Here is a 57,671-nt window from a genome sequence, read left to right as displayed (position 1 = left end):
TGCCTCGTCATCACACCTCAGCGTTAAAAAGGTACCGGATTTACCTGGAACCTCCGCCTACATGCTTAAACCGGGACAACCGTCGCCCGGCTAACATAGCCTTCTCCGTCCCCCCTTCGCAGTAACACCAAGTACAGGAATATTAACCTGTTTCCCATCGACTACGCCTTTCGGCCTCGCCTTAGGGGTCGACTCACCCTGCCCCGATTAACGTTGGACAGGAACCCTTGGTCTTCCGGCGTGCGGGTTTTTCACCCGCATTATCGTTACTTATGTCAGCATTCGCACTTCTGATACCTCCAGCATACCTCACGATACACCTTCAACGGCTTACAGAACGCTCCCCTACCCAACAACACATAGTGTCGCTGCCGCAGCTTCGGTGCATGGTTTAGCCCCGTTACATCTTCCGCGCAGGCCGACTCGACCAGTGAGCTATTACGCTTTCTTTAAATGATGGCTGCTTCTAAGCCAACATCCTGGCTGTCTGTGCCTTCCCACATCGTTTCCCACTTAACCATGACTTTGGGACCTTAGCTGGCGGTCTGGGTTGTTTCCCTCTTCACGACGGACGTTAGCACCCGCCGTGTGTCTCCCGTGATAACATTCTTCGGTATTCGCAGTTTGCATCGGGTTGGTAAGTCGGGATGACCCCCTAGCCGAAACAGTGCTCTACCCCCGAAGATGAATTCACGAGGCGCTACCTAAATAGCTTTCGGGAGAACCAGCTATCTCCCGGTTTGATTGGCCTTTCACCCCCAGCCACAAGTCATCCGCTAATTTTTCAACATTAGTCGGTTCGGTCCTCCAGTTAGTGTTACCCAACCTTCAACCTGCCCATGGCTAGATCACCGGGTTTCGGGTCTATACCCTGCAACTTAACGCCCAGTTAAGACTCGGTTTCCCTTCGGCTCCCCTATACGGTTAACCTTGCTACAGAATATAAGTCGCTGACCCATTATACAAAAGGTACGCAGTCACCCCATAAAGAGGCTCCCACTGCTTGTACGTACACGGTTTCAGGTTCTTTTTCACTCCCCTCGCCGGGGTTCTTTTCGCCTTTCCCTCACGGTACTGGTTCACTATCGGTCAGTCAGGAGTATTTAGCCTTGGAGGATGGTCCCCCCATATTCAGACAGGATACCACGTGTCCCGCCCTACTCTTCGAGTTCACAACCTGTGCATTTTGGTGTACGGGACTATCACCCTGTACCGTCGGACTTTCCAGACCGTTCCACTAACACACAAGCTGATTCAGACTCTGGGCTGCTCCCCGTTCGCTCGCCGCTACTGGGGGAATCTCGGTTGATTTCTTTTCCTCGGGGTACTTAGATGTTTCAGTTCCCCCGGTTCGCTTCATTACGCTATGTATTCACGTAATGATAGTGTGACGGATCACACTGGGTTTCCCCATTCGGAAATCGCCGGTTATAACGGTTCATATCACCTTACCGACGCTTATCGCAGATTAGCACGTCCTTCATCGCCTCTGACTGCCAGGGCATCCACCGTGTACGCTTAGTCGCTTAACCTCACAACCCGAAGATGTTTCGTAAAACATCATCGTGTTGCGAAAATTTGAGAGACTCGAACACACCGCTTTTCATTTCTTATTACGGAGAAATGAAACAGTGTGTCGTTTCAATTTTCAGCTTGATCCAGATTTTTAAAGAGCAAAACTTCGCAGTGAACCTTTTCAGGTACACTCTGAAGTTTTCTTGTGTTTTTGCAGTAAAGATGGTGGAGCTATGCGGGATCGAACCGCAGACCTCCTGCGTGCAAGGCAGGCGCTCTCCCAGCTGAGCTATAGCCCCATCGTAGTTATCTCATTCACCTTAATTCCTGCTGAGACAAGGCGTGGAGCGGCGAAGCATACTGAAGTATGCGAGTCGTTTCACAACGCGGTATCAGAAAGAATTTGGTAGGCCTGAGTGGACTTGAACCACCGACCTCACCCTTATCAGGGGTGCGCTCTAACCACCTGAGCTACAAGCCTGCAGAGATTTTCTTACTGCTAATTTTCATCAGACAATCTGTGTGAGCACTACAAAGGCAGGTTCTTTAAGGTAAGGAGGTGATCCAACCGCAGGTTCCCCTACGGTTACCTTGTTACGACTTCACCCCAGTCATGAATCACAAAGTGGTAAGCGCCCTCCCGAAGGTTAAGCTACCTACTTCTTTTGCAACCCACTCCCATGGTGTGACGGGCGGTGTGTACAAGGCCCGGGAACGTATTCACCGTGGCATTCTGATCCACGATTACTAGCGATTCCGACTTCATGGAGTCGAGTTGCAGACTCCAATCCGGACTACGACATACTTTATGAGGTCCGCTTGCTCTCGCGAGGTCGCTTCTCTTTGTATATGCCATTGTAGCACGTGTGTAGCCCTACTCGTAAGGGCCATGATGACTTGACGTCATCCCCACCTTCCTCCAGTTTATCACTGGCAGTCTCCTTTGAGTTCCCGACCGAATCGCTGGCAACAAAGGATAAGGGTTGCGCTCGTTGCGGGACTTAACCCAACATTTCACAACACGAGCTGACGACAGCCATGCAGCACCTGTCTCAGAGTTCCCGAAGGCACCAAAGCATCTCTGCTAAGTTCTCTGGATGTCAAGAGTAGGTAAGGTTCTTCGCGTTGCATCGAATTAAACCACATGCTCCACCGCTTGTGCGGGCCCCCGTCAATTCATTTGAGTTTTAACCTTGCGGCCGTACTCCCCAGGCGGTCGACTTAACGCGTTAGCTCCGGAAGCCACGCCTCAAGGGCACAACCTCCAAGTCGACATCGTTTACGGCGTGGACTACCAGGGTATCTAATCCTGTTTGCTCCCCACGCTTTCGCACCTGAGCGTCAGTCTTTGTCCAGGGGGCCGCCTTCGCCACCGGTATTCCTCCAGATCTCTACGCATTTCACCGCTACACCTGGAATTCTACCCCCCTCTACAAGACTCTAGCCTGCCAGTTTCGGATGCAGTTCCCAGGTTGAGCCCGGGGATTTCACATCCGACTTGACAGACCGCCTGCGTGCGCTTTACGCCCAGTAATTCCGATTAACGCTTGCACCCTCCGTATTACCGCGGCTGCTGGCACGGAGTTAGCCGGTGCTTCTTCTGCGAGTAACGTCAATTGCTGAGGTTATTAACCTCAACACCTTCCTCCTCGCTGAAAGTACTTTACAACCCGAAGGCCTTCTTCATACACGCGGCATGGCTGCATCAGGCTTGCGCCCATTGTGCAATATTCCCCACTGCTGCCTCCCGTAGGAGTCTGGACCGTGTCTCAGTTCCAGTGTGGCTGGTCATCCTCTCAGACCAGCTAGGGATCGTCGCCTAGGTGAGCCGTTACCCCACCTACTAGCTAATCCCATCTGGGCACATCCGATGGCAAGAGGCCCGAAGGTCCCCCTCTTTGGTCTTGCGACGTTATGCGGTATTAGCTACCGTTTCCAGTAGTTATCCCCCTCCATCGGGCAGTTTCCCAGACATTACTCACCCGTCCGCCACTCGTCACCCAAGGAGCAAGCTCCTCTGTGCTACCGTTCGACTTGCATGTGTTAGGCCTGCCGCCAGCGTTCAATCTGAGCCATGATCAAACTCTTCAATTTAAGTTTGATGCTCGTGAATTAAACTTCGTAATGAATTACGTATGTTCACTCAGAGACTTGGTATTCATTTTTCGTCTTGCGACGTTAAGAATCCGTATCTTCGAGTGCCCACACAGATTGTCTGATAAATTGTTAAAGAGCAGTGCCGCTTCGCTTTTTCTTAGCGGCGCGGGGTGTGCATATTACGCCATCCCGCCACGAAGTCAAGCATTTAATTTCGCTTTCTTCGCCGGAGTTCTCAGTGGAACTCCGCTGACCCGGCGGCTTGTAATCCGTTGTTCCGTGTCAGTGGAGGCGCATTATAGGGAGTTATTTCAGGCTGACAAGGGGAAATTTAAAATAATCTTCCGAGTGCGTGTTTTTTATTCTTTACGTTTATTTTAACGACGTTTTGTTGGTTAATTGGGCTATTTCCCGCGCGAATCTCGCAACCTGTTCCCAATCGGTATACACCACTTCTTTATTCGTATCCGTTTCACCACCTGACATCTTCATTATCAGTTGGATCATAACGCGGTCATACCAGCGATAGCGGGGATACAGCAAAGCACCCGCAATGACTGCACTGTGATCTGGTCGCCACGGCGAACTCATCAGGAACTTACGCGCATAGCTGTTGGTTTGCGGCGTACGTTTCTCCGGTTTACGGGCAACGAGGTTTACGGAGTAGAACGCACTCGGCATCGAATTCAGCCGTGTGGCATGCTTTTTCACAAACTCCTGAAAAGCAGCATGGTAATGACCATAGCGAATCGAGGCGCCAATCACCACGCTGTCATAATTTTGCCAGTCCGGCTCCGCGGTACGATGCAAATTAACAACATCTGCCCAAACGCCCAGCTCTTTGAGTTCAGAAGCCAGATATTCAGCGATTTCACGCGTTTGTCCGTCCCGGGAAGAAAAAAGAATCAGTGTTTTCACGTGTTACTCCATTATTCACGCCAGAAGGTAGGGGTAAAGAGCACCAGCAGAGTAAAGACTTCCAGACGACCAAACAGCATATTGGCAATCAGGATCCACTTCGCCACAGGGTTAATACTGGCAAAGTTGTCGGCAACAACCCCCAGTCCAGGCCCCAGGTTATTCAACGTTGCCACAACAGAGGCAAACGCGGAGAAGTCATCAACGCCGGTCGCAATAATCGCCAGCATACTGATAATAAAGACCAACGCATAGGCAGAGAAGAATCCCCATACGGCTTCAAGAATTCGCTCCGGCAACGCACGGTTACCCAGTTTGATACTGTAAACCGCATTCGGATGAACCAGTCGTTTCAATTCGCGGTTGCCTTGCTTAAACAGCAGCAGGATACGAATCACCTTCAAGCCCCCCCCCGTCGACCCGGCACAGCCGCCGATAAAAGCAGAACACAGCAGCAGCACCGGCAGGAACAGCGGCCAGCGGGCAATACTGTCCGTGGTAAATCCGGCAGTCGTCGCCATCGATACCACCTGGAAAAAGGCCTGGTTGATCGTCGTGAGCGCCGAGCCATAGGTATTGTGTATCCACAGCACCAACGTACAGACAGCCACCAGCGTCAACTGCACGCCGATGAACATGCGGAATTCCGGATCGCGCCAGTAAACCTTCAGACTACGCCCACTTAATAAAGAGAAGTGCAGACCATAGTTACAACCGGAGATCAGCAAGAAGATAGCAATAATCGTATTAATCGTGGGACTGTCGAAATACCCCACGCTGGCATCGTGTGTGGAAAAACCACCGATGGCAATCGTGGCAAAACTGTGCCCAATGGCGTCAAACGCGGGCATCCCGGCAAACCATAGCGCCAGCGCGCACGCCACCGTCAGTAATACATAGATAAGCCACAGCGTTTTCGCCGTTTCGGCAATACGCGGGCGCATCTTATTATCTTTCAGCGGCCCCGGCATTTCTGCCCGATAGAGCTGCATCCCACCCACGCCAAGAATAGGCAGAATAGCCACCGCCAGCACGATGATCCCCATCCCGCCGAACCATTGCAGCATCTGGCGATAAAAGAGAATCGCGTGTGGCAATGAATCCAGCCCCACCAACGTCGTTGCACCGGTGGTGGTCAATCCGGAAAAGGATTCAAAAAAAGCGTCGGTTATCGTCAGGTTTGGGCTTTCCGCAAAGATGAACGGTAGCGCACCCACGCTGCCCAGAACGGTCCAGAACAAAACGACAATCAGAAATCCTTCGCGCGATTTCAGCTCGCCCTTCTCTTTACGGTTTGGCCACCACAGCATGGAGCCGATCGCCAAAGCAACGAAGAAAGTTTGGGTGAATGCACGCCCTGCCCCGTCACGGTATATGAGCGCTACCAGTCCAGGGATAATCATTGTCCCCGAGAATAAGATGACCAGTAGTCCAACGATTCGGGTGATGGCGCGAAAATGCATCTCTGCCGCTTCCTTAGTTCTTTAAAATGAGGTGGGGATTATTCTTCAATCGCTAACAATTGCAATGAACCACGACTAAAATCCGCCAGTTTTGCCGAAAACTCATCCACTTTGGCAAAAGGAAGCGCCACCCTGAGTCGAACAAAAGCCTGGTAATCACTGGCAACGACTTTACCGTCAAACTGCCCCAGCAAAGCTTCAATGCCTGCCAGCTGACCGTACTCACACTGCAAAGTATATTCGGTTAATGGCGTCTTGCGCTGTGTCGTTAACTGGCGCAACGCCTGATTCACACCGCCGCCGTAGGCTTTTACCAATCCTCCAGTACCGAGAAGGATACCGCCGTAGTAGCGCACGACTACAGCGGTAATCTCACCGACACCGCTCCCCATCAGCTGTGCGAGCATCGGTTTACCTGCCGTACCCGCCGGTTCGCCATCGTCTGAAAATCCTAGCTGCTGCGAGTCATTGGGCGCACCCGCCACCCACGCCACGCAATGGTGGCGGGCGTCCGGGTGTTCCGCTTTGACTGATTCAACAAACGCTTTTGCCGCTTCTACGCCGTCCGTATGGGCGAGCAGCGTAATGAAGCGGCTTTTTTTGATCTCTTCAACGACGCTAACCGGCCCCGCAGGGATTAACCAACTGTCCATTACGCCAGTTTCAAATCCCGAGTCATGTTTTCGATATTGTTTTCGTGGACCACCACGTTGTCTTCAATACGAATACCGCCGAACGGTTTCAGGGCTTCAATTTTCTGCCAGTTGAAGTGTTTGCTGAACTGCCCTTCACGCCACGGCGCCAGCAGAGATTCAATGAAGTAAATGCCCGGTTCGATGGTCAGAACCATGCCCGGTTGCAATACGCGGGTGCAACGCAGGTAAGGATACTTCGACGGCGCGGCCAGATGGGTACCACTGTCATCCTGCATAAAGCCAGCGACATCATGTACCTGCAGGCCCAACTGGTGACCAATGCCGTGTGGCATAAACGGCCCAGTAAGATCATTTTCTACCATCGCCTCTTCACTCATATCGGTGATGATTTGATGCTTACGCAGCAGCTTCGCGATGCGCTGATGGAACTGAATGTGGTAATCCACGTAGCTGGCACCTGCTTTCATGGTGGCAATCAGCGCCAGCTCTTCGTCGTTAACGTCTTTCACCAGATGCGCATAGTCGTTGTCGCTTTTCGCCGACCAGGTACGCGTCAGGTCTGCCGCATAGCCGTTGTATTCCGCGCCAGCGTCGAGCAAGAAGCTGCGGATTTCAGACGGCGCCTGATGATCCAGCTTGGTGTAATGAAGAACCGAAGCATGCTCGTTAAGCGCCACGATGTTGCTGTATGGCACGTCGGTGTCGCGGTGACCGGTGGCAGTCAGGTAAGCGAGGTTGATGTCAAACTCGCTCATTCCGGAACGGAACGCTTCTTCTGCTGCACGGTGTCCATTTACCGCCATTTTCTGCGCTTCGCGCATACAGGCCAGTTCGTAGTCCGTTTTATAGGCACGGTAATAATGCAGGTAGTCAATCACCCCTTTCGGGTTGATGTTGCTGGCCGCGATGTCCAGTTGCAGGGCACGTTCCGGAACCGGGCCAATGTAACCGATATTGCCGCGAGCAGCAGGCAGTTGGCTACCGATACCATCCGCTTTCGGCAGCGCGATGATCTCGATTTCTTCCGTCCAGAAAGAGGTCGGCAGCGGCTCAACGTTGTGCCAGTAATCGACCGGCAGGTAGAACCACAGTTTCGGCTTGTTTACGCCATCCACCAGCAACCAGCAGTTAGGAACCTGCGTGACAGGCACCCAGGCTTTGAATTGCGGATTGACCTTAAACGGGTACGGATGATCGTCGAGAAAGACGTTAACAAGTTCGCCTGAGTGAATAAGTAACGCATCCAGCTTGAAGCGCTCCAGCGCGTCGCGCGTCCGTTCTTGTAAGGTAACGATATGATTTTTATAGAGTGCGGCCAGTGATTCCATTTTCTACCCTTCTGTTTTTTTGACCTCAAGTCTCCGCATCTTAGCACATCGCTTTGTGAGTGCGTGATTTCTGCCGAGCGTGATCAAATCGTCATTTCTTTAATCATTCATTTGCATTTTTTTAACACAAAATACACACTTCGATTCATCTGGTATGACCAGATCACCTTGCGGATTCAGGAGACTGACATGCTTTACAAAGGCGACACCCTGTACCTCGACTGGCTGGAAGATGGCATCGCCGAACTGGTGTTCGATGCCCCTGGTTCGGTCAATAAACTCGACACGGCTACCGTTGCCAGCCTGGGCCATGCGCTTGATGTGCTGGAAAAACAACCGAATTTAAAAGGGCTGCTGCTGCGCTCTAACAAAGCAGCCTTTATTGTTGGTGCCGATATCACCGAATTCCTTTCACTGTTCCTCGTGCCTGAAGAGCAACTGAGCCAGTGGCTGCATTTTGCCAACAGCGTCTTTAACCGCCTCGAAGATCTACCTGTTCCTACCCTCTCAGCGGTAAATGGCTATGCGTTGGGCGGTGGCTGCGAGTGTGTCCTGGCAACCGATTATCGTCTGGCAACGCCGGACCTGCGCATTGGCCTGCCGGAAACAAAGCTGGGCATTATGCCGGGCTTTGGCGGCTCCGTGCGTATGCCACGTATGCTGGGTGCGGACAGCGCGCTGGAAATTATTGCGGCAGGTAAAGACGTTGGTGCTGAGCAGGCGCTAAAAATCGGTCTGGTCGATGGCGTAGTGAAGCAAGACAAACTGCTTGATGGCGCGATCGCGGTATTACGTCAGGCGATTAACGGCGACCTCGACTGGAAAGCCAAACGTCAGCCTAAGCTGGAGCCGTTGAAACTCAGCAAAATTGAAGCTGCTATGAGCTTTACCATCGCCAAAGGCATGGTGGCGCAGACGGCAGGTAAGCATTATCCCGCACCGATTACCGCGGTAAAAACCATTGAAGCAGCGGCTCGTTTTGGCCGTGAAGAAGCGCTGAATCTGGAAAATAAAAGCTTTGTGCCACTGGCGCACACCAGTGAAGCTCGCGCGCTGGTTGGGATCTTCCTTAACGATCAGTTCGTGAAAGCCAAAGCCAAAAAGCTCACCAAAAATATTGAAGCACCAAAGCAAGCGGCAGTGCTGGGTGCAGGCATTATGGGCGGCGGCATCGCTTACCAGTCAGCCTGGAAAGGCGTGCCGGTTGTCATGAAAGATATCAACGACAAATCATTAACGCTGGGCATGACCGAAGCGGCCAAACTGCTGAACAAACAGCTTGAGCGCGGCAAAATTGACGGTCTGAAAATGGCGGGCGTGATTTCCACTATTCATCCAACCCTCGACTATAGCGGTTTTGAGCGTGTGGACGTGGTGGTTGAAGCGGTCGTGGAAAACCCGAAAGTGAAAAAAGCGGTATTGGCGGAAACCGAAGATCAGGTACGCCCGGACACCGTACTGGCGTCGAATACCTCTACCATCCCAATCAACGAGCTGGCCAGCGCGCTCAAGCGCCCGGAAAACTTCTGTGGGATGCACTTCTTTAACCCAGTACACCGCATGCCACTGGTTGAGATCATTCGCGGCGAGAAAAGCTCGGATGAAACCATCGCCAAAGTTGTCGCATGGGCAAGCCAGATGGGCAAAACGCCAATTGTGGTCAACGACTGCCCCGGTTTCTTCGTGAACCGCGTGCTGTTCCCGTATTTTGCCGGTTTTAGCCAGCTGCTGCGCGATGGGGCGGATTTCCGCAAAGTCGACAAAATCATGGAAAAACAGTTTGGCTGGCCGATGGGCCCGGCTTATCTGCTGGACGTGGTGGGAATTGATACCGCACATCACGCGCAGGCAGTGATGTCCGCAGGCTTCCCTCAGCGTATGCAGAAAGATTATCGCGACGCGATAGACGCCCTGTTTGATGCTAACCGTTTCGGACAGAAAAACGGTCTTGGATTCTGGCGTTATAAAGAAGACAACAAGGGCAAGCCGAAAAAAGAAGAGGATGCCACCGTTGATGATCTGCTGGCAGAAGTCAGCCAGCCGAAACGCGAATTCAGTGATGAAGAGATTATCGCTCGCATGATGATCCCGATGGTCAACGAAGTGGTACGGTGCCTGGAAGAAGGCATTATCGCCAGCCCGGCAGAAGCCGATATGGCGCTGGTGTATGGCCTGGGCTTCCCTCCGTTCCACGGCGGCGCGTTCCGCTGGCTGGATACGCTCGGCAGCGCAAAGTATCTCGATATGGCCCAGCAGTATCAGCACCTCGGAGCGCTGTATGAAGTTCCGGCTGGTCTGCGTGATAAGGCGCGCCATAACGAACCGTATTATCCCCAGGTTGAGCCTGCCCGCCCGGTTGGCAGCCTGAAAACGGCTTAAGGAGTCACAATGGAACAGGTTGTAATTGTTGATGCGATCCGTACCCCGATGGGCCGTTCAAAAGGGGGGGCGTTTCGTAACGTGCGGGCAGAAGATCTCTCCGCACACTTAATGCGTAGCCTGCTGGCGCGTAATCCGGCGCTGGATCCAACCGCGCTGGATGACATTTACTGGGGCTGTGTGCAGCAAACGCTGGAGCAGGGTTTCAACATCGCCCGTAACGCCGCGCTGCTGGCGGAAATCCCGCACTCCGTTCCGGCGGTCACCGTGAACCGCCTGTGCGGTTCATCAATGCAGGCGCTGCACGACGCGGCACGTATGATCATGACCGGCGATGCTCAGGCGTGCCTGATTGGTGGCGTGGAGCATATGGGCCATGTACCAATGAGCCACGGCGTTGATTTCCATCCGGGCATGAGCCGCAACGTAGCAAAAGCGGCGGGGATGATGGGTCTGACCGCAGAAATGCTCTCCCGCATGCACGGCATCAGCCGTGAAATGCAGGATGCTTTCGCCGCACGTTCACATGCTCGCGCCTGGGCTGCAACACAGTCTGGCGCATTTAAAAACGAAATCACCCCGACCGGCGGTCATGATGCCGACGGCGTGCTGAAGCAGTTTAACTACGATGAGGTTATCCGCCCGGAGACAACCGTTGAAGCGCTCTCCACCCTGCGCCCAGCGTTCGATCCGGTTAGTGGAACGGTCACTGCCGGTACCTCCTCCGCACTCTCCGACGGCGCAGCGGCGATGCTGGTCATGAGTGAAAGTCGCGCCCGTGAACTGGGTCTGACGCCGCGTGCCCGTATTCGTTCGATGGCTGTTGTTGGCTGCGACCCGTCAATCATGGGTTACGGTCCGGTTCCGGCCTCAAAGCTGGCGCTGAAAAAAGCGGGACTCTCCACCAGCGACATCGGCTTGTTTGAGATGAACGAAGCCTTTGCCGCTCAGATCCTGCCGTGCATTAAAGATCTGGGACTGATGGAGCAGATAGACGAGAAGATCAACCTCAACGGCGGCGCGATCGCTCTGGGCCACCCACTGGGATGCTCCGGGGCGCGTATCAGCACCACCCTGCTCAACCTGATGGAACGCAAAGACGTACAGTTTGGCCTGGCGACGATGTGTATCGGGTTAGGCCAGGGCATCGCAACGGTATTTGAGCGAGTTTAATCAAAGATAAATTCCCCTAAATAATTCGCGCTGCATCGCGGCGGCAACTGAGCGAATCCCCGGGAGCATAGATAACTATGTAACCGGGGTGAGCAAAGGCAGCCAACAAAGAGGCAGAGTGAATTATGACGGGGAAAGGTTTAGTTGCCGTTCTTCCCGCCTGTCAGGGGCGGGTTTTTTATTTCCCTGAACTACCACGCACCACTAACTGCACCGGCAACAGCAGATTCTCTTCCTGATTTTCTTCCAGCAATAAACGCAGCGCTTCACGCCCCAATTGTTGTTTATCAACCGCAATGGTGGTGAGTGGTGGATGTGACCAGGCCGCAGCATCAATATCATCAAACCCCACCAACGCAAGATCTTCCGGGATACGTATACCCTGCTGCGTACACACCCGTTGAACAACCAGCGCTGCCGCGTCGTTATAGGCAAAAATGGCGTCGGGCGGCTCTGGCAGACTGAGCAATTCATTAACCGCCTCCACCAAAGATTGCTCGGTATCCAGCAGTGGCGGCGCAATGGCTTCATACTCTGGCGGCATCAGCAGGCGGGCTTCATACAATGCCTGACGGTAGCCCTTCTCGCGCTGACGGATGCTGTAGTGCGCAAGCGAACTGGCAAGAAAAGCGATACGGCTGCGCCCTTGCGCAATCAGATGTTGCGTGGCCAGATAACCGCCCTGGGTATTGTCCGAGTTCACGCAAGGCAGGTCCGGCGCCCAGAGATCCACCAGCACCAACGGCAGTTTCATCTGTTGCAGCAAGCCAAGTAATTCAGGCTCAAAAAATCCCGCGCAGATCAGCGCATCAGGCTGGTGCAACATCACCTGCTCACTCACTGCATCGCCTGGACCAATGGAGAGAAAGCTCAGCGCAATACCATGGTCACGACAGTTATCTTCTATCCCCAGCAGCAGTTGAGAATAAAACGGCAATGCCCGGCTGATATTGTGCTGGCGGTGCAGCAAAAACAGGACGCGTTTGATCTTGTCTGCGCGCAGGCGAGAAAAATCATAACCCTGCTGCTGCGCCACAGAAATAATGCGCAGCCGGGTATCTTCACGTAGCCCTGGCTGCCCTTTCAGGGCGCGGGAAACCGCGCCAACCGAGACACCACAAGCTTCGGCAATGTCCCTGATACGTACAGGTTTCGTCATGTCACTCTCATTGATTTACGCTGGCCTTTTGTGCCCCCAGCCAGGCCGCGCCGCGTACGCCGCTGCTGTCACCGTGTCGGGCCTGAACGATCGGCGTACGGCACTGTTTACCAAATACGTACTGCGCCACTCGCGCCTGCAAGCCTGAGTACAGTAAAGTGATATTGGATACCCCACCGCCCAGCACGATAACATCGGGATCGAGCGTATTCACCACCCCCGCCAACGCGCGCGCCAGCTGATCACAATAGCGTTCCCATAACAAACAGGCATCTGCATCACCCGATTCTACCCGCTGCATAATATGTGGCACACCTGCATGTTGCGCGGTGTGATTCATATACTGACGCTCCAGGCCGCTGCCGGAAATAAAGCTCTCAATACAGTTCACCTGTCCGCAATAGCATGTCACTTCAGCCCCATCCCGAGATTCGTGGTAGCGCGGCAATGCATTATGTCCCCACTCTCCTGCACAGGCGTTAGGTCCGGAGATCAAACGGTTATCGATGCATAGTCCACCGCCGCAACCGGTACCGAGGATCACACCAAATACCACGCTATGCCCGTGTCCGCTACCGTCCATCGCTTCCGACAGGGTAAAGCAGTTGGCATCATTAGTAACAGGCACGGGTATTCCTAACGCTCGCTCAAGGTCTTGAGCAAAAGCCTGCTGATTCAACACCAGGATGTTCGAATTCTTAATCAAACCTTCGCTATCCACCGCGCCAGGCACTCCAACACCAACCGATAAAGACTGATTAACGGCCAGTCTGGCCTTAGAAATCATCTCCGTCACGGCCTGGAAAAAATCACCGTAACTCTGCTTTGGTGTCGCACATCGCTCGCGGTAAACAATTTCACCCGCGTTATCAATCACCACCGCTTCAATTTTAGTCCCACCGATATCCAGTCCGAGCCTCATGGTTTTCCCTCGTTGATGTCCAGCAATGTGATGCGATACAGCTTGCCCATTTTGTTTACTAAACAAAATGAGACCCGTCACAAAAAATCAGTTTTATGGTTAATAGATAGGAAAAACATGTTTACTAAAAATGTTCTGAAAAGAGGAGCAGTGAGACCGGGCTTGCACCCTGTTAGAAGAAGTAAGGTTGGTGATGGATGCGCCGGAAGGACTCCGGCGCACAGCGCTTAAATGAACGCGAACGCGTCGCCAAACAGGCGATCTTCACGTGCCTGACGCTCATTACAGAACAGGTCGCGCGCGATTTTTGCCATCTCAAAACGACCGGCAATGTAGATATCGTGTTCCGCCAGAGTACCGTAATCCTGCAATACTGCCGTTAACACGGTTCCCGTACGACCACGCCAGCCGTCTTCAGGCTGCTCTACCACCGGCTCAACACGCAGGTTCGGGTGATTCACCGACAATGCTTCCAGCTCTGAGAGATCGTAGAGATGCTTCTCTTCGCGCCCGCCCCAGTAAATAGTGATATCGCGGTTGGGATTGCGCGCCAGCGCGGTAAGCAGAATAGAACGCACGTAAGAGAACCCTGTACCTCCGGCAATCAGGATCAGCGGGCGCTCGTCTTCATCACGCAGCCAAGCTTCGCCATGCGGAATATCGACCTTGATTTCCCGGTCTTTCAGAATACGGTCCATCACGGCCATGGCGTAAAGATTTAGCTCAGAGGCGCCAACGTGCAGCTCAATGAATCCTTGCTCGTCCGGCGTTGATGCCATGGAGAACGGACGCTTATCCCTTTCGTCCATCACGACCATTAAATACTGGCCAGCACGAAAGGAAAACGCCGCGTCTGGCACTAAACGAACGCGATATACGGTGTCAGTTATAGCTTCTACCGAGGTCACTTTACAGCTTAAGGTTGTCATGCGCTCTCTCTGTCGGATCAATAGGCAAAACGATCGCGCCTCAGGCGCTTTTGCCGTCATTAAAGATGGCCAGTTCATCCCAAATTGCGTCAATACGCGCAATCACTTCAGGATCTTTTTTAATCGGACGTCCCCATTCGCGTTGGGTTTCGCCCGGCCATTTATTTGTGGCATCCAGCCCCATTTTTGAACCAAGGCCGGAAACCGGCGAGGCAAAGTCCAGGTAATCAATTGGCGTATTCTCTACCAGTACCGTATCCCGGGCGGGGTCCATACGGGTAGTAATAGCCCAAATTACATCATTCCAGTCGCGCGCGTTAACGTCATCATCGCAGACAATAACAAATTTGGTGTACATGAACTGGCGCAAAAACGACCAAACACCCATCATGACGCGTTTGGCATGGCCTGCGTACTGTTTTTTCATCGTCACCACGGCCAGACGATATGAACAGCCTTCCGGAGGCAGGTAAAAATCGACGATTTCCGGGAACTGCTTTTGCAGAATAGGAACGAATACTTCGTTCAGCGCCACGCCGAGCACTGCTGGCTCATCAGGCGGACGTCCGGTATAGGTAGAGTGATAAATAGCATCTTCACGCTGGGTAATGTGGGTGACGGTAAAGACCGGGAAATTATCTACTTCGTTGTAGTAGCCGGTATGATCGCCATAGGGCCCTTCTGGAGCCAGCTCGCCCGGTTCGATGTACCCTTCCAGTACGATTTCTGCGCTGGCAGGCACTTCCAGGTCGTTGGAAATACATTTGACCACTTCGGTCTTGGTACCGCGCAACAGCCCGGCAAATGCGTACTCGGATAATGTATCAGGAACGGGTGTCACAGCCCCCAGAATGGTCGCAGGATCGGCCCCCAACGCCACTGAAACCGGGAAACGTTCACCAGGATGCGCCGCGCACCACTCCTGATAATCAAGCGCGCCGCCGCGATGGGACAACCAGCGCATAATAAGCTTGTTTTTACCAATCAGCTGCTGGCGATAGATGCCCAGATTCTGCCGCTCTTTATGCGGACCACGCGTGACGGTGAGTCCCCAGGTAATCAGCGGCGCGGCATCTTCCGGCCAGCAGGTCATAATCGGAATGCGGTTTAAATCAACGTCATCGCCGGAGTAGATTTTTTGCTGACAAGGCGCACCGCGCAACCGCTTAGTCGGCATGTTCAACACCTGCTTAAACTGCGGCAGCTTATCAAACAGATCGCGGAATCCTTTCGGTGGCTCTGGCTCTTTCAAAAACGCCAACAGTTTACCGACTTCTCGTAGCGCCGAGACATCTTCTTGTCCCATTCCCATCGCAACACGCTTTGGTGTGCCAAACAGGTTACACAGCACCGGCATTGAATAGCCTTTCGGATTCTCAAACAGTAAGGCAGGCCCACCGGCACGCAGAGTGCGATCGGCAATTTCAGTAATTTCCAGGTGGGGATCCACCTCAAGCGAAATGCGTTTGAGCTCGCCCTGCTGTTCAAGCAGCGTCAGGAAGTCGCGTAAATCGTGATATTTCATGGCGTCCATTGTGGCCTCTTCGTAAGCGCTTCATTATACGGCGTTCATCATTGTGATGCTGTATTTTTGTTAAATTAGCGTGAACTCTGGCGATACATATAAGCCCTGGGAGTATATACCCATTGGGTTTCAGCCTGCGTTGAGGCGGGTATAATTAACTTAACGCATGGCTTTTGCTATGCTGGCGCTCAGAACAAGCGGATAAGAGTTATTATGCAATCCTGGTATTTACTGTACTGCAAACGTGGGCAACTTCAGCGAGCCCAGGAACACCTGGAAAGGCAGGCGGTGAACTGCCTGACGCCTATGATCACCCTGGAAAAAATAGTGCGCGGTAAACGTACCACAGTCAGTGAACCACTATTCCCTAATTACATGTTTGTCGAGTTCGACCCGGAAGTGATCCACACCACCACTATCAATGCCACTCGTGGTGTCAGCCATTTCGTCCGTTTTGGCGCGACGCCTGCGACAGTTCCTTCCCCCGTTATTCACCAGCTTTCTATCTACAAGCCTGAAGGAATTGTTGACCCGCAAACTCCTCAGCCAGGGGACAGCGTGATTATTACTGAAGGGGCGTTTGAGGGGCTAAAAGCGATCTTCACCGAACCGGATGGCGAAGCACGTTCCATGCTACTGCTTAACCTGTTGAATAAAGAGGTTAAGCAGAGCGTGAAAAATACCGGCTTTCGTAAAATTTAAGCCGTTTAGAAGGTCACTTCGAACAGTGTTCGGACGTTAGCATCAATGGTTGCTGACAGCCATTGAGGATTTTCCCCGCGCCAGTGGGCAATACGCTCAAGAATATGTGGCAGGTGCGCCGGTTCATTGCGCCGTGACGTCGGTTTAGGCGTTAAGTCGCGAGGGAGTAGGTAAGGCGCATCGGTTTCAATCAGCAGCCTTTCCACCGGAATAAACGGCAGCAGTTCCCGCAGTTCCATCCCCCGGCGCTCATCACAGACCCAGCCGGTGATACCGATATAGAGTCCCCGGTCCACGCAGTCCTGCATCTCCTGCCGCGTTCCGGTAAAACAGTGCAGCACCGCGCCTGGGAGGCTATCCAGCCACGGCTCCAGCAACGTCAGAAAACGCTCATGGGCATCCCGACAATGCATGAAAATCGGCATCTGCAGTTCAGCAGCAATGCGCAGTTGCGCCTCAAAAGCACGTTCCTGCTCCTGCGGTGTGGAGAAATTGCGATTGAAATCCAGACCGCACTCGCCAATAGCGACCACCTCAGACTGGTTTGCCAGCGCGATAATCTCGTCTTCCGTTGAGGATTGCCATTGGCTGCTGTCATGCGGGTGCACGCCAGCCGTGGACCAGCAATGCGGATAATGCTGTGCCAACTTTAGCGCCTGCTGGCTTTCGTGCAGGTTTGTTCCGGTCAGAAGCATACCGTTTACGCCCGCAGCAAAGGCGCGCGCCACAACATCATCCCTGTCTTTTGCAAATTGTGAACTGGTTAAATTAACGCCAATGTCAAACATGCTACCTCCCATATGACAACCGCCCTGACGGGCGGTTGAATTTACTCTTCTGTTTTCTCGGTGGCTTCGGCTTCTTTTGCTTCTTCAGCCTCGTTGTCCTCATCTCGCGTACGTCGCTTGCCGACATAGAAACGAGAGAAGAAAACGCCCACTTCAAACAGGCAGTACATCGGTATCGCCAACAACGTTTGCGAGAAGACATCTGGCGGGGTCAGTAACATCCCGACGACAAATGCCCCTACCACAACGTAAGGACGCTTCTTGCGTAAATCGTCTGGCGTCGTAATGCCCATCCAGCATAGCAGCACAATGGCGACAGGGACCTCAAAAGAGACCCCGAAAGCCATAAACAGAGCCATGACGAAACTGAGATAGCTGGCAATGTCCGTTGATACCTGTACGCCTTGCGGAGCCGTGTTGGCCAGAAAACCAAACGCCAACGGGAAGACAACAAAATAGGCGAATGCCATGCCGATGTAGAACAGCAACGAACTGGAGACCAGCAGCGGCACAACCAGGCGACGTTCATGTTTGTACAAAGCAGGCGCAATGAATGCCCATACCTGGTAGAGGATCACTGGCGCTGACAGGATCAGCGACACCATGAAGGTCAACTTGATTGGCGTAAAGAACGGCGAAGCCACATCGGTGGCGATCATCGTTGCGCCCTGCGGCATCTGTTTAATCAGCGGCGCTGCAACCATATGGTAAATGTCGTTGGCAAAATAAACCAACGCCAGAAAGATCACGATTACCGCAATAATGCAGTTCAGGAGTCGCTTACGCAGCTCAATAAGATGCGTGATGAGCGGTTGGGTATCTTCTACAGACATGTTTACGGTTTATCACTCGACGAGGGTGAGGATTCGACAACAGGTGCGGCAGCTTTCTTTTCTGCATCCATCAACGTAGCGGAAGTGTTTTCCGTCGGCTCTGGCGTTTTAGCACCCGTGGATTCCGGTTTTTGCTCCGGCGAACTGGCCTGATTTTCAGCGGCGGCAGGGGTGACCCCTTCTCGCTGCGCTTCACCTTCTTTCACCACCGGATTATGGATAGTGTGCGCTTCATCGCTCGCTTTCTCAGGATCGTGCACGCTGTATGAACGCTTCATCGATTCCGCCGCTTCACGCAGCTCATCCATTGACGCTTTCAGCTCCGGGGTCAGATTTGTCAGGCTCGCTTTCTCTACTTTCTTCAGGCTGTCCTGAAACTCCTGAAGCTTAAGCTCCTGGGTCAGTTCATTCTGAACAGTAGTTGCCAGGGAACGTAAAGCACGCACCCAGCCAGCAACCGTTTTTACCGCTACGGGTAATCGTTGCGGCCCCAGGACAATGAGGCCGATCACGAACACCAATAACAGTTCGCTAAAACCGATATCAAACACGGATTATACCTGCTCTTTATCTTGGCTTTTGGCGTCTTCCTTTTTCACTTCGCCCTGCTTATCGGTGATGGATTTAGCTGTAAAATCAGCGTCCTGGCTGGTTTTATCTTGCTTAGGCTCATCATCACCCATCGCTTTTTTGAAGCCTTTAATCGATGCGCCAAGATCGGAACCGATGGAGCCGAGTTTCTTGGTGCCAAATAGCAGTACAACGATGACGGCAATGATCAACAACTGCCAAATACTGATACCACCCATACATGTTCCTCTGTCATAGATGATGAATTAATAAGGCCGTAGTATACGTTACACGGCCTGCCTTGGGCGATGAAAAATTCAGCGCATTTTGCGCCAGCCGATTAACCAGGCTAAGACACCGCCTACCATCAACCAGCCCGGCATAAGCCCCCACTCAGGGCGGCTTACCAGCAGGAATGTTCCACTTAGCAACAATGTTGCGCCAATGCCCAATAAATAACGGGATTGTCCCTGGCGTACATGATTCGCGTGAAGCTCGCGGGCAATCTTATCAACACTGTGCTGTAAATATTTGCCCTGGCGCAAACTGTCATACACCAGTTCAGGTATTTCTGGCATTTTTTCGACCCAGAACGGTGCTTTTTCTTTAAATGCCCTAACGAGCGCCGGAATACCGACCTGATCTTTAATCCAGGATTCGAGGAATGGCTTAGCCGTTTTCCACAAATCTAACTGCGGGTAGAGCTGTCGTCCGACACCCTCAACGTACAGCAGCGTCTTCTGTAGCAATACCAGTTGAGGCTGGACTTCCATATTGAAGCGGCGCGCAGTGTTGAACAAATTCAACAGCACATGACCAAAGGAAATCTCCGCCAGCGGTTTTTCAAAAATCGGCTCGCACACGGTACGAATGGCAAATTCAAACTCTTCTACGTTGGTATCCGGTGGAACCCAACCAGAATCCACATGCAGTTCAGCAACTTTGCGGTAATCGCGGTTAAAGAACGCAATGAAGTTTTCAGCCAGGTAACGCTTATCTTCTTTGTTTAAAGAGCCCACAATCCCACAATCAATACCAATGTATTTCGGGTTTTCAGGGTGCTCATAACTGACAAAAATGTTCCCAGGGTGCATATCCGCATGGAAAAAGCTGTCGCGGAATACCTGAGTAAAGAAGACCTGAACACCACGTTCAGCCAGCAACTTCATATTGGTGCCGTTCTTCTCAAGCGTGGTGACATCTGAAACCGGGATACCGTAAATGCGCTCCATCACCATCATGTTCTGACTGCAATAGTCGGAATACACTTCCGGGATGTACAGCATCGGGCTATCTTCAAAATTACGTCGTAGCTGAATGGCGTTCGCCGATTCGCGCAGCAGATTTAGCTCATCAATCAACGTTTTTTCATATTCACGGACGACTTCTGTTGGTCGCAGGCGACGCCCATCTGGCAGCAGACGAGGAACCCAACGAGCCAGGCGGTAGATCAGTTTTAAATCCGCTTTGATGACCGGCAGTATGTCCGGGCGAATAACTTTGATCACCACCTCTTTGCCATTCGATTTCAATCGCGCAGTGTGAACCTGAGCAACAGACGCAGATGCCAGCGGCGTGATTTCAAAATCATCAAACCATTCCTCGACGGGCAGCCCGCCCATGGCCTCTTCGATTTGTTTTTTCGCTCTAAGCCCATCAAACGGGGCAACACGATCCTGCAATAGCGCAAGCTGATCGGCGATGTGCGGAGGGAAAAGGTCACGACGGGTGGAGAGCATCTGCCCAAACTTGATCCACACCGGGCCGAGTTCCTGTAAAGCCAGTCTCAGCCTTTCTCCCAGCGGTTTGTCTTTATGTCGGTTGGGCATCCAGAACAACGAGTATCGCCACAACCTAAGCGGCAGCGTGATTCGCATTTTGGGGATGAGTTCATCAAGACCGTAGCTTAAAAAAGTGCGAATGATGAAATAAAGGCGCCGTACTTCACCTGGCGTCATTTGGCCTCCAGTTTTTCCAGCCGTTTGGCCAGAGATTCAACCGCGCGCTCAACGGCTGCCGTTTCTTCAGCAAACCATGCAACCTCTAGTGGGCCAGGAGCCATGCGCCACTCTTCGGTGATCGCTTCGGCGACATAGCGCTGCTGGCGCTGAAAGTTATGGCACAGGAACTTCGCTCCACCACGCAAGACTTTGCTGACCCCTTCCGCGACGATATCGCCGGTATAGGGTGCTAACAGTTCTGCAGGATCCAACTCGGCCAGATCGGCCAGCGCAACAAAGTTCTGTACTACCTGGATATCACCCTGGACTTCCAGTTCACCGCTGCGGATAAGCGTGGTGAGTTGCTGTCTGTCACGCAATTTCGGTAACACACTGGCATATGTGATTACGGTGCAATCGGCTTCGCCTTCCCACGCCCCCAGCACATCGACCTGGCGCTCACTAAACACCAGGACTAACGATGTTGAAAATCCTTTGAGATCAACACGTAGCACTTTGCCCTGTAAACGCGTTCTGGCTGACTTGAGCGCAGGAGAGCGGTACAGAAAGGTGTTGAGCAGATTTTCAACGCCTGCGGTCACTAAGGGTTTTAAAGGCATCCCCACTCTCCTGTCAGAACTTGTAACCACGATGCAGCGCAACGACACCTGCTGTCAGGTTGTAGTAATCAACGCTTTCGAACCCGGCATCTTGCATCATTGCTTTTAAGGTGTCCTGATCGGGATGCATGCGGATGGATTCCGCCAGATAGCGATAGCTGTCCGCATCGCTTGCTACCATTGAACCTATACGCGGCAGAACATGGAAAGAGTACGCGTCGTAGGCTTTGCTCAACGGTTCGATAATCGGCTTGGAGAATTCCAGCACCAGTAAACGTCCGCCCGGCTTCAATACGCGGTACATGGAGCGTAATGCTTTGTCTTTATCCGTAACGTTGCGCAGACCGAAAGAGATGGTGATGCAGTCAAACGTGTTGTCAGGGAAAGGTAGTGCTTCAGCATTCGCCTGAACGTACTCAACGTTACCCACCACACCAATATTGCGCAGCTTTTCGCGACCCATTTTGAGCATTGAGTCATTGATATCCGCCAGCACAACTTTGCCGGTTTCGCCTACCATGCGAGAGAATTTCGCCGTCAGATCGCCGGTACCGCCTGCTAAATCGAGAACGGTTTGCCCGCGACGCACGCCACTGCAGTCAATGGTGAAGCGCTTCCACAAACGATGAATGCCAAATGACATTAAGTCATTCATAACGTCATATTTAGAGGCCACAGAATGAAAAACGTGGGCCACCATGTCAGCTTTCTGCTCTTTAGCGACGGTCTGAAAGCCAAAGTGCGTCGTTTCTTGTGAATTATCCACCATCTCAGTGCCTGCTCATCCAAAAAATGTTCGAGAAGTGTAACAGATTGGGCCAATTTGCCCTACCCTTCTGCCGGGTTCAACTACCCCAAATGGACTAGTTTAATTGCTGATTTACCGCTTCACCATCGGGGTAAGACGCATCTTGTTGCGTCTCAGGGACTGAGCGCAAGCGGTATTCTTCATCCTGCGTAGTGGCTTGCTCAGCCAGCTCAGGATTAATCTCGCGCTTAATTTCTACACCTAAACTGCGAAACGCTTCTGCCTGCGACAGGACGTTTCCACGACCGGAAGAGAGTTTTTTCATCGCTTGTCGGTAATTATCTTGGGCTTTGTCCAGGCTTTGACCTATTGCCGACATATCATCCACAAACAACCGCATCTTGTCATAAAGTTTACTGGCCCGATCGGCAATTTGTTGCGCATTACGACTCTGATGCTCGTAGCGCCACAGGTTGGCAATCGTGCGCAATGCCACCAACAGCGTGGTAGGGCTCACCAGCATAATGTTATTTCTAAGCGCTTCGGTAATCAGTTCGGGCTGTCTGTCGAGCGCCAGCAAAAAAGCGGGCTCAACGGGGATAAACATCAGAACATAGTCAAGCGTACGCAGCCCCGGAAGCTGCTGATAGTCTTTGCGGCCCAGCAGACGAATGTGGTTGCGCACCGAGGCGATGTGCTCCTGCAACGCGCTCTCGCGGGTGAATTCATCTTCAGCGTTAAAATAGCGTTCATAGGCGACCAGCGTCATTTTCGCATCAATCACCACATCTTTGCCCTGCGGTAATCGGACAATAACATCTGGCTGCATCCGCGAACGGGCGTCGTTTTCGATGCTGACCTGGGTTTCGTATTCATAGCCTTCGCGCAGACCGGAAGCCTCAAGCACCCGCGTGAGTACCACCTCGCCCCAGTTCCCCTGCGTTTTGTTATCGCCTTTTAATGCCCGCGTCAGGTTTACCGCTTCCTGTGCCATCTGCGCATTCAGCTGCTGGAGATTACGAATTTCGTGCGCCAGAGTATGACGTTCCTGTGCCTCTTTACCAAAGCTATCCTGAACCTGGCGTCGAAAACCGTCCAGTTGTTCGCGAAGCGGTGCCAGCAGGCTGTTCAGGCTTTGGCGATTTTGCTCATCTACGCGGCGATTGCTGTGCTCGAATATACGGTTCGCCAGATTTTCAAACTGCTCGCTCAGGCGCTGTTCGCTGTTGATCATCTGGCGAATTTTATCTTCCGCATGCTGTTGCGTTGCTTCCAGACGAGTGGTGACTTCCCGGAGATCAGCTTCCAGAGAGGTGTTGATACTGTGCAGGCTGCGCAATTCGTTATTAAGCAGTTCGCACTCATCACGCCAGTGGGCTACCTGTGAGAGTTGTTGCCGGGCGGCACTTAGCGCGATATCCAGTTCACGTCGTTCTTCGATGAGATCGGCACGGATCCTGTCGGCGTGCGCTTTTGTTGCCAGCCACCCAACCAGCAGCCCTGTGGCTAACGCCAGCACGGCACTCATCATAATTGAAATATCCACAACGCCCCCTTACAGCAACGACTTACCCGCACAAAATAGAATTGTGCTGTATAAACGTCCAGTTTAAAAGGAATTTCCTGCGAGGTACTACGCAAAATAAAAAGGCCGAACGCGTCGGCCTTTTTGAATAGGCGGGAGAATTACAGTAAACGACGCGCAGCTTCCACCACGATTTTTACCGCATGGCTTTCTGTTTGTTTCATCGTTTCCGCATTAGGGATCTCTTGCTGAGTACGGTTCACGATAACACCTGCGACCATACCGGCACGCAGACCCTGGCTTGCGCACATGGTCAGTAGCGTGGCAGATTCCATTTCGTAGTTCATAACGCCCATAGACTGCCACTCTTCCATCGAGCCTTTGAAACGGCTCACGACGCGACCAGAGAAGGTGTCGTAACGTTCCTGGCCCGGGTAGAAGGTGTCAGAAGATGCAGTAACGCCCACGTGGGTAGTGGCGCCGATAGATTTCGCCGCTTCCACCAGCGCAGTGGTGCACTCGAAGTCCGCAACGGCCGGGAACTCCATTGGCGCGAAGTGCAGGCTTGCGCCGTCCAGACGGACAGACGCCGTGGTGACCAGGACATCACCTACATTGATATGCGGCTGGATAGCGCCAGTCGTACCGATACGCAGGAAGGTACGAATGCCCAGTTGTGCCAGTTCTTCAACGGCAATAGAGGTTGACGGGCCGCCGATACCGGTAGAGCAAACGATCACGGCTTTACCATCCAGCTCAGCACGCCAGGTAGTGAACTCGCGATGAGATGCCAGCTTAACCGGCTTATCCATCAGCGCGGCGATCTTTTCCACACGCTCCGGGTCGCCAGGGACGATAGCAAGCGTAGCCCCTTGTAAGTCGCTCTTAGTGAGGCCGAGATGAAAAACATCAGACTTAGACATAAAAACTCCTCTGTGAATCGGTTTTGTCAGAAGAAGCAAAAACACACTTTACCGAAGGCATGAACATATTTTCGTGACAGTCATCACTCTGATGTAAATCAATTGCATTCAATTACCATCAAATAGTGATGCATATCACATAAATGATGCGATGTAAGGAAGCCCTGCACAAAAGATAGCCCGTTTAAGGCAATGTGGTTCGTTGCATGTGTCTATAGTTAACAATGCGCTTTTTGGCTGAATATTTAAGGGTACGGAGAATACCATGACAACACGACAATCTGGCTTTGCACCTGCTGTATCTCCACCGACGTCTACCACGGTTCACACTCCGGATAACGCGATTATCGCCGGTGTAACGTCCATACCTTCACAAGGCGATGATATGCCAGCGTATCACGCACGACCAAAACAAACCGATGGCCTGCTTCCCGTGGTCATTGTCGTGCAGGAGATTTTTGGTATTCATGAGCACATTCGTGACGTTTGCCGCCGTCTGGCTCTGGAAGGGTATCTGGCTATCGCACCAGAACTCTATTTTCGCGAAGGCGATCCCAATGACTTTGCCGACATCCCCACGCTGCTCAGCGGCCTTGTCGCCAAAGTGCCTGACTCTCAGGTACTGGCCGATCTGGACCACGTCGCCAGCTGGGCCTCCCGCAACGGAGGAGATGCGCACCAACTGATGATCACTGGATTCTGCTGGGGTGGACGCATTACCTGGTTGTATGCCGCACATAATCCGCAGTTAAAAGCGGCCGTGGCGTGGTATGGCAAACTGGTGGGTGATAAAACCCTCAACTCGCCGAAACATCCCGTTGATATCGCAACCGATCTTAACGCCCCCGTTTTGGGACTTTATGGCGGCCAGGATACCAGCATTCCGCAAGATACCGTTGAAACAATGCGTCAGGCGCTACGCGCCGCCAATGCTAAAGCGGAAATCGTGGTCTATCCCGATGCCGGACATGCCTTCAACGCTGATTATCGCCCGAGCTATCACGAAGAGTCCGCGAAAGACGGCTGGCAGAGAATGCTGGAGTGGTTCGCGCAATACGGTGGGAAGAAATAATTCCCGCCAGGCAAACCAATAAACAAAACGGAGGCATCAGCCTCCGTTTTGTTTTTACGCCTGACGCAGATTCTGCGCCGCTTTAACCATGTTTGCCAGCGCGGCGCGGGTTTCCGGCCAACCGCGCGTTTTCAGACCGCAGTCCGGGTTCACCCACAGACGCTCTGCCGGAATACGCTGCTCGGCTTTCTTCAGCAAAGCTTCAATCCACTCCACGCTCGGGACGTTCGGCGAGTGAATGTCGTAGACGCCCGGCCCGATTTCGTTCGGATAGTCGAACTCTTCGAACGACTCCAGCAGCTCCATATCAGAACGTGAAGTCTCAATAGTGATCACGTCCGCGTCCAGCGCCGCAATGGAGTCCATGATGTCGTTGAACTCGCAGTAACACATGTGGGTGTGGATCTGGGTTTCATCCTTCGCCACTGCCGCGTTAATGCGGAAAGCCTCCACGCCCCATTCCAGATATGCCGCCCAGTCGCTGCGACGCAGCGGTAAACCTTCACGCAGTGCCGGCTCATCAATCTGGATAATGCCGATCCCCGCTGCTTCCAGATCCGCAACTTCATCACGCAACGCCAGCGCAATCTGCTTCGCGATGGTTTCACGCGTCACGTCTTCACGCGGGAATGACCAGCAAAGAATGGTCACCGGACCGGTCAGCATACCTTTTACCGGTTTGTCGGTCAGTGACTGGGCATACTTCGCCCACTCCACGGTGATCGCTTCCGGGCGGCTGACGTCGCCAATGACTACCGGTGGCTTCACGCAACGGGAGCCATAGCTCTGCACCCAACCGTTCTGGGTAAAGACGAACCCGTCCAGATGCTCACCAAAGTATTCCACCATGTCGTTACGTTCGGCTTCACCGTGTACCAGCACGTCGAGCCCCAGACGCTCCTGTTCGGCGATCGCCTGTTTGATATGTTCCGCAATACCGGTGCGGTAGTTACCGGCATCCAGGTTGCCCTTTTTGAAGTCCAGACGCAGACCGCGAATTTCGGTGGTTTGCGGGAATGAGCCGATAGTCGTGGTCGGCCATGCCGGCAGATTAAAGCGGGCACGTTGCGCCTCGGCACGAACCGGATAAGCGTTGGCGCGCTGGCTGTCCTGGGCGGTGATTGCCGCCAGACGTTTTTCCACTGCGGCGTTGTGGACACGAGTAGAGTGACGACGAGCCTGAATCGGTGCGCTCCATTCGACAATTGCCGCCGTATCACCGCTGTTCAACGCATCACGCAGCAGCGCCAGCTCGCCGCATTTTTGCAGGGCGAAGGCAAACCAGCTCTTCACCTCTGCATCAAGGCGGGTTTCCACGCTGAGATCGATGGGGCTGTGCAGCAGGGAGCAGGAAGAAGCCACCCACAGGTCACGTTTCCCGACGATATCTTTAATTTGCGCGTATTTTTCGCTGAGATCGGCGCGCCAGACGTTGCGCCCGTTCACCAGGCCCGCTGACAGCAGCCAGTCGGCAGGCAGACGTTTGTGCAGCTCGGCGACATCATCTTTACCGTGCACGAAGTCAACGTGCAGTCCCTGCACCGGCAGCGCGGTAATGGTATCCAGGTTTGGCGTTACGCCTTCGAAGTAGGTGGTCAGTAACAGCTTCACCTGGCCCCGCAAGGCATCATAAGCTGGTTTGAAAGCGTCCAGCCACGCTTGCGGTAATTCCAGCACCAGAGCAGGTTCGTCAATCTGCACCCACTCAATACCCCGTTTTGCCAGCTCAGACAACACCTGCTGGTAAACCGGCAGAATGTCGTTCAACAGACTCAGGCGGTCAAACTGTTCGCCCTTCACTTTCCCCAGCCACAGGTAAGTTACCGGCCCCAGCAGCACAGGTTTCACCTTGTGCCCGAGCGCCAGCGCTTCGTCTACTTCATCCAGCAGTTGCGTCCAGGTCAGTTTGAACTGCTGACCTTTGGTGAACTCTGGCACCATGTAGTGATAGTTGGTATTAAACCATTTGGTCATTTCTGCCGCCGCCGCTGGCTCACCGGTCGGTGCGCGGCCACGGCCAATACGGAATAAGGTATCGATATCGACCGAGCCGTCTTTATTCTGATGACGAGCCGGAACGTTGCCGAGCAGCAGGCTGGTAGTCAGCACGTGATCGTACCAGGCAAAATCACCTACCGGCAGCAGGTCAACACCCGCCTGCTTCTGCTGCTCCCAATGGCGGGCACGCAGCTCGCGGCCAACGGCCAGCAATTCTTCACGGGAGGAATTTCCCGCCCAGTAGCTTTCTTGCGCTTTCTTCAACTCGCGACGCAGGCCAACGCGAGGGAAACCGAGGGTGTGATTCAATATTGTCATTTTTCTTCCTCTAATTATATGTAAATCCTATGAATTTTGAATTTAGGGAAGGCGGCAAGTTTACTCATCCCCAGGAGCTTACTGAAGTAAGTGACTGGGGTGGGGAAACTAAGCCAACGCACCATAAATTTAAAAGACGAAGGATTTTAGCCGTCCAGATGTTTACACATCCATAATTGGCGGTTACTGTATATTCCTCAAGCGCAATTTGTTCATGCCGAAGTGAAGGACTTTCATGATCGAGATTAAACACCTGAAAACGCTCCAGGCGTTGCGGAATAGCGGTTCGCTGGCAGCCGCCGCGGCGACGTTGCATCAGACCCAATCCGCTCTTTCTCACCAGTTCAGCGATCTGGAGCAGCGCCTTGGCTTTCGACTTTTTATCCGTAAAAGCCAGCCTCTGCGCTTTACGCCGCAGGGAGAAATCCTGCTGCAGTTAGCTAATCAGGTGTTGCCGCAAATTGGTCGTGCGCTGCAGGCTTGCAACGAACCGCAGCAAACCCGGCTGCGAATCGCAATTGAATGTCACAGTTGTATTCAATGGCTGACGCCCGCGCTGGAGAATTTTCGTGCCAACTGGCCGCAGGTGGAGATGGACTTTAAATCCGGCGTGACGTTCGATCCGCAACCAGCGCTACAGCAGGATGAGCTGGATCTGGTGTTAACCTCAGACATCCTGCCGCGCAGCGGATTGCACTACTCACCGATGTTTGATTTTGAAGTCCGCCTGGTACTGGCGCCTGACCATCCGTTGGCCAGCAAAACGCAAATCACGCCGGAAGATTTGGCCAGCGAGACGCTGCTCATTTACCCGGTGCAACGGAGTCGACTGGATGTCTGGCGACATTTCTTACAGCCTGCGGGCGTGAGTCCGTCGCTGAAGAGCGTGGATAACACCCTGCTGCTGATTCAGATGGTTGCAGCCAGAATGGGTATCGCGGCGTTACCGCACTGGGTGGTGGAGAGTTTTGAACGCCAGGGTTTAGTAGTGACTAAAACCCTGGGTGATGGATTGTGGAGCCGACTGTACGCCGCCGTGCGTGATGGCGAGCAGCGACAGCCGGTCACAGAAGCGTTTATTCGCTCAGCGCGGAATCACGCCTGCGATCATCTGCCGTTTGTGCGGAGTGCGGAACGACCCACTTTCGATGTACCCACAGTGAGGCCACTATCACAGCCGCGCCAATGATGAAGCTTGGCCAGTGAGGCTGTTGATGCCAGATAGCCAGGTTGACCAACAGCCCGGCCGGCACATGCATATTGTTCATGATGCCCAGCGTACCGGCATCCACCTGGGTCGCGCCGTAGTTCCACATAAAGTAACCAATGCCGGACGCTGCCACGCCAAGAAAGACCAGGATACCCCACTGTAGCGTAGTGGTAGGCATTTTCTGCGCATTGCCCAGCATGAACCAGGCCACGACAGCCACCATAAAGGCACCCATATAAAACCAGGCAAAAGCGTTATGCTGTGGCATTGGGCGGGTTTCCATCAGACGCTTGTAGCCCACCATACCGATGGCAAAACTAATGTTGGAAAGCTGCACCAGCAGCAGGCCAGTCCAGAAGTGGCTGGTTACCTGATCGTAACGAATAATCCCCGCGCCAATCACCGCCAGTAACGCACTGAAAGCGTAGCTCCAACGCAAACGGCGCCCGCTCATCAGGTCATAAATCAGCGTGATGTAGAGCGGCGTCAGCACGGTGAAAAGCAACAGCTCTGAAACCGTCAGATACAGGTAGGCGTGAAAACTCAGCATATACATAATGCCAAGCTGCATGGCCCCCACCAGCATATATAGCGCGATCGTTTTTACGCTGTGCCCACGGGTTCGTAAAAACGGCAGGAACACCAGCGCCGCGAGTCCAACGCGCACCAGCACCGCAAAATAGCTATCGACATGACCAGCAAGGTACTCGCCAAACAGGCTGAAGGAAAAGGCCCACAAAATAGTGGTAATGATGAGTAGCGCCACAATGGATGTCTCTTAGAACAGGGAACATCCATTGTAGCGGAGAGTTTAGTTGACAACTGGTCAACTAAAGAACAATTACTTTAAAAAGAGATCGCGCAGGTAGTGCGGCACGGCATCGTCGGCGTTGAGTCCGATGACTTCCAGCTCCGGATGCAGATCCTTCAGGCGCTGGTGGGCATTGCCCATGATGCAGCCTTTGCCCGCCATGGAGAGCATTTCCGCATCGTTCATCCCATCGCCAAAAGCGATGCAGTCTTTCAGGCTGTAGTCCATCGCTTTCGCTACCGCTTCCAGCGCATGACCTTTCGACACGCCGCCCGCCATGACTTCCAGACAGGTAAGCGTAGAGAAGCTGACGTTGACGCGATCGCCCCAGCGGGCGTTAATCGCCTGCTCCAGCGGTAGCAGTCTTTCGTGAGAGTCGGTGGTGAAGAACACTTTGCTGATGCCTTCCGGCTCCAGTAGCGCAGGTTCAAACAGGGAATAGTTAAACACTGCTTCTTTGAAAAAGCGCATTTCGTCCGGACGATGGCGATTCATAAACCATTCATCATCGCGATAAACGTTGGTCACGATGTCCGGGTTTGCATTCACTACGCCAAACAGGTCGCTGGCAATGTCGCGATCCAGGTTATGGGAAAAAACCAGATTCCCGTCAGAATCATGCACCCGCGCGCCGTTGGACGTAATCATGTAGGTTTTAATGCCGAGGTTATCGCGAATTTGCCCCACATCAACATGATGACGGCCAGTCGCAAACACGAAGTTAACGCCGCGAGCGGTCAATAACTTCAGCGTCTCTTTGGCATAAGGGGACAGAGTATGGTCGGGGGAAAGCAGCGTACCGTCTAAATCAGACGCAACAACCTGATACATAAGAAAATTCAACCTCTAGGCAAAGCGGGTTCCGCTGGATGAGTTATGCTTGTCGAAAAATTCGACAATAGCGTTAAGCGCGACTGAGCGCATGGCGTCCTTTTCAAAAAGGATCTCATGGTACGCGCCTTTTATGACAAGCGGCTGACCTCCTTCTACAGGATGGCCCGCTGCGGCGCGGAGTTCACAAAAACGATCGTGCATGCGGTTATCCACTACACGTTCTTCTTCAGCCTGAATCAGCAGCGTCGGCGTCGCATCATCCCCAGCGCCAGCCAAAACCTGTTCACCAGCCAGAATCCCTTCGCGTACCCAGTGATAGGTGGGACCGCCAACGCGCAACCGCGGCTCATCAGCATAGAAGCGTAGATTGCGCCGATAGCGCTGTCGACTATGGGTTAACGCATTCATACCGAACGGCAGCGCCCGCCAGCGCCCGGTTCCCATCGCATAGCCTTCGCGGATCCGCGGATGCCCTTCAGCCCAGTCCAGAATGTGGCGCACCATCCAGTCGGGAAAGCGCATCACAATACCAAACATCGGTGCACAAAGCGCGATGGCATCACACTGATTCGGGTGGCGCTGCAGGAATAACGTGGCAATCGCCCCGCCCATTGAATGCGCCAGGATATAGCGTTTTCTCCACGGGCCGGGTAGCACCTCCTGCTGCCAGAAGGCGGTTAGATCGTCGACATAGTCATTAAAGTTATCGACATGACCGCGATGTGGATCCGAAAGCATTCGCCCGGAACGCCCCTGACCACGGTGATCGATAATGAGCACGTCAAAACCAGAATGAAACAGGTCATACGCCAGTTCAGCGTATTTCACATAGCTTTCAATGCGTCCAGGACAGACGACGATGACGCGATCGTTTTTTTCTGCATGAAAACGCACAAAATGTACGGGGATATCATCCACACCCGTAAATTCCGCTTCTTCCCGCTGACGCCAGAAATCTGTCAGTGGCCCCATGGAAAAAGCAGCAAACGCGTTTTCTCTTGTTTCCCAGTCTTTTTGCTGCTGAAACATCGGGTATCCAGCCTCGCTGACCAAGTAAAATCGTTTTTTTCGCCGTCGCTGATACAACCTAACGGCAGTAGCGTATTGTGGCATAAAAATAGACAATCCGGGAGTTTCTCATGACCTTTGAATGGTGGTTCGCCTACCTGCTGACCTCTATTATTTTGAGCTTGTCTCCAGGCTCTGGCGCAATCAACACTATGACCACTGCCATCAGCCATGGTTATCGCGGTGCCAGCGCGTCGATTGCAGGTTTACAGACAGGGCTGGGCATTCATATCGTTTTGGTAGGCGTGGGGCTAGGAACGCTATTTTCACGTTCGGTGATCGCGTTTGAGGTGCTGAAGTGGGCGGGAGCGGCCTATCTGATTTGGCTGGGTATTCAACAATGGCGGGCTGCGGGCGCTATCGATCTGAACACCATAGCGAATACACAATCACGCAGCCGCCTGTTCAAACGCGCGGTCTTTGTGAATCTGACCAACCCCAAAAGCATTGTTTTTCTTGCCGCCCTGTTCCCGCAGTTTATCCTGCCGCAGGAACCGCAACTGATGCAGTACGTGGTGCTTGGCGTTACGACCATCGTGGTCGATATCATTGTGATGATCGGTTACGCGACGCTGGCCACGCGCATTGCAGGATGGATTAAAGGGCCAAAGCAAATGAAGGCGCTGAACAAAGTGTTCGGCTCGCTGTTTATGCTGATAGGCGCCCTGCTGGCATCGGCAAGGCATGCCTAGCCAATGGAACGGCACTCGCAAAGAAATGCTAACAGTATGAACGTCTGAATATGACTTTCCGTACTTAGCCGCAAAGGAGGAAAAGTCTTTTATTCTGCGCTGTTAGGTGTTGAATACCAGTGTAAGAATGCCGCCACTCTCACTTCTCACGGATGATGGACGATGGCGGAAGCAACGACACCCCATGACGCAGTATTTAAGACCTTCCTCTCCCGCGTGGAAACCGCGCGGGACTTTATCGAACTTCATCTTCCTCCCTCGTTAATCAAAATCTGCAAACTGGAAACGCTCCGTCTGGAATCAGGCAGTTTTGTGGAGGACGATCTGCGCCCCTATTTCAGCGATATTCTCTACTCACTGGAAACCACCAGCGGACAAGGCTATGTACATGTGCTTATTGAGCATCAAAGCTCACCTGACAAGCATATGTCATTTCGCCTGATGCGCTACGCTATCGCCGCGATGCAACGTCATCTTGAGGCTGGAAACGACACTCTACCGCTGGTGATTCCAGTGCTCTTTTACCATGGCAAGCAAAGCCCATGGCAAGGCTCAATGAACTGGCTGGATCACTTTGAGGATTCGGGAACCGCCCTTCAACTTTACAGCACACCGTTTCCGTTGGTGGATGTGACGGTTATTCCAGATGATGAAATCATGCAGCATCGCAGTATGGCGGCGCTGACATTAGTGCAAAAGCATATTCGCCAGCGCGACATGGCACAGCTGCTGGATAAACTTACCCGCCTGTTTATGCTGGAGAAGATGAGCGGACAACAAATAACCGTGCTGGTAAACTACATGGTGCAAGCAGGGAATACACAAGATGTTCAGACATTACTGTATAAGCTGGCACAGCGTGTGCCGCAGCATGGAGACAAACTGATGACAATGGCGGATCAACTAAAGCAGATAGGCCGTGAAGAGGGCAAACGCATTGCCCTCACTGATGTAGCAAAAGCAATGCTCAAGCGAGGTCTTGATACCGATGCGATTATGGAAATGACCGGCCTTTCGAAGGATGAATTACAGAAGCTTGCGCAATAAACCGTACTCCGCCTGGGACTCCCAGGCGGGTAACAAACTTAGCGCGAAATAATCAGGTGGATGCCGAAACCCGCGAACAGCGCCCCGGCAAAACCGTCAATCCACTTCGCCAGGCGCTGATAGCCACGACGCATCTTCGGCAGCGCAAACAGGCTGGCAACCACGGTAAACCACGCCAGCGTTTCCACAATAATCAGGGCAAAAATCCCCCAACGCGCTCCCGTTCCGACGTTGTCGCCAACAAATAACGAGAAGACGGAGCCAAAATAGATAATGGCTTTAGGGTTCGCCAGATTGGTCAGCAGGCCTTTCAAGAAGCTGCGTCCGCTCTGCGCCAGCTCAACCTGCGGAGTGGGAGCTGCAACATCCTGTTTTTTAAACGCGCCGCGCAGCATCTGATAACCCATCCAGCACAGATACAGACCCCCACCTACCATAATAATGGTGTGCAGCCAGGCCATTTTTTCGATAATCAGATGCAGGCCGAGCAGTGCCACGCCAGCCCAGACCATGACGCCGCAGGTAATACCCAGCACGCCCATCATCGCCTCTTTGCGCGAACGGCTAACCGCAGTTTGAGAAACAAAAAAGAAATCGGGACCGGGGCTCATCAGCGCAACGATATGCACCAACGCAACGGTGAAAAATAGCGTTAACATAAAAATGACTCGCGGGGGAATAGTTCAGTGAGTCACCATCCTGGCACTTTTTTGCCCTGCTGACTACTCTTCGTCATCACCATCAACGTGTGCGCGGATAAGCGCCATAAACTCTTTGCCAAAACGTTCAAGTTTACGCATTCCCACGCCGTTGACGCTCAGCATTTCACTCGGTGAAACCGGCATTTGTTCGGCCATTTCAATCAACGTAGCGTCGTTGAACACCACGTACGGCGGGATGTTCTCTTCATCGGCAATGGCTTTACGCAGCTTACGCAATTTGGCGAACAGTTTGCGGTCATAGTTGCCGCCGAAGGATTTCTGCATCGCGCGCGGTTTCAGCGCCACAATACGCGGCACGGCAAGCTGTAGTGGAACTTCACCGCGCAGCACCGGACGCGCGGCTTCGGTTAACTGTAACGCGGAGTGATGAGCAATATTCTGCGTCACCAGGCCCAGGTGAATAAGCTGGCGAATAACGCTCACCCAGTGTTCGTGGCTTTGCTCGCGACCAATGCCATAGACCGGCAGTTTGTCATGAGCCAGTTCGCGAATACGCTGGTTATTCGCTCCGCGCAGCACTTCCACGACATACCCCATGCCGAAGCGTTGGTTAACACGGTAAATCGTCGACAGCGCTTTACGCGCATCCATGAGTCCGTCGTACTGCTTTGGCGGATCGAGGCAGATGTCGCAGTTACCACACGGCTCCTGACGCCCTTCGCCAAAATAATTCAACAGCACCAGGCGACGACAGGTTTGTGCCTCGGCAAACGCCCCCATCGCGTTGAGCTTATGCCGTTCGATATCCAGCAGTTGCCCAGCGGGTTTCTCTTCGAGGCAACGGCGTAGCCATGCCATATCAGCCGGATCGTAAAACAGCATCGCTTCCGCCGGTAGACCATCACGCCCGGCGCGGCCGGTTTCCTGGTAATAGGATTCGATATTGCGCGGAATGTCGAAATGCACCACGAAGCGTACGTTAGGTTTGTTGATCCCCATACCGAACGCCACGGTCGCCACCACGATTTGCAGATCGTCGCGCTGGAATTTCTCCTGCACCTCGGCGCGTACGGCATTTTCCAACCCGGCATGATAAGCCCCGGCGCTGATGCCACGGCTTTGCAGACGCGCGGCGGTGTCCTCGACTTTAGCGCGACTGTTACAGTAGATAATGCCAGACTTACCGCGCTGCTCTTGCACGTAGCGCATCAGCTGATCGAGCGGCTTAAACTTCTCCATCAACATGTAGCGAATGTTCGGGCGGTCAAAGCTGCTGATCTGAATTAACGGGTCGTTGAGTCCCAGCAGACGCACAATATCCAGCCGGGTTGTCTCATCCGCGGTCGCGGTCAGCGCCACAAACGGCAGGGTTGGGAAACGTTGGCGCAACTGTCCCAGCGCCGCGTATTCGGGGCGGAAATCATGCCCCCACTGCGAAATACAGTGCGCTTCATCAACCGCCAGCAGCATCGGATTCCAGTGCGCCAGATGCTCAAGGAAGTTATCCAGCATCAGGCGTTCGGGCGCAATGTACAGTAAGCGAATCTGTCCTGTACGACAGCCTGCCATCACCTCAAGCTGCTGCTCACGACTTTGAGTAGAGTTAAGGCACGCCGCCGCCACGCCGTTGGCCAGCAGTTGATCGACCTGATCCTTCATCAAGGAAATCAGCGGAGAAACAACAACGGTGAGTCCGTTTAGCAATAATGCGGGAATTTGATAGCACAGGGATTTACCGCCGCCGGTTGGCATAACGACCAGGCAGTCGCGACCAGAGAGCACGGTATCAATGATTTCTTCCTGACCAGGGCGAAACTGTTGGTAGCCAAAGGTTTCTTGCAAAACCTGTTTAGCGCCCATTTCCAGATTCAACACTTCCGCCTGCGCCACATTAACCCCATTAGCCTGAAATAAAAACAGGCGCTATTTTCAGCGCCTGAGAGAGAAACTGCAATGATTAAAATACTCTCAATACTTATCAGAAGATATCGTTGAGCATCACGCCCACACCAACACGGGTCTGATTGAAGTTATAGTCAATCAGCGATTCGCCGTAACCGCTGTAAACCTGGGTGTAAAGACGTACATGCTTCGTAATGGGGTAACTGACACCCAACTCAGCGCCGCCGTAACCGGTATTCCAGTTGTACTGACCTTTCGCACTTAAGACGGCGTCACCGAGGTGATAACCCAGTTTGAGCTGATAGTAGCCCATATATTTTGTGATATCCGGGTTATCATCAGTGCTGCCGATGACGTACCACGGCTTAACTTCCACCAGCCAGTTACCGTTTTCAGCCATCAGACGAGTATAAAGACGGTTCCAGCTACGCGAGGTCGGATCGGAACGACCGTTGGAATCATGGTTATAACCCATTTCGACATCACGAAGCGTCCAACCGGCAAAGCGGTAGTCGGTGGCGAAACCGAGGAACAATTGCGGTTCGTAGTTGGTTTCGCGAAACGGTGAAGACTCTTCACTGTTAGAAAGCTGCCACCAGGATTTCTGGGTATAGGAGCCGCCGAGTACCGAATTTGGGCCTAATATCCCGCGCCACAGCGGAAACGCCAGGCTTAGCTGAAACTTAACCTCATCTTTGCGCGCATTTTCGGACCAGCTATAGCTGCTGATCGCCTCTTTGTTCATGTCGCTGGTATTAGTGTAGATAAGATAGTTAGTGTCATAAGGATAAAGCGTGAAAGGGTTGTCATGTTCCTGCAGCATGTTGGCGATAATACTGCCACGAACCGCCGGTGCATCATGAATCTCTTTCACTGTCGCTTCCTGCGCATACGCGGTCAACGGCAGCATGACTGCTGGTAGTAACCATCCCAGAATCGCCCGCATCGGTACTGTTCTCCTGAACCAAAATATTGATGAATTGTATAATTATCTGGCAAGTATTCTACATACTTAGCGAGTTCCTCGTTAGTTATCCCGTCCTAAAGTAGAAAACAACAAATAATAAGCATAATATCAACATTTCATTAACCATTAAGATGTAGGGATCATATGTCTGCCGTACTTACTGCTGAGGAAGCGCTGAAGTTAGTGGGTGAAATGTTTGTCTATCATATGCCGTTTAACCGGGCGCTGGGACTGGAGCTTGAACGCTATGAGAAAGAATTCGCTCAATTAGCCTTTAATAACCAACCGATGATGGTCGGCAACTGGGCGCAAAGCATTTTGCATGGCGGCGTGATCGCCTCGGCGCTGGACGTCGCCGCCGGACTGGTGTGCGTTGGCAGTACGCTAACCCGCCATGAGACAATCAGTGAGGACGAACTGCGTCAGCGGATGTCACGCATGGGAACCATCGATTTGCGCGTTGATTACCTGCGTCCAGGGAGAGGGAATCGCTTTACCGCCACCAGCAGCCTGCTGCGGGCGGGTAATAAAGTCGCCGTGGCACGCGTGGAACTGCATAACGAAGAACAGCTTTATATTGCCAGCGCAACCGCCACTTATATAGTGGGGTAAGCGGCCAAAAAAAGGTAAACTGCTGTTACATTTCTGCAATGAGTTTTCCCGATGGATGCTAAACAAACGCGGCAGGGCGTGTTACTCGCTCTTGCTGCTTATTTTATTTGGGGTATCGCACCTGCCTACTTCAAGCTGATTTACTATGTCCCGGCGGATGAGATCCTGACGCACCGCGTCATCTGGTCATTTTTCTTCATGGTGGTGCTGATGAGCATCAGCCGCCAATGGTCGGGTGTCAAAACGCTGCTCCAAACGCCAAAGAAGATCTTCCTGCTGGCGCTCTCGGCGGTGCTCATCGGCGGAAACTGGCTGCTGTTCATTTGGGCAGTCAATAATCACCATATGCTGGAAGCCAGCCTCGGCTATTTTATTAACCCGCTGGTGAATATTGTGCTGGGAATGCTTTTCCTCGGCGAACGCTTTCGTCGCATGCAGTGGCTGGCGGTACTGTTAGCCGCCTGCGGCGTGCTGGTACAGCTGTGGACCTTCGGATCGCTGCCAATCATCGCGCTGGGACTGGCGTTCAGCTTTGCGTTCTATGGCCTGGTGCGCAAGAAGATTGCGGTCGAAGCACAAACCGGCATGCTGATCGAAACCCTGTGGCTTTTACCCGTTGCAGCCATCTATCTGTTTGGCATTGCCGACAGCCCAACCAGCCATATGGGGCAAAACCCGATGTCGCTCAATCTGCTGCTGATTGCTGCGGGTGTCGTGACCACCATTCCGCTGCTGTGCTTTACCGGCGCGGCAACCCGCCTGCGTCTGTCGACGCTGGGTTTTTTCCAGTACATTGGCCCTACGCTGATGTTCCTGCTGGCGGTAACGTTCTACGGTGAAGTACCGGGTGCGGACAAGATGGTCACTTTCGCGTTTATCTGGGTCGCACTGGCGATTTTCGTGATGGATGCGATTTATACGCAACGACGTTTAAGAAAATAACGTTAACTATGCTGATGCGGACCTCCTGGCCCGCATCGTCGCCATTTATGGTTTAATGGCCAGAACAATAAATAAAATAATACTGATCGGTGGGAAAAATGCCGGTATCGCTAAATATTTACTCCATTTCGCCACTGGGAGATAACGCCAAAAAATTTGGCAGAACCCGATACAAAATGCGGCGCTCATTGCTTTAGGGTTAAAAAACAATGAAAGGACGAAAAGTGTAATAAGAGCAATAACCCACCATAACAGATAAGCTTTAATAAACTCCCCTTTGCTTAATGGATTATTTCCAAAGAACAACTGCCAAAAAGTGTTATTTCGCATAGAGTCACTCCAATGATTCATTTAATGAATATTTAATTTATGTCAGTTAGAATCACAATATTATATGGACATTCAAAAGACTGTCTATGCAATATTATTACTACATTGAACAATGTCAGCTTAAATTTATATTCACTTCAATTTTGAAAGATTTGTTTTATTGTTCAAGTCATACGACAATGAGTCGCCTACCTTACTTACTATACAAAATAATAATATTTATATTGCTTATCAAATTTATTGAAAGAAATATTCTTGCGAATATTATAATCAGCCTGATCCATACCTATGTTAATATCGGTGAAAAAGAACGCCAGCGAATAACAACACTGGCATTCTTTAAATGAACGGATTTACAGCCAGTTCTTGCGCTTAAAGTACAGATACGGCGCCAGACCGGCGAGCATCATAAAGACAATCGCCCCAGGATAACCAAAGCTCCAGTGCAGTTCCGGCATGAACTCAAAGTTCATCCCATAGCTGGACGCCACCAGCGTCGGCGGCAGGAACACCACAGAAACCACCGAGAAGATCTTGATGATGCGGTTCTGCTCGATGTTGATAAAACCCATCGCCGCCTGCATCAGGAAGTTAACCTTCTGGAACAGCGATTCATTGTGCGGCAGCAGAGATTCGATATCGCGCAGGATCTCACGCGCCTGCTCCAGCTGACTGCCCGGCAACCGCGCTTTACGCACCAGGAAATTCAGTGCGCGTTGGGTATCCATCAGACACAAGCGTACCTTCCAGCCGATATCTTCCAGTTCCGCCAGCGTCGACAGCGCTTCGTCATATTCATCGCCCTGACGCCCTTCCATGATCACACGGCTGAGTTTTTCCAGGTCGCTGTAGATGTTTTCGATCTCATCCGCCAGCTGTTCAATTTTGGTTTCGAACAGGTCGAGCAACAGCTCGTAGGCATTGCCATCCACCATAGCCTGGTTACGCGCACGCATGCGGTACAGGCGAAAGGCCGGCAATTCGCGCTCACGCAGGGTAAACAGACGGCCTTCGCGAATAGTAAATGCGACGGTTGAGTTACCCGCGTGATCGTCGGCATCTTCATAAAAGAAGAAGGAGTGAATGTGCAGACCGTCTTCGTCTTCAAAAAAACGCGCGGATGCTTCGATGTCTTCCAGTTCAGGGCGCGTAGCCAGATTCTGGCCCAAGTCCTTTTGCACACGGTTTCGTTCTTCGTCATCCGGCTCGACTAAATCGACCCAAACCGAACTGGCCAGGTGCTCGATCTCGTCTGCCTCAAGGCGAGTTAAACGATTGTTTTCCAGTTGAAATGCGCTCAGCATGACCGGGACTCCCAATGCAAAAAATTATCGGACAGTTCGGAGGGCACACAGAAACAAATTGGGTTTCAGACCATTAAACAGCCTGACTCAGCGCGACGGGAAAAACAGAAGGTCGCTGACAACCGCGAAGGCTATCAGCAAAAAGGGATAGCCTTAGGAGTTGATCCTGGATGACAGGATAATGAGCCAGTATCTACTGGGTGTGTCCAAGGCGAATGTCCTCTTAGCGTAATCGTGCGCGCATGTTACGCCAGCAAAATTTTGACGTCAACACGCAACGAAACGCTAGCCTGGATAAATTACCTGCTCATCAGTAAGGCTAGCAGATCGTTACAAAATAATGATATTTTTCTGAAAGTTATACCGTTTCCAGTCGGGCATAGGCCGCCACCAGCCATTTGATTCCCTGCCCCTGGAACGCGACCTGCAAACGACTGTGCTCGCCGCTGCCTTCCAGATTGACAATGGTGCCCTCGCCAAACTTGGCATGGCGTACGCGCTGGCCAAGCTTATAGCCGGTATCGTTTTCCGCCATTGGCGTGCCCATTCGCTGATGGCTTACCGGGCGGCTGACCGTGGCGCGCAGACGTACCTCTTCAACACACGCTTCCGGCAATTCACCAATAAAGCGCGACGGGCGATGGTAAACCTCTTTGCCGTACAGACGACGCGTTTCGGCGTAGGTCAGCGTCAGCTTTTGCATCGCGCGGGTCACGCCGACGTAGGCCAGGCGGCGTTCCTCTTCGAGACGTCCGCCTTCGTCCAGCGACATCTGGCTTGGGAACATGCCTTCTTCCATGCCGACGATAAACACCTGCGGGAACTCCAGACCTTTCGCCGAGTGCAGGGTCATTAGCTGAACCGCATCCTGCCAGGTATCCGCCTGCCCTTCGCCCGCCTCCAGCGCGGCGTGAGACAGGAACGCCTGCAACGGCATTAAGTCTTCATCTTCCTCGTTGTAGCTAAACTGGCGCGTTGCCGTCACCAGTTCGTCTAAGTTTTCGATACGCGTCTGGCCCTTCTCGCCTTTTTCCTGCTCGTACATCATGCGCAGGCCGGAGTCTTTAATCACCCGGTCAGTTTGCACGTGCAGCGGCATATCGGCGGTCTCCTGGGCCAGTGCGTCAATCAGCTCCATAAAACGCTGTAAGGCGCTGGCAGCGCGCCCCGCGAGGGCTTTTTCCTGCAACAGCTCACGACAAGCCTGCCACAACGTTAGCTGGCGGTCACGGGAGGTCTGACGCACCACATCTAAAGTACGATCGCCAATCCCGCGGGTCGGTGTATTCACCACGCGCTCAAATGCGGCGTCGTCATTGCGATTAGCGATCAGGCGCAGGTAAGAGAGCGCATCTTTGATTTCCTGGCGTTCGAAGAAGCGCATCCCGCCATAAATCCGATACGGCATGCTGGCCTGTAACAACGCCTCTTCCAGTACGCGCGACTGGGCGTTGCTGCGGTACAGAATAGCGCATTGTTCAAGCGCGCCGCCGTTGTCCTGCCAGGTCTTGATGCGGTTAACCACAAAACGCGCTTCATCAAGTTCGTTGAACGCGCAGTAAAGCGAGATCGGTTCACCGTCGACACCGTCGGTCCACAGCTTTTTACCCAGACGCCCGTTGTTGTTCTCAATCAGGGCGTTAGCTGCGCTGAGGATATTGTTGGTCGAGCGGTAATTCTGCTCCAGACGAATGGTTTCTGCGCCCGGGAAATCGGTGAGGAAGCGCTGGATGTTTTCCACCTGCGCCCCGCGCCAGCCGTAGATCGACTGGTCGTCATCACCCACGATCATCACTTTACCGGTATCGCCCGCCAGCAGGCGGATCCAGGCGTATTGAATGTTGTTGGTATCCTGAAATTCGTCCACCAGGATATTGGTAAAGCGTTCGCGATAGTGCTGCAGGATATGCGGTTTGTTGAGCCACAGTTCATGGGCGCGCAGTAGCAGCTCGGCGAAATCCACCAGCCCGGCGCGATCACACGCTTCCTGGTAAGCCTGATACACTTTCTGCCAGGTTTGCTCAACCGGGTTGCCATAGCTCTGCAGATGGTGCGGGCGCAGCCCTTCGTCTTTCTGACTATTGATAAACCACATCGCCTGACGCGGCGGCCACTGCTTCTCATCCAGGTTCATCGCCTTGATCAGGCGCTTGAGCAGACGCAGTTGGTCTTCGCTGTCGAGGATCTGGAAATCCTGCGGCAGGTTGGCATCCATATGGTGCGCGCGCAGCAGACGGTGCGCCAGACCGTGGAACGTCCCCACCCACATACCGCCCTGGCTGGTTCCCATGATCTGACCAATACGGTGGCGCATTTCCGCTGCCGCTTTGTTGGTAAAGGTTACCGCCATAATCGAATACGGCGAGTTGTTCTCTACCGTCAGTAACCAGGCGATACGGTGCACCAGCACGCGCGTTTTACCACTCCCCGCACCTGCCAGAACCAACATGTTGCTGCGTGGCGCGGCCACAGCCTGGCGCTGTTCGTCATTGAGGCTATCGAGCAGGTAAGAAACGTCCATTGGCACCGCCGGAATCAACAGGGCCCAGCCGGACCCCTGGGAATTTATACAGAGTTGTTGGTGATTATATCAGCGAGGTCAGAGATGCCAACTGTGAAATTTCGATATGCGGCAGCAAACGACTGTCTGCGGTGTGCATCAGGTCGGCATTTTCTGGTTTGATCCAGCAGGCCTGCATACCACAACGGATGGCGCCCGCGACGTCTGTCGTCAGGTCATCACCCACATGCAGGATCTCACCTACAGGCATTTTCAGTTTTTCCGCCGCCAGCGTGTACATGTCGCTGAACGGTTTTGATCGTCCGTCGGGACCGGCGCGCAGCACAAACTCAAAGTAATCACCCAGGCCAAACAGTTCCGGCTGCGCGTTACCGTTGGTGATCGCCACCAGCGGCCATTTGCGAGCCAGCGCTTTCAGCGTGTCATGCGTCGTCTGTGGGACTTCAATGCGGCTACGCCATTTGGCAAAATTCATCATCGCCGCATTCGCCCCCATTCTGGCTTCTGCCGCTGACAAACCCGCCTCCAGCATAGCGCGTTCTACGGCCCGGTGACGCCATTGGGTAACATCGTGATAGATTTCCGGCTCGGCGTCACGAACGGCCTGACGCAAGCGCTGTAGGTCGCTATTTTGTAGCGAATTCAACGCCGGATGGTAATTCTGTACAAACGCGAGCGCTTCCTGCTCGGTGCGTGTGATAACGGGACGGTTATCGTAAAGGGTGTCATCAAGGTCAAAGGTGAGCGCAGAAATGCGCCCCAAAGGCCGGTAAAAACGCATTATTTCCCCCGTTTGGCGCGCGGATGCGCCGCATCGTACACTGAAGCCAGGTGTTGAAAATCAAGATGGGTATAGATTTGAGTTGTGGAGAGATTGGCATGACCCAATAACTCCTGCACTCCGCGCAGATCGCCGCTCGACTCCAGCATATGCGTCGCAAAGGAGTGGCGTAATTTGTGGGGATGTACGTGGCTGTTCAGCCCCTGCTTGATACCCCATTCAGCAAAGCGTTTCTGCACGTTACGCGCCGAGATGCGTTTGCCCAGTTTGGACAGAAATAGCGCATCGTCATCGCAGCCAAAGAGTCCGCGTAGATCCAGCCAGTGCTCAATCCACGCCACCGCATTGCGGCCAATCGGCAGGCGACGCTCTTTACTGCCCTTACCCATCACCCACACTTCGCCGGTGTCGAGATCGAGATGTTTAATATCCAGCCCAACCAGTTCAGATAAACGCAGACCCGCGCCGTACATCACTTCCAGCATCGCTCTATCACGCACGGCAAGGGGGTCGTTGAGATCGATATCCAGCAGACGATTAACGTCGTCGACATCGATATTTTTAGGCAGATGACGCGGTGCTTTCGGCGCGGAAACGCTTTTTGCCGGATTGGCTTTCAGTTCGCCCTGATTAACCAGCCAGTCGAAGAAACTGCGTAACGCGGAGAGACGCAGCGCCAGACTCGCCGGCCCCAATCCTTTACGACGGCTGCGAACAGCAAAACTGCGGACCATGAGCGCATCACATTGTTGCCAGCTTTGCAGACCGGTCTCTCCAGCTAACGCAATGATGGCATCAAGCTGACGCTGATAATTAAGCAAGGTGATCGGGCTAAGCTGACGCTCAACGCCCAGATAGCGCAAAAAGCGCGCCACATCCTGAGAAAGGAGTGAATCGGTCATACGCGTTCAATCCAGCGCTCCAGCAGCTCCGGCAACATCAGCGAGATTTCCTGCAGCAATTGCGTGCCTTGCCCCTGCTGGTAATGATTAACATCACGACTGCTAAACAGCATCACGCCAAGGGATCCATCCTGCCCGAGCATCGACATCGCGACTGAGCCTATGGCTTTCGCCTCCGGCATCATCACCAGCAATTCCGGACCATTAAGCGGCCCAAGATAGTGCTGCGACTGGCCCAAACGCTGGATACGCAACGGTTCAAAAGCCTGACGGCTTAATGCCAGATGGGTGAATTTTGATGGCGCGCCAAGTCGCCAGCGATCCGGGAACAGACGAACCGTCGCTCCGGCCAGCCCTAGCTCACGCGCCCAGCGATGCAAGCGCATCAGCATGTCGTCAAGACTGCTGGCCGACACCAGCCGCCCTTGCAGACTTAACAGACGATAGAACAGGCTTTCATTGGCGTTGGCTTGTTCCATCAACAACGCCATGTTCTCTTCCAGCACGTTAATATGATTACGCGCCCGCGCCATATGCCATTCCACTAAAGAGACCGTGCCCCGCACTGGGTGCGGAACTCGCATCGCTTCAACGGCCTGGGCATTACGGATAAAAAACTCAGGATTACGTTGCAGATAATCGACGACCGCCCGATCGTCGAGCTCCATGAGCGTTTCCTGTAGTTCTTCCCCTGGTTGCTTCATAAGTGAATAAATCCGTCGTAGACATGTGCCGCCGGGCCAGTCATATACAGCGGATGACCCGGACCTTTCCAGGCGATATCAAGTCGACCGCCCGGTAATTCCACCCTCACTTCTTCTGCCAGCAGCCCCTGCTGGATACCGACTGCAACGGCGGCGCATGCACCGCTGCCGCAGGCCTGCGTTTCACCCGCGCCGCGCTCATAGACGCGCAGTCGGATATGCTCACGTTTTACCACCTGCATAAATCCGATGTTGGCGCGTTCAGGGAAGCGTTCATGGCTTTCCAGAACCGGTCCCAGTGTTTCTACCGTGGCCGTATCAACATCATCAACCTGAATCACGCAGTGCGGGTTCCCCATTGAAACCACGCCGCACAATACTGTCTGTTCGGCCGCGCGCATAATATAGGTCTTCTCTGCTTTGTTAGCGCGAAAAGGCACCTGCGAGGGTTCAAAATTGGGTTCGCCCATATTCACCCGCACCAGCTCGTCGTCGGTTACGGTTAATACCATACGACCATTCGCGGTACTGACGCGAATATCGCGCTTATTGGTCAGCCCTTTCAGGCGAACAAAACGAGCAAAACAGCGGGCGCCATTGCCGCACTGTGACACTTCACTGCCGTCGGCATTAAAAATACGGTAGTGGAAATCCAGCTCCGGATCATACGGAGGTTCAACCACCAGCAGTTGATCAAATCCAACGCCGAGATGTCTGTCGGCCAGGCGGCGGATCAGCTCTGGTGAGAAAAAGACATTCTGCGTTACCGCGTCGACGACCATAAAATCGTTGCCAAGGCCATGCATTTTAGAGAATTGCATCATTCACTCCGTTCACGCGGGTACAGAAATGTAAAATCTATTCCTGCCGTTAGTAATTCACCTGAGAAGGCCCATCACTAATCCCACGATCGTTTTTCTCAGGCGTGGTGGATTGCGATTGCGGCTGAACGCTCTTGGTCGGAGGCGGCGCGGTTTTATCAGCTGGCGGGAAATAGAGCGGGCCTTTTAGCCCACAGCCCGTCAGGCTGAACAGAGTAAAAATGACAGCGAGTGGCTTTAACACGTTTTTCATTATCGATTGCCTGTAAAGTTCATGCTTTCTGTTTTCTATCATCGCAGGAGAAGGCGTAAAAGCAAGAGTTTGGCTAAAAACTGCATCGCGATTTATTCCACGTTATACTGCGGGCATCACGAAAAATAGGATAAGAAAATGAACGACAGTGAATTTCATCGCCTTGCTGACACCCTGTGGATGACCATTGAAGAACGTCTGGATGACTGGGATGGCGACAGCGATATTGATTGTGAGATCAACGGCGGCGTTCTGACCATCAGTTTCGAAAACGGCAGCAAAATTATCATTAACCGCCAGGAGCCGCTGCACCAGGTATGGCTGGCGACCAAACAGGGCGGCTACCACTTTGACCTGAAAGGCGACGAGTGGATCTGCGACCGAAGCGGCGAAACGTTCTGGGATCTGCTGGAACAGGCGGCAACGCAGCAGGCGGGTGAAGAGGTGAGCTTCCACTAAGTGTGATTGCCGGATGCGCTTCGCTTATCCGGCCTGGGTATCTCGTGCATTTGGAAGCCGGATAAGGTGTTTACACCGCCATCCGGCACTATGCTTAAGAGAAATACTGCTGCAACTGCGGCGCGTCGTTGTCCTGATTAACGGGCGGAACAGCGCTAATCGGCTGGGTGCGGAACGGAATCACCTGCGCGCGCCCGTCGGTTTTCACAATCTGATAGAACTGCGGCAGGTTAAAGTTGATGAAGCTGGAGCCGTAGGTAAAACGATCGTGCGACGATGAGTAGAAACGGCTGACGTCGCGTACCAGTTCCTCTTTACTACCTTCGCAGTGGTGATACACCTCAGCCCGATTGCTTTCGTCCAGAATGTAGATATTAAAGCCCTGCTCATCACCCGTTTCTTCGAAAAAGAACTGAATAATCCCTTCACTGGCAAAACCGTCTACCACCGACGGCAGTTTCACATGGTTGGTCTCAACCTGGACGGAAAGTCCGTGCAGTTTGTTATGCGAAATCGCGCCATAGAATTCAATCGCGTTTTCCAGCTTCTGCACCGAGACGTTCAGACGTTCGAAGAACAGCCCCCACGTCTGGCCGGAAACACGCAGCGCTTTGAAGCGTCCGGTTTCCTGACGGGTGCTGGACAGACGTAATTCGATGCACTCAGACACCAGTTGCTGAACGCGGGTGCGAATTAAACCGCGCAGATGCTGGCTATAGCAGAAGACCTCGACGCTATCTGGCGGCGCGGCATCCTGGTGCATTTTGCCCAGAATCGTTTTTAACGCTTCAATCATCGCCTGCTCGCCGTTGAAGTGCAGCGTACGCACTTCATTCCACGAGTTGCGGTACAGCAGGTCTACACTACCCACCAGGCATTTTTGCTCTTCACCAAAACTGAAGACGTCCAGCTTACGGAAATCAAAATGCACCACCTGATTGCGAAACGCTGCCGTCGGGTCATATTCGAGGTTAACGATAATCGCCAGATGGCGAATTTCGCATGGGCTATAGAGCGCTTTCGGCGTTGGCGCAGGCAGTCGCAGCGGGAAGTGGTGCGACACATCGGCGACCATTTCCTGCAGCTTCGGCAAATCAACAATGCCGTTGCCCTTAATAAACAAATGCGTACGCGAGGTCAGCAGGCCATTGAACCAGGCCCACGCCACCAGCTTGTTGAGATAGCGGTTATATTCCAGCGGCTGATGGCTGATGATCGAGTCCATGTTAGGCGCGCGGTTGTAGAGATACCAACCCGAACGGTTGGCACGACCCGGCGGTACATGGATAAAGGTCAGATTCGGTTCCGAGAGATCCGGAGATATCTGCGGGTTCACCAGCGTGACCTTACCCGGCAGCGCTTCAAACGCAGCATACAGCTTACGGGTCAGCACGCCGATATCCTGCGGACTGGCGCTGACGCTGAGGTTATTGCGCCGCGCAAAGCGGATCAGGTTACGATAGCTCTGCATCATCGCATCGAGCAGTTCGTTATGCGCTTCACGTACCTGGTCAATCTTCCAGTTAGCGCGGTTATCCAGCATGGTCAGACGGGTGTCATCCCAGCCCCACTCTTTCACTAACTGACTTAATACTTCACGACGCCAGCCCACGCAGGCGCGCTCACGGCTCAGTTTCTCGCACACTTTTAAGTAGAAACATCGACGTACTAAATCCAGGCGAGTCGGATCTTCGATCGCCGTGAGGTATTCGGTAACGCGCTCCAGCATCATGCAGTAAGGGTCAAGACCAAAAGAGACGATCTCGCCATCATGCAAGCGCTGTTTAATGTCTTTCGCCAACAGGCGTGGGTTGGGATATTCCCAGGAATAGGCTTCCAGCAACAGCGTTTTCAGCACCGCTTTGTACGGGGAGTCGATACTCTTGTACAACTGCCAGAGGCTGGCGCCAAAGTACTCTTCGGCGGAAAGCGAACTGAGTCCGCCGAGATCCAGCCATTCGTTTGGCGTTAACACCCCCTGTGCGTAGAGCGTCATGACGTAATCGTCGTAGTGCTCTTCTTCGTCGCCCGGCACCATATTCCACAGAATACGTTTACCCGCGAGGCGCACAGCGGTGCGATAGAATTCATCCAGCAACAGGATATGCTGCGTCGAGCCACAGTCTTCACCACCCAGACTGCCGCTTTCATTGTGACGGAAACGGTTTTCGTCAATCAGGAAGAAACTGACTTCCACGCCCAACGAGGCCGCCCAGCTTTCCAGCAGGCTACATTTACGCTGCAGCAGTTGGCGCTCTTCGCTATCCAGCCAGGATTGATGGCAGACCCAGATATCAAGGTCAGACGAACAACTTTGCCCTACCGAAGAGGTACTGCCCATCGAGTAAACGCCGGTGATCGGCAGTTCGCCCTTCGGCGGGTCCTGCGGCGACATACCGCGGTACAGTTCCAGTTCGTTCAGGTAGTGGCGTTGGGTTTCATCAGGCGTGTAAAGGCATATGCCCTTGGGAACGTTACCATCAAGGTAACCCGGCATCAGCGGATGGTGGTAGTGCAATAATGTCGGCAGCAGACTGTATACCTGCTGGAAAGCAGGTCCCATGGCAGCAAGCGCGCGATCCACACGCAGTTGATTTATGGCATCCAGTCTCTGTTTCAGAGTCTCAATATAGAGGTACAAGACGTATCGCCTGATGTTGCATCCGTCATGGCGTCGATAGCAGCGGAGCAAACGCTCACCACCCTCGTCATCAGTCCGGATAAACCGTATGTCAAAAATAACCGTTACCTTTTTCCCCTGCACTTTTATTAGTTACAGATGAAAAAATGGTCTAAAACGTGATCAATTTAACACCTTGCTCATTGACCGTAAAGAAAGATGCGCTACATACCAGTGTAGCACCGTTCGTTACGTGTAAATTCCTTCATACGGTCGGGAGGTTTTTCTCGTCATTATTCACTGACAGTGATGATGCAGCGCCTTTCCTCTCACTTACGTTTGAGCGTAACGCTGACATCCCTTTGATAAGGATGTTAGGATGGTCAATGATTGATAATGACGGTAACAAGCATGTTAGACAATGTTTTGAGAATTGCCACACGCCAAAGCCCCCTTGCGCTCTGGCAGGCACATTATGTCAAAGACGCCTTAATGGCAAACCACCCAGGTCTGATCGTGGAACTGGTTCCTATGGTAACCCGTGGCGATGTGATCCTTGATACCCCGCTGGCGAAAGTCGGAGGGAAAGGGTTGTTTGTTAAAGAGCTGGAAGTCGCGCTGCTGGAAAAACGCGCCGATATCGCCGTGCATTCCATGAAGGATGTGCCGGTTGAATTCCCTGACGGTCTTGGACTGGTCACCATTTGCGAGCGAGAGGATCCGCGGGATGCTTTCGTCTCAAATAAGTACAACACGCTGGATGAACTCCCCGCAGGCAGTATCGTTGGGACATCCAGTTTGCGTCGCCAGTGCCAGTTGGCGAAGCGTCGCCCGGATCTCGTCATCCGTTCGCTGCGCGGCAACGTAGGCACGCGCCTCAGCAAACTGGATAACGGCGATTATGACGCCATTATTCTGGCGGTCGCTGGATTAAAACGTTTAGGTCTTGAGTCGCGAGTCCGTACCGCTCTGCCGCCGGAAGTCTCCCTGCCCGCTGTCGGACAAGGCGCAGTAGGCATAGAATGTCGACTGGATGATATGCGCACTCAGGCGCTGTTAGCGCCGCTCAACCATGAAGAGACGGCGCTACGCGTCAAAGCAGAACGCGCCATGAACACCCGCCTGGAAGGGGGATGTCAGGTACCTATTGGTAGCTATGCCGAAATCATCGACGGTGAGATTTGGCTACGTGCGCTGGTCGGCGCGCCAGACGGTTCACAGATGGTATGCGGAGAACGTCGCGGCGCCACACAGGATGCCGAACAGATGGGCATCTCTCTGGCAGAAGAACTGCTGGAGAACGGTGCGCGCGCCATTCTGGCTGAAGTTTATAACGGAGAAGCACCCGCATGAGTATTCTGGTCACCCGCCCGTCTCCCGCAGGGGAAGAGTTAGTGAGCCGTCTGCGCACACTGGGGCAGGTGGCCTGGAGTTTTCCGCTCATCGAGTTTTCACCTGGTCGGGAACTGGCAACGCTTGCTTCCCGACTGTCGGCGCTGACGGAGAACGATCTGGTCTTCGTCCTCTCGCAGCACGCCGTTACCTTTGCAGATGCCGAGCTTCAGCAGCAAGAGAAAAGCTGGCCATCCCTTCCGCGATATTTTGCCATTGGCCGTACAACGGCGCTGGCGCTGCATACTGTTAGCGGCTTCAATATTCACTACCCTCTGGATCGGGAAATTAGCGAAGTCTTGCTACAATTACCTGAATTACAAAATATTGCGGGAAAACGCGCGCTTATATTACGCGGCAACGGTGGCCGCGAGCTGATAGGTGAAACCCTAACGGCACGCGGAGCCGATGTCGATTTTTGTGAATGTTATCAACGCAGTGCAAAATATTACGATGGTGCAGAAGAAGCGATGCGCTGGCAATCCCGTGGCGTAACCACGGTGGTCGTCACTAGCGGAGAGATGCTACAACAGCTCTGGACGCTTATTCCACAGTGGTATCGTGAGCACTGGTTACTACGCTGTCGGCTGCTGGTCGTCAGTGAGCGTCTGGCGCACCTCGCCCGGGAACTGGGCTGGCAAGATATTAAGGTCGCTGATAACGCCGACAACGATGCGCTACTACGCGCATTACAATAACTCTCATAATGGGATGCCATAATGACGGAACAAGAAAAATCCTCCGCCGTGGTTGAAGAGACCAGGGAGGCCGTGGAAACCACGTCACAGCCAGTTAATACTGAAAAAAAGAGTAAGAACAGCACGGCGCTGATTCTGAGCGCTGTGGCGATTGCTATTGCGCTGGCAGCAGGCGTTGGGCTGTACGGCTGGGGGAAACAACAGGCAACAACACAAACGGCAACCAGCGATGCGCTGGCGAACCAGCTGACGGCACTGCAAAAAGCGCAGGAAAGCCAGAAAGCTGAGCTGGAAGGTATTATTAAACAGCAGGCAACGCAGCTGGATGAAGCCACTCGCCAGCAGGCCGCGCTGGTCAAACAGCTTGATGAAGTCCAGCAAAAAGTCGCCACCATCTCCGGCAGCGATGCTGGAACATGGCTGCTGGCGCAGGCTGATTTCCTGGTGAAACTGGCTGGTCGCAAATTATGGAGCGATCAGGACGTCACTACCGCCGCGGCGCTGCTGAAAAGCGCCGATGCCAGTCTGGCAGATATGAACGACCCGAGCTTAATTACCGCGCGACGTGCGATTACTGACGATATCGCGAGCCTCTCCGCGGTGACTCAGGTCGACTATGACGGCATTATCCTGAAAGTGAATCAACTCTCTAATCAGATCGATAACCTGCGTTTGGCCGACAACGACACCGACGATTCACCGATGGACTCGGACAGCAGCGAGCTTTCCAGCTCGATTAGCGAATGGCGCGTCAATCTGCAAAAAAGCTGGCAGAACTTTATGGACAGCTTTATCACCGTGCGCCGTCGTGATGAAACTGCCGTACCGCTGCTGGCACCGAACCAGGACGTTTACTTACGTGAAAATATCCGTTCCCGCCTGTTAGTAGCGGCCCAGGCCGTGCCGCGTCATCAGGAAGAGACATACCGCCAGGCGCTGGAAAATGTCTCCACATGGGTGCGTGCTTACTACGACACCGACGATGCAGCGACCAAAGCGTTCCTTGAAGAAGTAGACCAACTGAGCCAGCAAAGCATCAGTATGGATGTCCCGGAAACGCTGCAGAGTCAGGCTATTCTCGACAAGTTAATGCAGACCCGCGTACGTAATTTACTGGCGCAACCTGCCACAGCACCGGTAGCAGCAGCGCCAGCGCCTTCGACAGACGCTCCGGCAACCGCGCCGCAAGGAGAATAATGATGCTAAAAGTATTGTTGCTCTTTGTGCTGTTGATCGCCGGGATCGTCGTCGGTCCGATGATAGCCGGTCATCAGGGCTATGTGCTGATCCAGACGGATAACTACAATATCGAAACCAGCGTGACGGGCCTGGTGATCATCCTGATCGTCGCCATGGTCGTCCTGTTTGCGATTGAATGGCTGTTGCGCCGAATTTTCCGCACCGGCGCACATACCCGTGGGTGGTTTGTGGGTCGTAAACGTCGTCGCGCCCGTAAGCAGACCGAACAGGCGCTGCTCAAACTGGCAGAAGGTGACTATCAGCAGGTTGAGAAGCTGATGTCGAAAAATGCCGATCATGCAGAACAGCCAGTAGTGAATTACCTGCTGGCGGCAGAAGCGGCTCAGCAGCGCGGTGACGAAGCTCGCGCCAACCAACACCTTGAGCGTGCTGCCGAACTGGCGGGAAATGATACGATCCCGGTAGAAATCGCTCGCGTTCGCCTGCAACTGGCGCGTAATGAAAATCACGCCGCACGCCACAGCATAGACAAACTGCTGGAAGTAACGCCACGTCATCCGGAAGTGCTGCGTCTGGCTGAGCAGGCCTACATTCGCACCGGCGCATGGAGTTCCTTGCTGGATATCATCCCATCCATGGCAAAAGCGCATGTGGGTGATGACGAGCACCGCGCCATGCTGGAACAACAGGCATGGGTTGGCTTGATGGATCAGGTCCGCGCCGATCAGGGCAGCGAGGGGCTGCGTGCATGGTGGAAAAACCAGAACCGTAAAACCCGTCATCAGGTTGCTTTGCAGGTAGCAATGGCTGAACATCTGATTGAGTGTGACGATCACGATACAGCGCAGCAGGTCATCATTGATGGTTTGAAACGTCAGTACGATGACCGCCTGGTGCTACCGATCCCGCGTCTGAAAACCAATAATCCGGAACAGATAGAGAAAGTGTTGCGCCAGCAGATTAAAGCCGTGGGCGATCGCCCGTTGCTGTGGAGTACGCTGGGTCAGTCGTTAATGAAGCATGGGGAATGGCAGGAAGCCACGCTCGCCTTCCGTGCCGCTCTCAAACAGCGCCCGGATGCCTATGACTACGCCTGGCTTGCTGACGCGCTGGACAGACTGCATCAACCGGAAGAAGCCGCCACCATGCGTCGTGATGGCCTGATGTTGACGTTGCAGAACAACAATCCCCCGCAGTAACTCCTGAATGCCCGGTGGCGCTTTCGCTTACCGGGCCTACATATTTTTCATCTCGTATACACAAAATCATTCGAGAAGCAGCTCGAAGGATTTTGTGTATGCATAAAAAAACGCCCGCTCGGTAAGGAGCAGGCGTTAAACAGGTCTGTATGACAACATAAATGGGTGCTTCACTCAACGTTATGTCCATGGTGTTTGATGAGGCTACGCGACATCTGTCTGTGGACGATAAGCACCGTAAACGGCTCTGCATCATTCCTGAGTTTATGAGGCCAGAGGGCGAACATAAGAGATGGAATGAGCATCTACCCGCATATTATTGCACAAGGCATGCCACGATTGCACTGCAAAAACCAGGTATTCGGACTTTTTAAGACATCAGGTAATTCGCGGGAATAAAGGCTGAGAAGGGAAAATCAGAAAACAAAAAACCCCGCCGAAGCGGGGTTCAAAATTGGTCGGCGAGAGAGGATTCGAACCTCCGACCCACTGGTCCCAAACCAGTTGCGCTACCAAGCTGCGCTACTCGCCGTTTTACTGCTTTTTGAATTTTTAGTTCAATTCTTTAAGTCGTGGTGCGAGGGGGGGGACTCGAACCCCCACATCCTAAGGACACTAACACCTGAAGCTAGCGCGTCTACCAATTCCGCCACCTTCGCATTTCACAACTTTAAATTAATGGGGTGGCTAATGGGATTCGAACCCACGACAACTGGAATCACAATCCAGGGCTCTACCAACTGAGCTATAGCCACCACTGCAAATCTTTTACGCGGTATTAAAACCACCGCAGCTCTGGCACCCTACTAAATGGTGCGCCCGACAGGATTCGAACCTGAGACCTCTGCCTCCGGAGGGCAGCGCTCTATCCAGCTGAGCTACGGGCGCTTAGCGCCGTTGCGGGGCTGGATATTACGGAGGTCTCGGTCTTCTGTCTAGTGCTTTTTTAAAATAAATTATCGTTTGGTCATGGTTTGTGCGTTTTGTCGCTTATTCCCGCAATTTATGGGCTGTGCCATGACGATTCAGACCAAAAACCTTATAAATGAACGTCACGGCCAACAAGAAACCCATGCCAACAAAAAGCGACATTCGGGTATCTTCATTAAAGTACATGCCAATTAATACGCAAATCAGGAACGCCATCGTCAAATAATTCGCCCACGGGAACAGAATGGAGCGGAATGGATGACTGGCAATCGCCGCTTTATGCGCCTGACGGAAACGCAGCTGGCTTATCAGGATCACAAACCACGGCACCATCCCCGGCAACACGCTGGCGCTATAGACATAAACAAACACGCGCTGCGGATTGGGAATGATGTAGTTCAGGCACGAACCAATCAGCAGGATCGCGATAGAAATGGCCACGCCGGCAACCGGTACGCCATGGCGAGAAACTTTCCCAACAGCGGCGGGGAGCTGGCGATTCTTGGCCAGCGCGTAGAGCATACGCCCACAGCTGTACATGCCGCTATTACAACCCGACAGCGCCGCCGTCAGGACCACAAAGTTAATAATCCCCGCCGCGGCGGTAATACCAATCTTGGCAAAGGTGAGAACAAACGGACTGCCGTTGCTGCCAATCTCATTCCACGGGAAAATAGTGACGATAACAAAAATTGCGCCAACGTAGAAAATCAGGATACGCCACAGCACTTTACCTACCGCGCTACGCAGCGTGACCTGTGGGTTCTTCGCTTCACCTGCAGTAATGCCAATCAGCTCCACGCCCTGGTAAGAAGCCACGACAATACACAATGCTGTCAGGAAGCCCTTCCAACCACCGGCAAAGAAACCGCCGTGTTCGGTCAGGTTGCCAAAGCCGATCGCCTGACCGCCATTACCAAAACCGAAGAAAATCACCCCTAACCCAATGACGATCATCACAATGATGGTGGTCACTTTGATCATGGCAAACCAGAACTCAATTTCACCATACAAGCGAACTGCGGCGAGGTTCGCCAATGCAACCAGTCCGACCGCGATCAGTGCGGGTATCCATTGCGCCATTTCCGGGAACCAGAACTGGACGTACACCCCGATGGCGGTAATCTCTGAGATCCCCACCGCCATCCACATAAACCAGTATGACCAGGCGGTGAGATAGCCAAAGAAGGGGCTCATATAACGGTGAGCGTAAACAGCGAATGAACCGGCAACCGGCTCGAGGAATAACATCTCCCCCATAGAACGCATAATGAAAAATACGAACAGCCCGGCGACGATATACGCCAGCAGAACCGAAGGTCCCGCCCATTTCAGGGTACTGGCGGCCCCCATAAACAGCCCGACGCCAATAGTGCCCCCGAGGGCAATTAATTCGATGTGACGAGCCTCCAGCCCACGCTGTAGCTCAGGTTTGTTCTCGGCCATAAATCCTCTTGTTGTGTTTGCATGCTGTCCGGTATTACCGGTTCTCGTTATGGGTACATCTTGTTATGTCATAACAGGCTATACGACACCGACCGCTTAGCAGTTGGCGTCAAAACTCCACGGCACTGAAATGATTGTTGCGAATGGTTTCCTAAAATCGCTTAAATGGCAATTAAAGCATTCAAAAAATGAATATATTGTGCGAGAAAGCAGCGATTATGTTGTGAATAAGTAGCGTAATTAGCAGATCACGCTACTTATCAGAGGAGAGAGGGCGTCAGAGGTTGCCGGTATAGTGCCAGCGTAGATAGCGTAATAAGCGAAGTTGTCGAGTAATACGGCTCGGTTGCGACAATAAGCGATACAGCCACTCCAGCCCCAGATTTTGCCAGATTTTAGGCGCACGCTTAACGTGACCGGTAAAGACGTCGTAGGTGCCACCCACGCCCATATACAGCGCGTCAGGGTGAGTCTTGCGGCAATCACGCATAAAGATCTCTTGTTTCGGCGACCCCATCGCCACCGTCACAATTTGCGCGCCGCTGGCGTGAATACGCTCAAATAACGCCTGACGCTGCTCTGAGGTAAAATAACCATCCTGGCTACCCACAATGTTCACACGCCACTGTGCACGTAGTTTTGCCTCTGTTTGCGCCAGAACTTCAGGCTTGCCACCAACCAGGAAAACAGGCGTTCCGTTTTGCCCGGCTCGCGCCATCAGCGCTTCCCAAAGGTCAGCACCGGCCACACGTGAAACCTGCGCCTGTGGGAATTTTTTGCGCACCGAACGCACCACGCTAATCCCATCCGCATATTTGAACTCCGCGGCGTTGATCAGCTCCCTCACTTCAGGATTATCTTCTGCTGTCAGCATTTTCTCAGCGTTGATAGCCACCAGCGTTCCTGACCTGAGGTGTCCTTCGGCAAACAGGTAATTCAGCGCATGTTGCATATCGTGCCAGCCAATCAGTTGTAATCCGCGCAGCGAATACAGCGGCGCAGTTATGTTATCTGTCATTACGATCCTTCAATTTGTGTCCGGGGCAGCGACTTGATTCGTTTATGGATGAGTCCTGCGCTATCGAATAGCCAAAACAGCAGTTTTGCCATCAGTAGGCAAACGCCAAAAATCACGAGGAAAAAGACCACTCGCGAGACAAACGAATCCAGCCCTTCACGTGCCAACACGATCATATTGAAAATGGCGCCAAAACAGAAACTGTGCAAAATCGCCGCTTTATAGCGATTGGTTTCTTGGTTACC

General features: G+C 53.0%; 51 protein-coding genes, 6 tRNA genes and 2 rRNA genes (2 of these 59 cut by a window edge). 14 read left to right on the top strand and 45 right to left on the bottom strand.

Translation table 11 applies throughout. The features are described 5' to 3' along the window. The 8 genes from E6P06_RS04040 to pepQ form a co-directional block, all read right to left on the bottom strand. A 23S ribosomal RNA gene (locus tag E6P06_RS04040) occupies positions 1-1,532 on the bottom strand (it extends 1,373 nt beyond the left edge of the window). 206 nt (positions 1,533-1,738) lie between these two features. Then, a tRNA-Ala gene (locus E6P06_RS04035) sits at positions 1,739-1,814 on the bottom strand. A gap of 105 nt (positions 1,815-1,919) precedes the next feature. After that, positions 1,920-1,996: transfer RNA gene (locus tag E6P06_RS04030), tRNA-Ile, on the bottom strand. 71 nt (positions 1,997-2,067) lie between these two features. Beyond that, positions 2,068-3,609, bottom strand: a 16S ribosomal RNA gene (locus E6P06_RS04025). The 16S and 23S rRNA genes sit together here with 2 tRNA genes alongside, the layout of an rRNA operon. A 375-nt stretch (positions 3,610-3,984) precedes the next feature. Next, positions 3,985-4,530 (bottom strand): menaquinone-dependent protoporphyrinogen IX dehydrogenase, encoded by a 546-nt coding sequence (gene hemG / locus E6P06_RS04020; protein ID WP_003017846.1) that lies wholly within the window; start codon positions 4,528-4,530, stop codon positions 3,985-3,987. A gap of 11 nt (positions 4,531-4,541) precedes the next feature. Next, on the bottom strand, positions 4,542-5,993 hold the full coding sequence (trkH, locus tag E6P06_RS04015; protein WP_139934964.1) for a Trk system potassium transporter TrkH: 1,452 nt from the start codon (positions 5,991-5,993) through the stop codon (positions 4,542-4,544). A gap of 38 nt (positions 5,994-6,031) precedes the next feature. Next, entirely contained in the window at positions 6,032-6,646 is a 615-nt protein-coding gene (locus E6P06_RS04010; protein WP_003841252.1) for an IMPACT family protein, read from the bottom strand. Continuing rightward, positions 6,646-7,977, bottom strand: a complete 1,332-nt coding sequence (gene pepQ / locus E6P06_RS04005) for a Xaa-Pro dipeptidase (RefSeq protein ID WP_003844657.1) — start codon at positions 7,975-7,977, stop codon at positions 6,646-6,648. The genes E6P06_RS04010 and pepQ overlap by 1 nt, the downstream gene beginning before the upstream one ends. A 189-nt stretch (positions 7,978-8,166) precedes the next feature. On the opposite strand from pepQ, the gene fadB reads away from it, so the two are divergent. Both fadB and fadA read left to right on the top strand, forming a co-directional pair. Continuing rightward, on the top strand, positions 8,167-10,356 hold the full coding sequence (fadB, locus tag E6P06_RS04000) for a fatty acid oxidation complex subunit alpha FadB (RefSeq protein WP_139934963.1): 2,190 nt from the start codon (positions 8,167-8,169) through the stop codon (positions 10,354-10,356). 9 nt (positions 10,357-10,365) lie between these two features. Then, entirely contained in the window at positions 10,366-11,529 is a 1,164-nt protein-coding gene (gene fadA, locus E6P06_RS03995; RefSeq protein ID WP_016151246.1) for an acetyl-CoA C-acyltransferase FadA, read from the top strand. Between the two features lie 178 nt (positions 11,530-11,707). Here fadA and E6P06_RS03990 read toward each other — a convergent pair whose 3' ends face one another. The 4 genes from E6P06_RS03990 to ubiD all read right to left on the bottom strand — a co-directional run bounded on the left by E6P06_RS03990 (position 11,708) and on the right by ubiD (position 16,073). Continuing rightward, on the bottom strand, positions 11,708-12,688 hold the full coding sequence (locus E6P06_RS03990) for a LacI family DNA-binding transcriptional regulator (RefSeq protein ID WP_139934962.1): 981 nt from the start codon (positions 12,686-12,688) through the stop codon (positions 11,708-11,710). Positions 12,689-12,695: 7 nt separating this feature from the next. Next, positions 12,696-13,610 carry an ROK family protein gene (locus tag E6P06_RS03985; protein WP_032938486.1) on the bottom strand — a complete coding sequence of 305 codons (915 nt, stop codon included), beginning with the start codon at positions 13,608-13,610 and terminating at the stop codon, positions 12,696-12,698. Between the two features lie 227 nt (positions 13,611-13,837). Then, a complete protein-coding gene (fre, locus tag E6P06_RS03980; RefSeq protein WP_003017873.1) occupies positions 13,838-14,539 on the bottom strand; it encodes an NAD(P)H-flavin reductase in 702 nt (233 codons plus the stop codon). A 40-nt stretch (positions 14,540-14,579) separates the two neighbouring features. Further along, positions 14,580-16,073, bottom strand: a complete 1,494-nt coding sequence (gene ubiD / locus E6P06_RS03975; RefSeq protein ID WP_003841240.1) for a 4-hydroxy-3-polyprenylbenzoate decarboxylase — start codon at positions 16,071-16,073, stop codon at positions 14,580-14,582. A gap of 204 nt (positions 16,074-16,277) precedes the next feature. Here ubiD and rfaH point away from each other — a divergent pair, with 204 nt between their 5' ends. Next, a complete protein-coding gene (gene rfaH, locus E6P06_RS03970; protein WP_003017881.1) occupies positions 16,278-16,766 on the top strand; it encodes a transcription/translation regulatory transformer protein RfaH in 489 nt (162 codons plus the stop codon). Between the two features lie 5 nt (positions 16,767-16,771). Here rfaH and tatD read toward each other — a convergent pair whose 3' ends face one another. The 9 genes from tatD to udp form a co-directional block, all read right to left on the bottom strand. After that, entirely contained in the window at positions 16,772-17,554 is a 783-nt protein-coding gene (gene tatD / locus E6P06_RS03965) for a 3'-5' ssDNA/RNA exonuclease TatD (RefSeq protein WP_003017882.1), read from the bottom strand. A 41-nt stretch (positions 17,555-17,595) separates the two neighbouring features. Continuing rightward, positions 17,596-18,387, bottom strand: coding sequence for a Sec-independent protein translocase subunit TatC (gene tatC, locus E6P06_RS03960; RefSeq protein WP_003017884.1), 792 nt, complete (start codon positions 18,385-18,387; stop codon positions 17,596-17,598). A 2-nt stretch (positions 18,388-18,389) separates the two neighbouring features. Further along, complete coding sequence (gene tatB, locus E6P06_RS03955; RefSeq protein ID WP_003841235.1) at positions 18,390-18,938, bottom strand: Sec-independent protein translocase protein TatB; 549 nt, start codon at positions 18,936-18,938, stop codon at positions 18,390-18,392. Between the two features lie 3 nt (positions 18,939-18,941). Then, positions 18,942-19,196 (bottom strand): Sec-independent protein translocase subunit TatA, encoded by a 255-nt coding sequence (gene tatA, locus E6P06_RS03950; RefSeq protein ID WP_003017888.1) that lies wholly within the window; start codon positions 19,194-19,196, stop codon positions 18,942-18,944. Positions 19,197-19,274: 78 nt separating this feature from the next. Next, positions 19,275-20,915, bottom strand: coding sequence for a ubiquinone biosynthesis regulatory protein kinase UbiB (gene ubiB / locus E6P06_RS03945; RefSeq protein WP_003017891.1), 1,641 nt, complete (start codon positions 20,913-20,915; stop codon positions 19,275-19,277). After that, positions 20,912-21,517 carry a ubiquinone biosynthesis protein UbiJ gene (gene ubiJ / locus E6P06_RS03940; protein ID WP_003017894.1) on the bottom strand — a complete coding sequence of 202 codons (606 nt, stop codon included), beginning with the start codon at positions 21,515-21,517 and terminating at the stop codon, positions 20,912-20,914. Before ubiJ ends, ubiB begins: the two co-directional genes overlap by 4 nt. Before the next feature lie 13 nt (positions 21,518-21,530). Further along, the gene (gene ubiE, locus E6P06_RS03935) at positions 21,531-22,286 is read right to left on the bottom strand and encodes a bifunctional demethylmenaquinone methyltransferase/2-methoxy-6-polyprenyl-1,4-benzoquinol methylase UbiE (RefSeq protein ID WP_003017897.1); all 756 of its coding nucleotides are present in this window, start codon (positions 22,284-22,286) and stop codon (positions 21,531-21,533) included. Positions 22,287-22,380: 94 nt separating this feature from the next. Further along, positions 22,381-23,811 carry a DNA recombination protein RmuC gene (gene rmuC / locus E6P06_RS03930; protein ID WP_139934961.1) on the bottom strand — a complete coding sequence of 477 codons (1,431 nt, stop codon included), beginning with the start codon at positions 23,809-23,811 and terminating at the stop codon, positions 22,381-22,383. Between the two features lie 140 nt (positions 23,812-23,951). After that, positions 23,952-24,713, bottom strand: a complete 762-nt coding sequence (gene udp, locus E6P06_RS03925) for a uridine phosphorylase (RefSeq protein ID WP_003017903.1) — start codon at positions 24,711-24,713, stop codon at positions 23,952-23,954. Positions 24,714-24,978: 265 nt separating this feature from the next. Here udp and E6P06_RS03920 point away from each other — a divergent pair, with 265 nt between their 5' ends. Continuing rightward, positions 24,979-25,785, top strand: coding sequence for a dienelactone hydrolase family protein (locus tag E6P06_RS03920; protein ID WP_139934960.1), 807 nt, complete (start codon positions 24,979-24,981; stop codon positions 25,783-25,785). Positions 25,786-25,839: 54 nt separating this feature from the next. Here the strand turns inward: E6P06_RS03920 and metE are convergent, their stop codons facing one another. Beyond that, entirely contained in the window at positions 25,840-28,101 is a 2,262-nt protein-coding gene (gene metE / locus E6P06_RS03915; protein ID WP_032938482.1) for a 5-methyltetrahydropteroyltriglutamate--homocysteine S-methyltransferase, read from the bottom strand. Between the two features lie 235 nt (positions 28,102-28,336). On the opposite strand from metE, the gene metR reads away from it, so the two are divergent. Then, positions 28,337-29,290, top strand: a complete 954-nt coding sequence (metR, locus tag E6P06_RS03910; RefSeq protein ID WP_003841224.1) for an HTH-type transcriptional regulator MetR — start codon at positions 28,337-28,339, stop codon at positions 29,288-29,290. On the opposite strand, the gene E6P06_RS03905 is transcribed toward metR, so the two are convergent. The 3 genes from E6P06_RS03905 to pldB form a co-directional block, all read right to left on the bottom strand. Further along, positions 29,178-30,077, bottom strand: coding sequence for a carboxylate/amino acid/amine transporter (locus E6P06_RS03905; protein ID WP_003844634.1), 900 nt, complete (start codon positions 30,075-30,077; stop codon positions 29,178-29,180). The genes metR and E6P06_RS03905 overlap by 113 nt on opposite strands. Before the next feature lie 75 nt (positions 30,078-30,152). Beyond that, a complete protein-coding gene (yigL, locus tag E6P06_RS03900; protein ID WP_060854522.1) occupies positions 30,153-30,953 on the bottom strand; it encodes a sugar/pyridoxal phosphate phosphatase YigL in 801 nt (266 codons plus the stop codon). A gap of 15 nt (positions 30,954-30,968) precedes the next feature. Further along, entirely contained in the window at positions 30,969-31,985 is a 1,017-nt protein-coding gene (gene pldB / locus E6P06_RS03895) for a lysophospholipase L2 (RefSeq protein ID WP_003017911.1), read from the bottom strand. 110 nt (positions 31,986-32,095) lie between these two features. On the opposite strand from pldB, the gene rhtB reads away from it, so the two are divergent. Together rhtB and E6P06_RS03885 are read left to right on the top strand one after the other, a co-directional pair. Continuing rightward, complete coding sequence (gene rhtB, locus E6P06_RS03890; RefSeq protein ID WP_003017913.1) at positions 32,096-32,716, top strand: homoserine/homoserine lactone efflux protein; 621 nt, start codon at positions 32,096-32,098, stop codon at positions 32,714-32,716. Between the two features lie 162 nt (positions 32,717-32,878). After that, positions 32,879-33,763 (top strand): Rpn family recombination-promoting nuclease/putative transposase, encoded by an 885-nt coding sequence (locus E6P06_RS03885; RefSeq protein WP_032938478.1) that lies wholly within the window; start codon positions 32,879-32,881, stop codon positions 33,761-33,763. A gap of 38 nt (positions 33,764-33,801) precedes the next feature. Here E6P06_RS03885 and rhtC read toward each other — a convergent pair whose 3' ends face one another. The 3 genes from rhtC to pldA form a co-directional block, all read right to left on the bottom strand. Beyond that, positions 33,802-34,422, bottom strand: coding sequence for a threonine export protein RhtC (gene rhtC / locus E6P06_RS03880; protein ID WP_003828942.1), 621 nt, complete (start codon positions 34,420-34,422; stop codon positions 33,802-33,804). A gap of 63 nt (positions 34,423-34,485) precedes the next feature. After that, positions 34,486-36,315: an ATP-dependent DNA helicase RecQ gene (gene recQ / locus E6P06_RS03875; RefSeq protein ID WP_003841217.1), complete on the bottom strand. Its 1,830-nt coding sequence runs from the start codon at positions 36,313-36,315 to the stop codon at positions 34,486-34,488. A gap of 88 nt (positions 36,316-36,403) precedes the next feature. Then, positions 36,404-37,273 carry a phospholipase A gene (pldA, locus tag E6P06_RS03870; RefSeq protein ID WP_003017916.1) on the bottom strand — a complete coding sequence of 290 codons (870 nt, stop codon included), beginning with the start codon at positions 37,271-37,273 and terminating at the stop codon, positions 36,404-36,406. Positions 37,274-37,438: 165 nt separating this feature from the next. Between pldA and yigI the strand changes: the two genes are divergently transcribed. Further along, the gene (gene yigI, locus E6P06_RS03865) at positions 37,439-37,906 is read left to right on the top strand and encodes an acyl-CoA thioesterase YigI (protein WP_139934959.1); all 468 of its coding nucleotides are present in this window, start codon (positions 37,439-37,441) and stop codon (positions 37,904-37,906) included. A 51-nt stretch (positions 37,907-37,957) separates the two neighbouring features. Beyond that, positions 37,958-38,848 carry an EamA family transporter RarD gene (rarD, locus tag E6P06_RS03860; RefSeq protein ID WP_139934958.1) on the top strand — a complete coding sequence of 297 codons (891 nt, stop codon included), beginning with the start codon at positions 37,958-37,960 and terminating at the stop codon, positions 38,846-38,848. Between the two features lie 45 nt (positions 38,849-38,893). Here rarD and E6P06_RS03855 read toward each other — a convergent pair whose 3' ends face one another. From E6P06_RS03855 to E6P06_RS03820, 9 genes are all read right to left on the bottom strand, one after another. Further along, positions 38,894-39,178 (bottom strand): hypothetical protein, encoded by a 285-nt coding sequence (locus tag E6P06_RS03855; protein ID WP_139934957.1) that lies wholly within the window; start codon positions 39,176-39,178, stop codon positions 38,894-38,896. 353 nt (positions 39,179-39,531) lie between these two features. Further along, entirely contained in the window at positions 39,532-40,482 is a 951-nt protein-coding gene (gene corA / locus E6P06_RS03850; RefSeq protein ID WP_003017920.1) for a magnesium/cobalt transporter CorA, read from the bottom strand. 153 nt (positions 40,483-40,635) lie between these two features. Further along, positions 40,636-40,692: a YsgD/CorL family protein gene (ysgD, locus tag E6P06_RS27880; RefSeq protein ID WP_212723238.1), complete on the bottom strand. Its 57-nt coding sequence runs from the start codon at positions 40,690-40,692 to the stop codon at positions 40,636-40,638. Positions 40,693-40,840: 148 nt separating this feature from the next. Continuing rightward, a complete protein-coding gene (gene uvrD, locus E6P06_RS03845) occupies positions 40,841-43,003 on the bottom strand; it encodes a DNA helicase II (RefSeq protein ID WP_003017922.1) in 2,163 nt (720 codons plus the stop codon). A gap of 64 nt (positions 43,004-43,067) precedes the next feature. Beyond that, positions 43,068-43,784: a 5-amino-6-(5-phospho-D-ribitylamino)uracil phosphatase YigB gene (yigB, locus tag E6P06_RS03840; RefSeq protein ID WP_003017925.1), complete on the bottom strand. Its 717-nt coding sequence runs from the start codon at positions 43,782-43,784 to the stop codon at positions 43,068-43,070. Then, a complete protein-coding gene (gene xerC, locus E6P06_RS03835; RefSeq protein ID WP_139934956.1) occupies positions 43,784-44,686 on the bottom strand; it encodes a tyrosine recombinase XerC in 903 nt (300 codons plus the stop codon). Before xerC ends, yigB begins: the two co-directional genes overlap by 1 nt. Then, positions 44,683-45,390: a DUF484 domain-containing protein gene (locus tag E6P06_RS03830; protein ID WP_003017931.1), complete on the bottom strand. Its 708-nt coding sequence runs from the start codon at positions 45,388-45,390 to the stop codon at positions 44,683-44,685. The genes xerC and E6P06_RS03830 overlap by 4 nt, the downstream gene beginning before the upstream one ends. Beyond that, entirely contained in the window at positions 45,387-46,211 is an 825-nt protein-coding gene (gene dapF, locus E6P06_RS03825) for a diaminopimelate epimerase (RefSeq protein WP_003017933.1), read from the bottom strand. The genes E6P06_RS03830 and dapF overlap by 4 nt, the downstream gene beginning before the upstream one ends. 49 nt (positions 46,212-46,260) lie before the next feature. Beyond that, entirely contained in the window at positions 46,261-46,464 is a 204-nt protein-coding gene (locus tag E6P06_RS03820; protein WP_003017937.1) for a lipoprotein, read from the bottom strand. A 138-nt stretch (positions 46,465-46,602) separates the two neighbouring features. Here E6P06_RS03820 and cyaY point away from each other — a divergent pair, with 138 nt between their 5' ends. Then, positions 46,603-46,923, top strand: coding sequence for an iron donor protein CyaY (cyaY, locus tag E6P06_RS03815; RefSeq protein ID WP_003017943.1), 321 nt, complete (start codon positions 46,603-46,605; stop codon positions 46,921-46,923). A 94-nt stretch (positions 46,924-47,017) separates the two neighbouring features. On the opposite strand, the gene cyaA is transcribed toward cyaY, so the two are convergent. Further along, positions 47,018-49,564, bottom strand: a complete 2,547-nt coding sequence (gene cyaA, locus E6P06_RS03810; RefSeq protein ID WP_003017946.1) for a class I adenylate cyclase — start codon at positions 49,562-49,564, stop codon at positions 47,018-47,020. 390 nt (positions 49,565-49,954) lie between these two features. Between cyaA and hemC the strand changes: the two genes are divergently transcribed. From hemC to hemY, 4 genes are read left to right on the top strand one after another with little or no spacing between them, the layout of a single operon-like run. Continuing rightward, positions 49,955-50,896 carry a hydroxymethylbilane synthase gene (hemC, locus tag E6P06_RS03805; RefSeq protein ID WP_003841203.1) on the top strand — a complete coding sequence of 314 codons (942 nt, stop codon included), beginning with the start codon at positions 49,955-49,957 and terminating at the stop codon, positions 50,894-50,896. Next, a complete protein-coding gene (gene hemD / locus E6P06_RS03800) occupies positions 50,893-51,633 on the top strand; it encodes a uroporphyrinogen-III synthase (protein WP_044714757.1) in 741 nt (246 codons plus the stop codon). The genes hemC and hemD overlap by 4 nt, the downstream gene beginning before the upstream one ends. A 21-nt stretch (positions 51,634-51,654) precedes the next feature. Continuing rightward, entirely contained in the window at positions 51,655-52,830 is a 1,176-nt protein-coding gene (gene hemX / locus E6P06_RS03795) for a uroporphyrinogen-III C-methyltransferase (protein WP_003017955.1), read from the top strand. A 2-nt stretch (positions 52,831-52,832) separates the two neighbouring features. Further along, positions 52,833-54,032 carry a protoheme IX biogenesis protein HemY gene (gene hemY, locus E6P06_RS03790; protein ID WP_003017958.1) on the top strand — a complete coding sequence of 400 codons (1,200 nt, stop codon included), beginning with the start codon at positions 52,833-52,835 and terminating at the stop codon, positions 54,030-54,032. Positions 54,033-54,487: 455 nt separating this feature from the next. On the opposite strand, the gene E6P06_RS03785 is transcribed toward hemY, so the two are convergent. From E6P06_RS03785 to wzyE, 7 genes are all read right to left on the bottom strand, one after another. Continuing rightward, positions 54,488-54,564: transfer RNA gene (locus tag E6P06_RS03785), tRNA-Pro, on the bottom strand. Between the two features lie 41 nt (positions 54,565-54,605). After that, positions 54,606-54,691: transfer RNA gene (locus tag E6P06_RS03780), tRNA-Leu, on the bottom strand. 20 nt (positions 54,692-54,711) lie between these two features. Further along, positions 54,712-54,787: transfer RNA gene (locus E6P06_RS03775), tRNA-His, on the bottom strand. Positions 54,788-54,843: 56 nt separating this feature from the next. Beyond that, positions 54,844-54,920: transfer RNA gene (locus E6P06_RS03770), tRNA-Arg, on the bottom strand. Positions 54,921-55,022: 102 nt separating this feature from the next. Next, positions 55,023-56,408 (bottom strand): amino acid permease, encoded by a 1,386-nt coding sequence (locus tag E6P06_RS03765; protein ID WP_003017961.1) that lies wholly within the window; start codon positions 56,406-56,408, stop codon positions 55,023-55,025. Between the two features lie 277 nt (positions 56,409-56,685). Then, positions 56,686-57,426 (bottom strand): lipopolysaccharide N-acetylmannosaminouronosyltransferase, encoded by a 741-nt coding sequence (gene wecG / locus E6P06_RS03760; RefSeq protein WP_139934955.1) that lies wholly within the window; start codon positions 57,424-57,426, stop codon positions 56,686-56,688. Then, positions 57,426-57,671, bottom strand: the end of a protein-coding gene (gene wzyE, locus E6P06_RS03755; protein ID WP_003017967.1) for an ECA oligosaccharide polymerase. 1,110 nt of this gene lie beyond the right edge of the window; only the last 246 of its 1,356 coding nucleotides appear in the window; the start codon falls outside the window, past its right edge; its stop codon occupies positions 57,426-57,428. The genes wecG and wzyE overlap by 1 nt, the downstream gene beginning before the upstream one ends.

The sequence above is a fragment of the Citrobacter sp. CF971 genome, assembly GCF_006385635.1.
Lineage (GTDB): Bacteria > Pseudomonadota > Gammaproteobacteria > Enterobacterales > Enterobacteriaceae > Citrobacter > Citrobacter freundii.
The sequence above is the reverse complement of the archived record's forward strand: the minus strand, read 5'-3'. Positions and strand labels throughout refer to the sequence as shown.

Bases quoted from the DNA above. Each gene is read 5' to 3' on its own strand.
- rfaH (WP_003017881.1), top strand. From the start codon at position 16,278: ATGCAATCCTGGTATTTACTGTACTGCAAACGTGGGCAACTTCAGCGA.
- ubiJ (WP_003017894.1), bottom strand. From the start codon at position 21,517: ATGCCTTTAAAACCCTTAGTGACCGCAGGCGTTGAAAATCTGCTCAAC.
- E6P06_RS03855 (WP_139934957.1), bottom strand. From the start codon at position 39,178: ATGCGAAATAACACTTTTTGGCAGTTGTTCTTTGGAAATAATCCATTA.
- wecG (WP_139934955.1), bottom strand. From the start codon at position 57,426: ATGACAGATAACATAACTGCGCCGCTGTATTCGCTGCGCGGATTACAA.
- hemC (WP_003841203.1), top strand. From the start codon at position 49,955: ATGTTAGACAATGTTTTGAGAATTGCCACACGCCAAAGCCCCCTTGCG.
- E6P06_RS04010 (WP_003841252.1), bottom strand. From the start codon at position 6,646: ATGGACAGTTGGTTAATCCCTGCGGGGCCGGTTAGCGTCGTTGAAGAG.
- tatD (WP_003017882.1), bottom strand. From the start codon at position 17,554: ATGTTTGACATTGGCGTTAATTTAACCAGTTCACAATTTGCAAAAGAC.
- ubiE (WP_003017897.1), bottom strand. From the start codon at position 22,286: ATGGTGGATAATTCACAAGAAACGACGCACTTTGGCTTTCAGACCGTC.
- E6P06_RS03830 (WP_003017931.1), bottom strand. From the start codon at position 45,390: ATGAAGCAACCAGGGGAAGAACTACAGGAAACGCTCATGGAGCTCGAC.
- E6P06_RS03990 (WP_139934962.1), bottom strand. From the start codon at position 12,688: ATGACGAAACCTGTACGTATCAGGGACATTGCCGAAGCTTGTGGTGTC.
- yigB (WP_003017925.1), bottom strand. From the start codon at position 43,784: ATGCGTTTTTACCGGCCTTTGGGGCGCATTTCTGCGCTCACCTTTGAC.
- E6P06_RS03885 (WP_032938478.1), top strand. From the start codon at position 32,879: ATGGCGGAAGCAACGACACCCCATGACGCAGTATTTAAGACCTTCCTC.
- pldA (WP_003017916.1), bottom strand. From the start codon at position 37,273: ATGCGGGCGATTCTGGGATGGTTACTACCAGCAGTCATGCTGCCGTTG.
- metR (WP_003841224.1), top strand. From the start codon at position 28,337: ATGATCGAGATTAAACACCTGAAAACGCTCCAGGCGTTGCGGAATAGC.
- E6P06_RS03820 (WP_003017937.1), bottom strand. From the start codon at position 46,464: ATGAAAAACGTGTTAAAGCCACTCGCTGTCATTTTTACTCTGTTCAGC.
- fadB (WP_139934963.1), top strand. From the start codon at position 8,167: ATGCTTTACAAAGGCGACACCCTGTACCTCGACTGGCTGGAAGATGGC.
- E6P06_RS03920 (WP_139934960.1), top strand. From the start codon at position 24,979: ATGACAACACGACAATCTGGCTTTGCACCTGCTGTATCTCCACCGACG.
- hemY (WP_003017958.1), top strand. From the start codon at position 52,833: ATGCTAAAAGTATTGTTGCTCTTTGTGCTGTTGATCGCCGGGATCGTC.
- fadA (WP_016151246.1), top strand. From the start codon at position 10,366: ATGGAACAGGTTGTAATTGTTGATGCGATCCGTACCCCGATGGGCCGT.
- rhtC (WP_003828942.1), bottom strand. From the start codon at position 34,422: ATGTTAACGCTATTTTTCACCGTTGCGTTGGTGCATATCGTTGCGCTG.
- hemX (WP_003017955.1), top strand. From the start codon at position 51,655: ATGACGGAACAAGAAAAATCCTCCGCCGTGGTTGAAGAGACCAGGGAG.
- fre (WP_003017873.1), bottom strand. From the start codon at position 14,539: ATGACAACCTTAAGCTGTAAAGTGACCTCGGTAGAAGCTATAACTGAC.
- yigL (WP_060854522.1), bottom strand. From the start codon at position 30,953: ATGTATCAGGTTGTTGCGTCTGATTTAGACGGTACGCTGCTTTCCCCC.
- E6P06_RS03985 (WP_032938486.1), bottom strand. From the start codon at position 13,610: ATGAGGCTCGGACTGGATATCGGTGGGACTAAAATTGAAGCGGTGGTG.
- hemD (WP_044714757.1), top strand. From the start codon at position 50,893: ATGAGTATTCTGGTCACCCGCCCGTCTCCCGCAGGGGAAGAGTTAGTG.
- udp (WP_003017903.1), bottom strand. From the start codon at position 24,713: ATGTCTAAGTCTGATGTTTTTCATCTCGGCCTCACTAAGAGCGACTTA.
- E6P06_RS03765 (WP_003017961.1), bottom strand. From the start codon at position 56,408: ATGGCCGAGAACAAACCTGAGCTACAGCGTGGGCTGGAGGCTCGTCAC.
- corA (WP_003017920.1), bottom strand. From the start codon at position 40,482: ATGCTGAGCGCATTTCAACTGGAAAACAATCGTTTAACTCGCCTTGAG.
- pepQ (WP_003844657.1), bottom strand. From the start codon at position 7,977: ATGGAATCACTGGCCGCACTCTATAAAAATCATATCGTTACCTTACAA.
- ubiB (WP_003017891.1), bottom strand. From the start codon at position 20,915: ATGACGCCAGGTGAAGTACGGCGCCTTTATTTCATCATTCGCACTTTT.
- tatA (WP_003017888.1), bottom strand. From the start codon at position 19,196: ATGGGTGGTATCAGTATTTGGCAGTTGTTGATCATTGCCGTCATCGTT.
- uvrD (WP_003017922.1), bottom strand. From the start codon at position 43,003: ATGGACGTTTCTTACCTGCTCGATAGCCTCAATGACGAACAGCGCCAG.
- tatC (WP_003017884.1), bottom strand. From the start codon at position 18,387: ATGTCTGTAGAAGATACCCAACCGCTCATCACGCATCTTATTGAGCTG.
- rhtB (WP_003017913.1), top strand. From the start codon at position 32,096: ATGACCTTTGAATGGTGGTTCGCCTACCTGCTGACCTCTATTATTTTG.
- dapF (WP_003017933.1), bottom strand. From the start codon at position 46,211: ATGCAATTCTCTAAAATGCATGGCCTTGGCAACGATTTTATGGTCGTC.
- yigI (WP_139934959.1), top strand. From the start codon at position 37,439: ATGTCTGCCGTACTTACTGCTGAGGAAGCGCTGAAGTTAGTGGGTGAA.
- trkH (WP_139934964.1), bottom strand. From the start codon at position 5,993: ATGCATTTTCGCGCCATCACCCGAATCGTTGGACTACTGGTCATCTTA.
- xerC (WP_139934956.1), bottom strand. From the start codon at position 44,686: ATGACCGATTCACTCCTTTCTCAGGATGTGGCGCGCTTTTTGCGCTAT.
- metE (WP_032938482.1), bottom strand. From the start codon at position 28,101: ATGACAATATTGAATCACACCCTCGGTTTCCCTCGCGTTGGCCTGCGT.
- ubiD (WP_003841240.1), bottom strand. From the start codon at position 16,073: ATGGACGCCATGAAATATCACGATTTACGCGACTTCCTGACGCTGCTT.
- pldB (WP_003017911.1), bottom strand. From the start codon at position 31,985: ATGTTTCAGCAGCAAAAAGACTGGGAAACAAGAGAAAACGCGTTTGCT.
- cyaY (WP_003017943.1), top strand. From the start codon at position 46,603: ATGAACGACAGTGAATTTCATCGCCTTGCTGACACCCTGTGGATGACC.
- rarD (WP_139934958.1), top strand. From the start codon at position 37,958: ATGGATGCTAAACAAACGCGGCAGGGCGTGTTACTCGCTCTTGCTGCT.